51 protein-coding genes, 1 tRNA gene and 2 riboswitches (1 of these 54 only partly in view) are annotated in these 56,559 nt (G+C 64.0%); of the genes, 25 read left to right on the top strand and 27 right to left on the bottom strand.

The genetic code is table 11. The annotated features are described in order from the left end of the window. Positions 1–154: the 3' end of a crotonase/enoyl-CoA hydratase family protein gene (locus HJO_RS17015; protein ID WP_035619436.1), read on the top strand. The gene continues 692 nt to the left of window position 1, outside the view; the window shows 154 of its 846 coding nt (coding positions 693–846); its start codon lies off the left edge, out of view; it ends in the stop codon at positions 152–154. A 180-nt stretch (positions 155–334) separates the two neighbouring features. On the opposite strand, the gene HJO_RS17010 is transcribed toward HJO_RS17015, so the two are convergent. Further along, entirely contained in the window at positions 335–592 is a 258-nt protein-coding gene (locus HJO_RS17010; protein ID WP_156945850.1) for a hypothetical protein, read from the bottom strand. Positions 593–814: 222 nt separating this feature from the next. Continuing rightward, entirely contained in the window at positions 815–1,237 is a 423-nt protein-coding gene (locus HJO_RS17005; protein ID WP_035619433.1) for a hypothetical protein, read from the bottom strand. 202 nt (positions 1,238–1,439) lie between these two features. Between HJO_RS17005 and HJO_RS17000 the strand changes: the two genes are divergently transcribed. Beyond that, positions 1,440–2,420 carry a Gfo/Idh/MocA family protein gene (locus HJO_RS17000; RefSeq protein WP_035619431.1) on the top strand — a complete coding sequence of 327 codons (981 nt, stop codon included), beginning with the start codon at positions 1,440–1,442 and terminating at the stop codon, positions 2,418–2,420. Between the two features lie 11 nt (positions 2,421–2,431). Here the strand turns inward: HJO_RS17000 and HJO_RS18855 are convergent, their stop codons facing one another. From HJO_RS18855 to HJO_RS16985, 3 genes are all read right to left on the bottom strand, one after another. Next, a complete protein-coding gene (locus HJO_RS18855; RefSeq protein ID WP_035619429.1) occupies positions 2,432–4,033 on the bottom strand; it encodes a DUF4332 domain-containing protein in 1,602 nt (533 codons plus the stop codon). 128 nt (positions 4,034–4,161) lie between these two features. Further along, entirely contained in the window at positions 4,162–4,632 is a 471-nt protein-coding gene (locus HJO_RS16990) for a DUF3592 domain-containing protein (protein WP_035619427.1), read from the bottom strand. Positions 4,633–4,721: 89 nt separating this feature from the next. Then, positions 4,722–6,062: an acyl-CoA dehydrogenase family protein gene (locus HJO_RS16985; protein ID WP_035619425.1), complete on the bottom strand. Its 1,341-nt coding sequence runs from the start codon at positions 6,060–6,062 to the stop codon at positions 4,722–4,724. A gap of 271 nt (positions 6,063–6,333) precedes the next feature. Here HJO_RS16985 and HJO_RS16980 point away from each other — a divergent pair, with 271 nt between their 5' ends. Next, positions 6,334–6,630: a DUF8200 family protein gene (locus HJO_RS16980; protein ID WP_035619424.1), complete on the top strand. Its 297-nt coding sequence runs from the start codon at positions 6,334–6,336 to the stop codon at positions 6,628–6,630. A 76-nt stretch (positions 6,631–6,706) separates the two neighbouring features. Here HJO_RS16980 and HJO_RS16975 read toward each other — a convergent pair whose 3' ends face one another. Both HJO_RS16975 and HJO_RS16970 read right to left on the bottom strand, forming a co-directional pair. Continuing rightward, entirely contained in the window at positions 6,707–7,102 is a 396-nt protein-coding gene (locus tag HJO_RS16975; RefSeq protein WP_035619423.1) for a VOC family protein, read from the bottom strand. A 15-nt stretch (positions 7,103–7,117) separates the two neighbouring features. Further along, positions 7,118–7,504, bottom strand: coding sequence for a DUF302 domain-containing protein (locus HJO_RS16970; protein WP_035619420.1), 387 nt, complete (start codon positions 7,502–7,504; stop codon positions 7,118–7,120). A gap of 162 nt (positions 7,505–7,666) precedes the next feature. On the opposite strand from HJO_RS16970, the gene HJO_RS16965 reads away from it, so the two are divergent. The 10 genes from HJO_RS16965 (at position 7,667) to HJO_RS16920 (ending at position 20,469) form a co-directional block, all read left to right on the top strand. Then, entirely contained in the window at positions 7,667–8,569 is a 903-nt protein-coding gene (locus HJO_RS16965; protein ID WP_035619418.1) for a haloalkane dehalogenase, read from the top strand. Positions 8,570–8,573: 4 nt separating this feature from the next. Further along, on the top strand, positions 8,574–8,966 hold the full coding sequence (locus HJO_RS16960; RefSeq protein WP_035619416.1) for a hypothetical protein: 393 nt from the start codon (positions 8,574–8,576) through the stop codon (positions 8,964–8,966). Further along, positions 8,963–9,388 (top strand): NUDIX domain-containing protein, encoded by a 426-nt coding sequence (locus HJO_RS16955; RefSeq protein ID WP_035619415.1) that lies wholly within the window; start codon positions 8,963–8,965, stop codon positions 9,386–9,388. The genes HJO_RS16960 and HJO_RS16955 overlap by 4 nt, the downstream gene beginning before the upstream one ends. Before the next feature lie 19 nt (positions 9,389–9,407). Beyond that, on the top strand, positions 9,408–10,034 hold the full coding sequence (locus tag HJO_RS16950) for an ElyC/SanA/YdcF family protein (RefSeq protein WP_035619412.1): 627 nt from the start codon (positions 9,408–9,410) through the stop codon (positions 10,032–10,034). Between the two features lie 289 nt (positions 10,035–10,323). Then, positions 10,324–11,916 (top strand): phosphoenolpyruvate carboxykinase, encoded by a 1,593-nt coding sequence (locus tag HJO_RS16945; protein WP_035619410.1) that lies wholly within the window; start codon positions 10,324–10,326, stop codon positions 11,914–11,916. A 114-nt stretch (positions 11,917–12,030) separates the two neighbouring features. After that, positions 12,031–13,239: an acetyl-CoA C-acyltransferase gene (locus tag HJO_RS16940; protein ID WP_035619408.1), complete on the top strand. Its 1,209-nt coding sequence runs from the start codon at positions 12,031–12,033 to the stop codon at positions 13,237–13,239. Positions 13,240–13,435: 196 nt separating this feature from the next. Beyond that, positions 13,436–14,614, top strand: coding sequence for an OprO/OprP family phosphate-selective porin (locus HJO_RS18005; protein ID WP_051618753.1), 1,179 nt, complete (start codon positions 13,436–13,438; stop codon positions 14,612–14,614). A gap of 205 nt (positions 14,615–14,819) precedes the next feature. Further along, a complete protein-coding gene (locus tag HJO_RS16930; RefSeq protein ID WP_035619406.1) occupies positions 14,820–16,037 on the top strand; it encodes a TlpA family protein disulfide reductase in 1,218 nt (405 codons plus the stop codon). 148 nt (positions 16,038–16,185) lie between these two features. After that, positions 16,186–17,991: a hypothetical protein gene (locus tag HJO_RS16925; RefSeq protein ID WP_035619404.1), complete on the top strand. Its 1,806-nt coding sequence runs from the start codon at positions 16,186–16,188 to the stop codon at positions 17,989–17,991. A 216-nt stretch (positions 17,992–18,207) separates the two neighbouring features. Beyond that, positions 18,208–20,469: a TonB-dependent receptor gene (locus HJO_RS16920; RefSeq protein WP_035619402.1), complete on the top strand. Its 2,262-nt coding sequence runs from the start codon at positions 18,208–18,210 to the stop codon at positions 20,467–20,469. Between the two features lie 48 nt (positions 20,470–20,517). Here HJO_RS16920 and HJO_RS16915 read toward each other — a convergent pair whose 3' ends face one another. The 4 genes from HJO_RS16915 to HJO_RS16900 all read right to left on the bottom strand — a co-directional run bounded on the left by HJO_RS16915 (position 20,518) and on the right by HJO_RS16900 (position 23,360). Further along, positions 20,518–20,928, bottom strand: a complete 411-nt coding sequence (locus HJO_RS16915) for a hypothetical protein (RefSeq protein WP_156945848.1) — start codon at positions 20,926–20,928, stop codon at positions 20,518–20,520. Positions 20,929–21,006: 78 nt separating this feature from the next. Next, positions 21,007–21,375, bottom strand: a complete 369-nt coding sequence (locus HJO_RS16910) for a hypothetical protein (RefSeq protein WP_035619398.1) — start codon at positions 21,373–21,375, stop codon at positions 21,007–21,009. A gap of 26 nt (positions 21,376–21,401) precedes the next feature. Beyond that, positions 21,402–22,235, bottom strand: coding sequence for a universal stress protein (locus HJO_RS18000; protein WP_051618752.1), 834 nt, complete (start codon positions 22,233–22,235; stop codon positions 21,402–21,404). An 84-nt stretch (positions 22,236–22,319) separates the two neighbouring features. Further along, the gene (locus tag HJO_RS16900) at positions 22,320–23,360 is read right to left on the bottom strand and encodes a Glu/Leu/Phe/Val family dehydrogenase (RefSeq protein ID WP_035619396.1); all 1,041 of its coding nucleotides are present in this window, start codon (positions 23,358–23,360) and stop codon (positions 22,320–22,322) included. A 256-nt stretch (positions 23,361–23,616) separates the two neighbouring features. On the opposite strand from HJO_RS16900, the gene HJO_RS16895 reads away from it, so the two are divergent. From HJO_RS16895 to HJO_RS16880, 4 genes are all read left to right on the top strand, one after another. Then, complete coding sequence (locus tag HJO_RS16895; protein WP_035619394.1) at positions 23,617–25,071, top strand: TrkH family potassium uptake protein; 1,455 nt, start codon at positions 23,617–23,619, stop codon at positions 25,069–25,071. 94 nt (positions 25,072–25,165) lie between these two features. Beyond that, on the top strand, positions 25,166–27,079 hold the full coding sequence (locus HJO_RS16890; protein ID WP_084142200.1) for a DUF3604 domain-containing protein: 1,914 nt from the start codon (positions 25,166–25,168) through the stop codon (positions 27,077–27,079). Next, positions 27,080–27,916, top strand: a complete 837-nt coding sequence (locus HJO_RS16885) for a peptidyl-prolyl cis-trans isomerase (RefSeq protein WP_035619392.1) — start codon at positions 27,080–27,082, stop codon at positions 27,914–27,916. It abuts the gene before it with no gap. After that, a complete protein-coding gene (locus HJO_RS16880; RefSeq protein ID WP_035619390.1) occupies positions 27,913–28,884 on the top strand; it encodes a HupE/UreJ family protein in 972 nt (323 codons plus the stop codon). The genes HJO_RS16885 and HJO_RS16880 overlap by 4 nt, the downstream gene beginning before the upstream one ends. Before the next feature lie 3 nt (positions 28,885–28,887). Here HJO_RS16880 and HJO_RS16875 read toward each other — a convergent pair whose 3' ends face one another. Then, entirely contained in the window at positions 28,888–30,597 is a 1,710-nt protein-coding gene (locus tag HJO_RS16875; RefSeq protein ID WP_035619388.1) for an SUMF1/EgtB/PvdO family nonheme iron enzyme, read from the bottom strand. Positions 30,598–30,757: 160 nt separating this feature from the next. Between HJO_RS16875 and HJO_RS16870 the strand changes: the two genes are divergently transcribed. After that, positions 30,758–31,915 (top strand): hypothetical protein, encoded by a 1,158-nt coding sequence (locus tag HJO_RS16870; protein WP_035619385.1) that lies wholly within the window; start codon positions 30,758–30,760, stop codon positions 31,913–31,915. A gap of 2 nt (positions 31,916–31,917) precedes the next feature. Here the strand turns inward: HJO_RS16870 and HJO_RS16865 are convergent, their stop codons facing one another. The 5 genes from HJO_RS16865 to HJO_RS16845 form a co-directional block, all read right to left on the bottom strand. Continuing rightward, on the bottom strand, positions 31,918–32,334 hold the full coding sequence (locus HJO_RS16865) for a DUF1489 family protein (RefSeq protein ID WP_035619384.1): 417 nt from the start codon (positions 32,332–32,334) through the stop codon (positions 31,918–31,920). 10 nt (positions 32,335–32,344) lie between these two features. Next, positions 32,345–33,031, bottom strand: coding sequence for a hypothetical protein (locus HJO_RS16860; RefSeq protein WP_035619382.1), 687 nt, complete (start codon positions 33,029–33,031; stop codon positions 32,345–32,347). A 171-nt stretch (positions 33,032–33,202) separates the two neighbouring features. After that, positions 33,203–34,486: an amidohydrolase family protein gene (locus tag HJO_RS16855; protein WP_035619381.1), complete on the bottom strand. Its 1,284-nt coding sequence runs from the start codon at positions 34,484–34,486 to the stop codon at positions 33,203–33,205. Beyond that, complete coding sequence (locus HJO_RS16850) at positions 34,483–35,883, bottom strand: amidohydrolase (RefSeq protein WP_035619379.1); 1,401 nt, start codon at positions 35,881–35,883, stop codon at positions 34,483–34,485. Before HJO_RS16850 ends, HJO_RS16855 begins: the two co-directional genes overlap by 4 nt. 86 nt (positions 35,884–35,969) lie before the next feature. Next, positions 35,970–36,299, bottom strand: a complete 330-nt coding sequence (locus HJO_RS16845) for a hypothetical protein (RefSeq protein WP_162173859.1) — start codon at positions 36,297–36,299, stop codon at positions 35,970–35,972. 163 nt (positions 36,300–36,462) lie between these two features. On the opposite strand from HJO_RS16845, the gene HJO_RS16840 reads away from it, so the two are divergent. Continuing rightward, positions 36,463–37,833, top strand: coding sequence for an acyltransferase family protein (locus HJO_RS16840; protein WP_035619377.1), 1,371 nt, complete (start codon positions 36,463–36,465; stop codon positions 37,831–37,833). A gap of 18 nt (positions 37,834–37,851) precedes the next feature. Here HJO_RS16840 and gcvPB read toward each other — a convergent pair whose 3' ends face one another. The 7 genes from gcvPB to HJO_RS16805 all read right to left on the bottom strand — a co-directional run bounded on the left by gcvPB (position 37,852) and on the right by HJO_RS16805 (position 46,521). Continuing rightward, positions 37,852–39,423 carry an aminomethyl-transferring glycine dehydrogenase subunit GcvPB gene (gene gcvPB, locus HJO_RS16835; RefSeq protein WP_035619376.1) on the bottom strand — a complete coding sequence of 524 codons (1,572 nt, stop codon included), beginning with the start codon at positions 39,421–39,423 and terminating at the stop codon, positions 37,852–37,854. Beyond that, positions 39,423–40,766 carry an aminomethyl-transferring glycine dehydrogenase subunit GcvPA gene (gcvPA, locus tag HJO_RS16830; RefSeq protein WP_035619375.1) on the bottom strand — a complete coding sequence of 448 codons (1,344 nt, stop codon included), beginning with the start codon at positions 40,764–40,766 and terminating at the stop codon, positions 39,423–39,425. The genes gcvPB and gcvPA overlap by 1 nt, the downstream gene beginning before the upstream one ends. A 3-nt stretch (positions 40,767–40,769) precedes the next feature. Beyond that, complete coding sequence (gene gcvH / locus HJO_RS16825; RefSeq protein ID WP_035619374.1) at positions 40,770–41,141, bottom strand: glycine cleavage system protein GcvH; 372 nt, start codon at positions 41,139–41,141, stop codon at positions 40,770–40,772. 15 nt (positions 41,142–41,156) lie between these two features. Next, positions 41,157–42,314 carry a glycine cleavage system aminomethyltransferase GcvT gene (gene gcvT / locus HJO_RS16820; protein WP_035619372.1) on the bottom strand — a complete coding sequence of 386 codons (1,158 nt, stop codon included), beginning with the start codon at positions 42,312–42,314 and terminating at the stop codon, positions 41,157–41,159. A 52-nt stretch (positions 42,315–42,366) separates the two neighbouring features. Then, positions 42,367–42,451, bottom strand: a riboswitch (glycine riboswitch). A gap of 1 nt (position 42,452) precedes the next feature. Then, a riboswitch (glycine riboswitch) is annotated at positions 42,453–42,544 on the bottom strand. Between the two features lie 90 nt (positions 42,545–42,634). Further along, complete coding sequence (locus tag HJO_RS16815) at positions 42,635–43,762, bottom strand: YcjF family protein (RefSeq protein WP_035619369.1); 1,128 nt, start codon at positions 43,760–43,762, stop codon at positions 42,635–42,637. Between the two features lie 68 nt (positions 43,763–43,830). Next, the gene (locus tag HJO_RS18750; RefSeq protein WP_084142197.1) at positions 43,831–45,957 is read right to left on the bottom strand and encodes an arginine--tRNA ligase; all 2,127 of its coding nucleotides are present in this window, start codon (positions 45,955–45,957) and stop codon (positions 43,831–43,833) included. A 3-nt stretch (positions 45,958–45,960) separates the two neighbouring features. Further along, entirely contained in the window at positions 45,961–46,521 is a 561-nt protein-coding gene (locus tag HJO_RS16805) for a hypothetical protein (protein ID WP_241764782.1), read from the bottom strand. Positions 46,522–46,632: 111 nt separating this feature from the next. On the opposite strand from HJO_RS16805, the gene ispH reads away from it, so the two are divergent. Both ispH and HJO_RS16795 read left to right on the top strand, forming a co-directional pair. Further along, entirely contained in the window at positions 46,633–47,580 is a 948-nt protein-coding gene (gene ispH / locus HJO_RS16800; RefSeq protein WP_035619367.1) for a 4-hydroxy-3-methylbut-2-enyl diphosphate reductase, read from the top strand. Between the two features lie 150 nt (positions 47,581–47,730). Further along, positions 47,731–49,362 carry a DUF389 domain-containing protein gene (locus tag HJO_RS16795; protein ID WP_051618750.1) on the top strand — a complete coding sequence of 544 codons (1,632 nt, stop codon included), beginning with the start codon at positions 47,731–47,733 and terminating at the stop codon, positions 49,360–49,362. On the opposite strand, the gene HJO_RS16790 is transcribed toward HJO_RS16795, so the two are convergent. Further along, positions 49,357–49,908: an NADPH-dependent FMN reductase gene (locus tag HJO_RS16790; protein ID WP_035619365.1), complete on the bottom strand. Its 552-nt coding sequence runs from the start codon at positions 49,906–49,908 to the stop codon at positions 49,357–49,359. The two genes, HJO_RS16795 and HJO_RS16790, sit on opposite strands and share 6 nt — an antisense overlap. A 599-nt stretch (positions 49,909–50,507) precedes the next feature. On the opposite strand from HJO_RS16790, the gene trhO reads away from it, so the two are divergent. The 3 genes from trhO to HJO_RS16770 all read left to right on the top strand — a co-directional run bounded on the left by trhO (position 50,508) and on the right by HJO_RS16770 (position 52,221). Continuing rightward, entirely contained in the window at positions 50,508–51,449 is a 942-nt protein-coding gene (gene trhO, locus HJO_RS16780; protein ID WP_035619360.1) for an oxygen-dependent tRNA uridine(34) hydroxylase TrhO, read from the top strand. Beyond that, positions 51,446–52,096: a glutathione S-transferase gene (locus HJO_RS16775; RefSeq protein ID WP_035619358.1), complete on the top strand. Its 651-nt coding sequence runs from the start codon at positions 51,446–51,448 to the stop codon at positions 52,094–52,096. Before trhO ends, HJO_RS16775 begins: the two co-directional genes overlap by 4 nt. A 48-nt stretch (positions 52,097–52,144) precedes the next feature. Next, a tRNA-Pro gene (locus HJO_RS16770) sits at positions 52,145–52,221 on the top strand. 103 nt (positions 52,222–52,324) lie between these two features. Here HJO_RS16770 and alaS read toward each other — a convergent pair. Both alaS and recA read right to left on the bottom strand, forming a co-directional pair. Next, on the bottom strand, positions 52,325–54,964 hold the full coding sequence (gene alaS / locus HJO_RS16765; RefSeq protein WP_035619356.1) for an alanine--tRNA ligase: 2,640 nt from the start codon (positions 54,962–54,964) through the stop codon (positions 52,325–52,327). 186 nt (positions 54,965–55,150) lie between these two features. Further along, positions 55,151–56,248: a recombinase RecA gene (recA, locus tag HJO_RS16760; protein ID WP_035619354.1), complete on the bottom strand. Its 1,098-nt coding sequence runs from the start codon at positions 56,246–56,248 to the stop codon at positions 55,151–55,153. Here recA and HJO_RS18870 point away from each other — a divergent pair. Beyond that, the coding region (locus HJO_RS18870; RefSeq protein ID WP_338390244.1) for a DUF2093 domain-containing protein at positions 56,166–56,559 on the top strand (394 nt) is incomplete at its 3' end. The two genes, recA and HJO_RS18870, sit on opposite strands and share 83 nt — an antisense overlap.

Here is a 56,559-nt window from a genome sequence, read left to right as displayed (position 1 = left end):
TGACCACAACACAGCCGACACGCTGGACTATATCGGCGTCTGGAACGCCGCCATGATCCCGCCACCGCACATGCAGGAAGCCTTCGCCGCCCGCGCCGAAAAGCGCGCCGCGGAATTCCCCGACCTGCTGAAACTGCGTGACACACCGATGTAATGATCGTCTGTACGGGGCGGAAATGATCGCGATCGCCTGTTCGGCACCTATTACCTGCCGGAAGCCTGGCCGGAAGCCTGGCCGGAAGCCTGGCCGGAGTCCTACGGTGTCGTGCATGGCGAGCCGCCCAAGAGCCTGGTCCAGCAGCAGCTCCACCCGTTCAGCGGCAGCTGAACCGACTCAGGCGCTGACGATCCGGTAGACGGCTGTCGCGTTCATCACGGTCTGGTCACCGCACATCGCCGAGCCGCCCGAAAACAGGATCGTCCGGGTCTTGCGGTCCACGCGCGGGGAAAATACCGGCACGCCCGTCACGTCGGCGCCGGTGACATCGATGGTCACGGAGACAAGCTCGACCGTGTCCGGCGCGCAACGGGCCTCGGCATCCGCGCGAATCGCCGCCATCAGGTCCAGCGCCAGTCGTTCATCCGCCCGCATTCCGCTTTCCGTCCGCATCTGTAACCCTCGCATGACCTGTTCGCCCCGCTGTAGCCACGCCAGCCCATAAAGAAAAGGGCCAAGCCTGCCGCGAAAGCGTCACAGGCGGGCGGCCCGGTCGGCGGCGGATGCCACGGCTTGCGGCTGGCGGGAATGTCGCAAAACAAAAAAAGCCGCCCGTGAAGGGCGGCCGGGTTGCGCTTGCGTGCAGCGCGATTGGTGTCAGGCAGCCTTGGCGGCGCGGATTTCGGCGTCGAGGTCCGAACCGATCAGGTCGCCGAGATGACCGAAGCCGGTCATGCCATAGGTCTCTTCCATGAAAGTCGAAATCGACGGCAACAGGTGCCCGATCGCCTTGTGGTCGAGTCCAATCTTGTGCAGCGCGCCGATCATGCCCTGGGCAACAACACGCTTGCCGCCGGGCGTCTGCTCGATCAGGCGGGCGATGATGCCGGTAGCGGCGCCGATCTCCGACCCCGTGCGGGCAGCGAGGGCACGCGCGCCGGGAATGGTCTTGAACATCGCCAGTGCGAAGGGTGAATCCTGTCGCTCAGCTGAATTCAAGACAATTCCCAGCGCGGTCTTGGCCGTCTGTTCCGGGAGTCCATTGATTTTAGCGATGTGCGCAATGAGATCATTCAGCATTAGCGTGGCACTCCTAGGATTAATGGCTCCGGAACCCCCATTAACCTCCCACATGCTTTCTCCTTCGTTACCGCCACCCCGCTTTCGCAGTCGATTTCAGGAAAGAGCGTTAAGCGCCGTTAGGGTGGGGTAAACAGGCGGGCCGTTTTCGTTTACTCCCTGTCCACAGGTCGGGCCAGGTCGCCCGCAGTCAGGAGTCTTCATGATCAGGATCGGCCTGCTCGGCGCAGCAAAGATCGCCCCGCCCGCATTGCTCACCCCGGTGTCCCGCCGCGATGACTGCACGGTCGTCGCCGTCGCTGCCCGCGACCCCGGTCGTGCGGCGGCCTACGCGGCCGCGCACGGCATCCCGGAGACGGCAGCCGATTATGACGCCCTCCTCGCACGCGACGACATCGACCTCATCTACAATGCGCTGCCACCGCACCGGCACGCCGACCTCTCCATCGCCGCGCTCCAGGCCGGCAAGGCCGTGCTCTGCGAGAAACCCTTCGCGATGAATGCGGCCGAAGCCGCGCGCATGGTCGAGGCAGCCGGCGCCGCGGGCCGCCTCCTGATCGAAGCCTTCCACTACCGTTTCCATCCCGCATTCCAGCGTGTCTTCGACATCGTCCGTGGCGGCGACCTCGGGCAGGTCACCCGGATCGAGGCGGCGTTCGATGTTGCAATTCCCTATCGGCCCGGCGAGCTGCGCCACACGCTGGACGTTGGCGGCGGCGCGCTGATGGACCTTGGCTGCTACCCGGTCCACTGGGTACGCACCCTGGCTGGCGCGGAGCCGGAGGTCGTGTCCGCGACCGCCCATTGCGACCGACCGGGAGTCGACACGATAACCGAGGCGGAATTCAGCTTTCCGGGGGGCGTGACGGGGCACATAGCGACCAACATGGCGCCGGGCACGGATTTCAAGGCATGGATCCGTGTCGAAGGCTCGCGCGGGCGCCTCGAGATCAGGAACCCGATCCATCCCCACCGCGGCCACGCCATCACCACTCATGTAGACGGCACCGACCACACCCTTACCGTCCCCGGCGAAACCACTTACGACCACCAGCTCGCCCATGTCATGGACGTGCTGGCGGGGCGCACCACGGCGCTCACTGGCGGCACTGACGCGGTTGGAAACATGATGGCGATTGACGCAATCTACCGGGCCGCAGGCCTGCAGCCGCGCGGGCTCTGACGCCCGTGGTGTCAGGCCTTGCTGGCCTGCGCCATGTCGATCCAGCCCTCGACCTCATCCTCGGCAAAGACGGCGTCGTCCCACAGGACGCGGTCGCCTTCCGGCGTCGCCAGGAAGTCCATCGCCGACAGGAACACATCCCGCGCCGAAGACTCCGCCAGGTCGTCCGCTGACCGTATGCCGGCACCAACCAGGATCTGCGCATCGTGCACCCGCAGGCCCGGCACATCCATCATCAGCCGTGCCTGGTCCTGCCAGTCGGCGAGCTTGTCGGCGTCGATATGGGCCACGTCGAGATAGAAGGCCGTCTCGTGCGGATCACAGTCGAGCAGGTCGCCGACCCGTGTCAGGCCCGCCTTGCCCAGCCGCCGGGCAGTCTTCCGCCCGATCGACGGTGCATCGACAATCGGGGATTCCCGCGTCAGCCGCCCCTGCCCGAATTCGGAGTCCACGACATTCGACTCCGCCGGTGGCGGCGTTTCGGCAATGACGGGTTCGGGCGCGGGCTTGGGTGCCGGTGCAGGCTTGGGCGCGGGCGCCGCAACAGGCTGCGGCTTGGCCTTGGTCTCGGCTTTTGGTTTCGCTTCCGCTTTCGGCTTGGGCTTGGCCGCTACGACCTCCGCTTCAGGCGCAGCCGTGGCTTCGTCCCGGGCCACGTGGGCCGTACCGATGCGTTTCAGTTCCTGCTTGTCGAGCACTTTCAGCGGTACCCGCAGCACCTGGCTCGCATGCAGTTTGCGGATCGCCTTGTCGTCGGCCGGCAGCGAGCGGATCACTTTCCCGGTCTTGCTGAATTCCGCATACATGCGCGCCACCTGGCGCCGGTCGCCGGCATCGGCCAGCTTCCTCGAAATGTACCGGAGCGGAATATCCAGCGTCTCGATATAGCCCTGGATCGTGAGGTTCACCTTGGGCGGCGCAACAGCCGCTTCGGCAATCGCCCGCGACATCAGCGTGCCAAGGCCGGCCGTGGCATAGGCGACAAGGTCGGCGATGATGTCGAGCAGCGTGTCGTCGAGCCCTGCGGGCGGGTCCTTCACGCCGGCATCGAGATTATAGTGCGCGATGAAGGTCTGGTAGTGCGGGTGCGAGCGCTCGGCGCCTGCGCGCACCATGTCAGAGACGAATCCCGGCCCGTCGCCCGCTGCGATGTCAGGATACCCATTGGCGGCAATACGCTCGGCAATCGTGTCGTGCGATTTCGCGATGCTCCACTCGACTGCACGGTGGATGGCGCCTTCTTCTTCCGTCTGGCCAGTATGGAAAGGCTGCAGCGGATCGGCATAGTAGTGGCTCAGAACGCCCAGCGCATAAGCCGCCTCGCTCCATTTCTTCCTCGCCAGCAGGTCGACGGCTTTGGCATACCATTCGGTCGCCTTGCCGCGCGCGCCACCCCACTCGCCCTCCGAGATGTGGAGGACGTGATTGCGGAAATCCTTGAATGTCGTGTCCGGCGCCTTGGCACCCTTCAGCAGGTGTTCGTGATGCACCAGGAACAGCGACTTCCAGCTATCGGCCTCGTCGCCTTCGATCAGGTCCAGCGCATTGAACGCGATATGATGGTGCGTCGACGTGCACCGGTGCGCACGGATCACCCTTTCAAGCAGGGACATATCGCGGCCTCCGGACAATTAATGAAACCAGTCGGAATATTTACCTTCCAGGGTTACCGCCGGATTAACTGCACCGTGCTGGCGTCAAGAAACTGCGATTGATGCTGATTTCAGGCAGTAACGCGCCTTCAACCGGCCGCTTCGCGCGCATTCCGGCGGCGGCGGAAAATGACAAAAGCGACGAGCCAGATGAAGAAGGTCAGCGCGGGTGTCAGCATCACTGCGACCACCACGGCCGCTTCCCGCCCACCATCAGGGCTAAGCGACGTCGTGCCGGGAGACTTCACGTTGGCGTAGAGAGTGAGGTCACGCCCCTGCGGCCAGTTTTCGAGTTCGGCAACCGACAGATCTCGGTCTGTGTTGGTGAAGACATCCTTTTGGGTATCGTAGGTTCGACCGGACATTTCATAGGTCGCCTCAACGCGAACCGCCCACTCGGGAACACCATTCCGGACACTCTCGATGCGCGTCGATTGCACAGTCGCCTGCACGGCATGCCAGTCAGCCGGAAACAGCGCCGCAACCAGGCTACCCACAAGGATCATCGCAGTCAGGAGCACCACCAGCCCAAGGCCGGCTTGCTTCAGGCGTTTCAACATCGTCTTGCCGTCCCCTTGCCAGCATGCGTTTGCCGGACCGGCGCCAACGGTATCACAAAATCCCGGGGCCGCCAGATGGGTGGCTACGCTTACCTGACGGCGAAGTCTGTCGGCTCGGCGCTCTTGCCCCTGGCGTCTTTCTCGCCCTTGGCCTGGCCATGTTTCTGCGCGCCCATGAAGCCGAACAGGTGGCCGGCCACCTTGCGCATCTGGATCTCTTCGGAGCCCTCGGTGATGCGATAGCGGCGATGGTGGCGGTAGATATGCTCGAACGGCGTATGGCGTGAATAGCCCATGCCGCCATGAATCTGCATCGCCCGGTCGGCGGCGTTACAGCACAGCCGGTTTGCCCGGTAATTGCACATCGACACCTTGTCCGACAGCTTGATCGCGACATCAGGCTTCGACATCTGGTCCATTTCCCATGCTGTCTTGAAGATCAGCAAACGAAGCATTTCGGCTTCCGACGCCAGTTCCACGATGGGGAACTGGATCGCCTGGTTGACTGACAATTTCTTGCCGAACGGCGCGCGCGTGTTGGCATAGTCTATCGACTGATCGATGCAGAACAGCGCCGCCCCGACAGAGCTGGCGGCCTGACGAATGCGGTTCTCGTGCACGAAGTGCTGCGCAAGGGCGAGGCCGCCTTCGGGCGGGCCGAACACGGCGCTGTCGGGCACCCACACATCCTTGATGGTCAGGCGCGGGTGATCGGTCGGCATGTTGAACGTCCACATGTATTCGACAATCTCGATACCCGGGTCGTCGGCCGGCACGAGCAGGCAGGTAATGCCGCGCGCGTCGCCGTCCTCGCCGCTGGTACGGGCAAAGCACATCATGTGGGTGGCATGGTGCATGCCGGTGATCCACATCTTCTCGCCATTGATCAGCCAGCCATCCTGGCCGTCCTTCTTGTGGCGCACGGCGCGGGTTTCCATGTGCGTTGCATCAGAACCGTGGTCCGGCTCGGTCAGGCCGAAGGTCGCGCGGAACTTGCCTTCCAGGGCGGCTGTCGCGAGGTGCTTCTGATCCTCGCGGGCAAAGTCGCGCAGCATCAGTATCTGCGGATAGTTGGCGACGATGGAGTGTTCGTTCTGCAGGTCATTGTGCAGGCCAAGGCCCTTGCGTGCGAGATGTTCGCGGATGATCGCCATGGCCAGGTTCGACCCGTTCTGGCCGCCATATTCCTTGGGAAGGCCAAACCGGAAATGCCCGGCCTCGTCAGCCAGCCGTTTCGCCTTGCCCAGAAGCTCTTCCCATTCCTTGCGCGGCAGGCCCTGGTTCTCGAAGTCGGTCCGCGCCCATTCGCGCCGGTGGTCGAAAAAGCGGATATTGTCATCCTGCTGCTCGAGCGGCTTGATCTTGTCCTCGATGAACTGGTCGAGCACGACAAGGTAGTCGGCGATATCCTGCGGAATATTGAAGTCCATAGCGTCTCTCTCCCGGTATCATTCTGCTTTTGCGCCATCTTACCCTGCCTTGCGGGTGGGGCAATTTGTGCCGTGGCGGCAACTGCTTGAACGAGTCATATTGCGCTGCCGGACGCTTGAAATCTCCGCCGCAGAACTTTCACCAGAATCTGGACACTGAACGCTTGACCAACTATTCAGCGTTTGGTAGTCATTCGCATGAGGGGGTCAATTTCCCCTTCTCCACCGCGTTGTACGCTCACATCAAACCCCGAACGAAAGGCACCCTCCCATGCTCCGTTCAGCCATCCTTGGCGCCGCCGCCCTGGCGCTTTCCGCCCCTGCGATCGCAGGCACCTTTGTTTTCGAAACAGCCAACCCCGTTTCCGACCGCCACGTCATCGCTGAAAGCGTTGTCTGGACTTGTGAAGACACCAAGTGCTTTGGCGAACTCGACCGCAAGAAAGCCTCCGTCCGCATCTGCAAGAAGATCGCGAAGGAAGTCGGTGTCATCACCGCGCTTCGCAACGACAAGTCGGAACTGACTGCAGACGAACTGGAAGCCTGCCGCTCGGCTGCCAAGAGCTAGACCTTCCCTGACTGAAAAGTCTCTCCTCGGGCCGCCACGGGAAACCGGGCGGCCGCTTTTTGCCTGAAGCGCCGCTTCAATCTTCAGCCGGCTCGACCGGCTGCCAGAGTTCGACCTTGCGCCCGTCAGGATCCATCACCCAGGCAAAATGCCCGTAGCTTTCCCGCATGGGCTCGCCTTCCATCGCACAGCCCTCCACCTCGATCCGTGCGATCATGCCGTCGAGGTCGTCGACCATCAGGTTCATCATGAAATCGCTGTCGGACGGCTTGAAATAGTCGCTCTCGGCCTTGAACGGCGCCCAGATTGTCTGTGCGCCCTTGGGAAAGATCGCAGCCGCGGCGCCATGGTTGAAACTGCTGCCGCCATAATCGTCGATATTGATCCCCAGCACCCGGCCATACCAGGCGCGCGTCGCATCAACGTCCTTGCACAGAAAAAACAGCCCACCCAGGCCGATGACTTTTGCCATTGATATCCCTCCTCTTCAGATAGCTGCGATGGCGTCGGCGAGCAGGTCCCGCACGTCGCCAGCGACACGTTTGAGTTCATTATTGTCGATCGCCTGCATCGACGCTACCGGATCGACCGCACTCACTTCGACATTGTCGCCCACCTGCCGCAGGATGACATTGCACGGCAGCATCGCGCCGACACGCGGCTCTATCCCGATGGCACGATAAGCCATTTCCGGGTTGCAGGCCCCGAGTATCCGATACGGCGCCATCTCGACACCCAGCTTCTTTTTCATCGTCGCGCTGACATCGATCTCGGTCAGCACACCAAATCCCTTTCCCGCCAGGGCTTGTCGCGTGCGCTGGTCGACCGCGTCAAAGGCGGCGCCCGCGATGGTCCGGTTGAGCGTGTAAGCCATCGTGTTCTCCAATCGAGTGTCTCTGGTTCTGGCTGAACCCCGCGTCCGTCACCCTAGCACATTCACCCGGCAGGATCAGGACATGGATCAAAAATGCCGCCCTGTTGGCATTCACCACTGCCTAACGCATGGTACATGCAAAGACAGACCAGAGGATACCCAATGCCGCTCGACGCCAAACGCACGCCCGACGCCCGCTTCGACAACCTGCCGGGCTACGCTTATGCCCCGCATTATGTCGACGACCTGCCCGGCTATGAAGGCCTGCGCGTCCACTATGTCGACGAAGGGCCCCAGGACGCCGTGCGCACCTATCTCTGCCTGCATGGCCAGCCGTCATGGGCCTATCTCTATCGCAAGATGATCCCGGTCTTTCTCGACAGCGGCGCGCGCGTTATCGCGCCGGACTGGCTCGGCTTCGGCCGCTCGGACAAGCCGGTCGACGACGCCGTCTACACTTTCAGCTTCCACCGCAACATGATGCTCGAACTGATCCGGAAGCTGGACCTGAAGCAGGTCACCTTGGTCTGCCAGGATTGGGGCGGGTTGCTCGGCCTCACCATTCCGATGGAGATGCCAGAGCGGTTCGAGCGCCTGATCGTGATGAACACGGCCATCGCCACCGGCCAGTCGCCGGGCGACGGTTTCAACCAGTGGAAGGCATACAATCGCAGCCAACCGGACATGGACATTGCCGGCCTGATGAAGCGCGGCACGCCAATCCTGTCGGATGCGGAAGCGGCCGCCTATGCCGCGCCCTTCCCGGACGTGACCTACAAGGCGGGCGTGCGACGCTTTCCGGAACTCGTCATGGTCGAACCCGGCATGGACGGCGTCGACATCTCGAAACGCGCCGCCGAATGGTGGTCGAAGGACTGGTCCGGCGACACGTTCATGGCAGTCGGCGCCCAGGACCCGGTGCTCGGCCCGAACCAGATGGAACACCTGCGCAAGACGATCCGCAACTGCCCGGAACCGATGATCGTCGCGGACGGCGGGCATTTCGTTCAGGAGTGGGGCGAACCGATTGCCACGGCGGCGCTGAAAGCCTTCGGGGAATTATAGGGCGATGCTCGAGCTGTTTTCCGCATTCGACGCCGAGGTCGCCACCCAACCGCAATGGATCCAGGTCTGGCTGAAAATCCTGGTTGGCGTGCTCGCGCTTTCGGTCCCCTTCAGCTTTGTCCGTATCGAGGCGCGATGGACACTGCTGGGCCTCGTCCTGGGCGTGGCAGGTGTGATGTCGCTCTACAGCCAGTTCGGCTACAGCCGCGTCCTCGGGTTCGGCCACATCATCCCGTGGACGCCGCTGGTTGCCTACCTTCTGCTCCGCCGCGCGCACTGGCGGGTGCGCGAGACATGGGCCGGCAAGTGGATCGTCACGGCCGTGAGCGTGCTGCTCATCTCGCTCGCCTTCGACTATGTCGACGTGATCCGCTGGCTGGCGGGAGACCGCGCATGACCGACAGGCCCGAAGCCGGCTGCGGTGCCGCGATTTTTGACGAGTCAGGCCGCCTCTTGCTGATCCAGCGGCTGCGCGAGCCTGAAGCCGGTGCCTGGGGCCTGCCGGGCGGCAAGATCGATTTCGGTGAACCAGCCCGCGAGACGGCCCGGCGCGAGGTCGCAGAAGAACTCGGCATCGAAATCGCCATCACCGGCCTGGCCTGCATGTCCGAAATCATCGATGGCGGAGACGGACGCCACTGGGTGTCACCGATTTTCTTCGGGCGGGTCGTTTCGGGCACACCCCGGCTGATGGAGCCTGAAAAACATGGAGGTTTTGGCTGGTACGCGCTCGACGCCCTGCCCGCCCCGCTGACCAGCCCGACACGGGCACTGCTCGCAACTGTGAAAACCGCACCCACACTCTCGTCCGACGCCTGAATTCTGTTATTGGAATTTCATGAAACGCGCTCGAATCCTGCTTGTCCGGCTGCTGGTTGCCGACCTTGTTGCCACGCTTGTCTTCTTCGGCCTGACCCGGTTTCAGGACCAGACCAGCAGCATCGAAGGCGGCGCCGGAATCGTTTTCTATTCCGACTCCGCCGAAGAGGCCGATTCACGCATCGACAAGGGCATCGCCCTGCTCGAAGCCGGCAAGGTCGACCGTCTCTTCATGGTCGGCGGCCACCGTCCGCAGGAAGGAATCGTCGGCAGCCAGGACATGGCGCTGGCGGCGATCCGGCGGTCCGGCCAGGGCGCGCGGATCAGCGCCGACGTCACCTCGCGCGATACGATATCGGGCCTTCGCAGCCTGCACGAACAGCGCGCGCTCGCCGATGCCAGCCAGCTCGTGTTCATTTCCAACTGCATGCACCTTTTGCGCGCGAAGACGATCTATCACTCGCTGTCGCATGGCGGTCCCAGGGCCCGGTCGGCCTGCGCCAGGGTTAGCCGGAATCCGGTCGATATCTGGAAGCGCGCCCACTATGAGGCAGGCGCATGGGTCGTGTACATCCTGCCGGAAAGCTGGCGGAACACTGTGCTCGACCGTCTGCGTGGCGGGCCACAGGGCGATTCTGCGCCCTAGCCGCAAGAGCGTTCCCGAGGCCGCAAGCCGGACTCAAACAGGCCCCTGACGGCACAATTCTCACGGCCCCTCGCCGCGCCGCCCGCCACAACCCGGAATGGTACCGTTATCATGCATCGTGGTGCTTGACGGGTGCGTTCATATTCAGTCTCTCAGCCGGGTGGCAGACCCAATTGTGCGTTGTCGGCGCAACAATCCGGTGGGCACGAATGTTGCAGAATTTTCTGCCGGGCCGGCTGTACAGATCACATGGCTCAGCGAACATCGTAGAGAATGACGGGGAATAATAATGAGCGATACCGTAGCAATCCTTGCAGAACTTGGAATCAGGCCGAAGTCGATCCGGAAGAACTGGAACGAGCCGCTGCTCTACGAAACGTCTGTAGCGAATGGGGAATCCCGCGTTGCAAACGGCGGCGCCCTGGTCGTCGAAACGGGCCAGCACACCGGTCGCTCTGCCAAGGACAAGTTCACGGTTCGCGATGCCACCACCGAAAACACCGTCTGGTGGGACAATAACGCCGCGATGACGCCTGCCCACTTCGATACGCTGCTCGGCGATTTCAAAGCGCACCTGGAAAAACAGGATGTGTTCGTACAGGAACTATTTGGCGGCGCGGATCTCGACCATCGTCTTCCGGTAACCGTGGTCAACGAGTTCGCCTGGCAGTCCCTCTTCATCCGCCACCTCCTGCGCATTCCCACCGACACCGAATACGCCGCGTTCAAATCAGAATTCACCATCATCAACTGCCCCAGCTTCCGCGCCGATCCGGCGCGCCACGGCACCCGCTCCGAGACCGTCATCGCCGTGAACTTTGCCAAACGCATGGTCCTGATCGGCGGCACGTCCTATGCCGGCGAGACCAAGAAATCGGTCTTCACTGCCCTCAACTATTACCTGCCGACCAAGGGCGTCATGCCGATGCACTGTTCGGTCAACACGTCCGAGAAAAACGACGCGGCGATCTTCTTTGGCCTGTCGGGCACCGGCAAGACGACCCTGTCGGCCGATGCCAGCCGCATCCTGATCGGCGACGACGAGCATGGCTGGTCGGAAAACGGCCTCTTCAACTTCGAAGGCGGCTGCTACGCCAAGATGATCAAGCTGTCGCCCGAAGCCGAGCCTGAGATTTACGCCACCACAAGGCAGTGGGGCACAGTGCTCGAAAACGTCGTGATGGACCCGCTCACGCGCGAGCTGGACCTTGACGACGGCACGCTCGCCGAGAATTCACGTGGCGCCTACCCGATTTCCGCCATCCCCAACGCATCGCTGTCCGGCCGCTGCGGCCAGCCGCAGAACCTGATCATGCTGACGGCAGACGCGTTCGGCGTCATGCCGCCCATCGCCAAGCTGACTCCGGCACAGGCCATGTACCATTTCCTCTCCGGCTACACGGCCAAGGTCGCCGGAACCGAGAAAGGCGTCACCGAACCGACTGCCACTTTCTCGACCTGCTTTGGCGGTCCGTTCATGCCGCGCCATCCATCCGAATACGGAAACCTGCTGCGCGACTTCATTGGCAAGTATGATGTCGACTGCTGGCTGGTGTCGACCGGCTGGACCGGCGGCCCGTACGGCCAGGGCAACCGTATGCCGATCAAGGCAACGCGCGCCCTGCTCAACGCCGCCCTCGACGGGTCGCTCAACAAGGCAACCTTCCGCAAGGACGAGACATTCGGATTCCTCGTGCCGACCGCCGTGCCCGGCGTCGACGCGAAAATCCTCGATCCGCGGTCAACCTGGGCCGATCCGGTCGCCTATGACAAGCAGGCGGCCAAGCTTGCCGACATGTTCGTGGCAAACTTTGCCAAGTTCGAGACCTATGTCGATGAAACGGTCCGGGCCAGCGCCCCAAAAGCGAAGACTCCTGCCTGAGGCTGCGATTTCTTGACCTTGACGTTAAGGGAAGGCTGGCGCCAGGGGCGTCAGCCCGTTAGTGTGCGCCGCAACATCGCAAAAACGTCGCATATTCTCTGGAGGACTTTCTAAATGCGTGAAGCAGTCATCGTATCCACCGCACGGACCGGCATGGGCAAATCCAGCCGTGGTTCGCTCAATGACACACATGGCATCACCCTCGCCGGCCACGCCATCAAGCACGCCCTCGAGCGCGCTGGCGTCGAAGCTGCTGCCGTCGAAGATGTCTTCCTCGGTTCGGCGCAACCCGAAGGCGCGACAGGTCACAACGTCGCCCGCAACGCTGCGCTGTGGGCCGGTTGCCCGTCCACGACGTCCGGCGCCACCATCAACCGTTTCTGCTCGTCGGGCCTCCAAGCCATCGCGAATGCCTCGCACACGATCATGAATGAAGGCGCTTCGGTCACGATCGGCGGCGGCGTGGAAAGCCTCTCGCTGGTGTCGCGCTCGGGTCACATGAACCTGCACCGCTACACCGAAGAAGAACTGATGAAAAAATGGCCTGCGATCTGGATGTCCATGATCGAAACGGCTGAGATCGTGGCTGACCGCTATGGCGTGTCGCGCGAAGACCAGGACCGTTACTCCGCCGAAAGCCAGCGCCGCACCGCCGAATTCCAGAAAAAAGGCTACATGGCCGAGGAAATCGCCCCCCTGAAGACCCGCATGAAACTGGTCAACAAGGAAACCGGCGAAGAAACCTACCAGGACGTCGTCTGCGACAAGGACGAATGCAACCGCCCCGGCACGACTTACGAAACGCTGGCTGGCCTGAAGCCCGTCTTCTCCGGCGGCATGGTCGTCAAGCAAGGCAAATATGTCACCGCGGGTAACGCGTCGCAGCTCTCTGACGGTGCTGCAGCCGTGGTGGTCATGGAAGCCAAGGAAGCTGCCAAGCGTGGTATCGAACCGCTCGGCCGTTTCGCCGGCTTCAACGTCGCCGGTTGCGATCCGGACGAAATGGGCATCGGTCCTGTCTTCGCCATCCCGCGCCTGCTCGAGCGTCACGGCCTGACGGTTGACGACATCGATCTCTGGGAACTCAACGAAGCGTTCGCTTCGCAGTGCCTCTACAGCCGCGACCGTCTCGGCATTGATCCCGAGAAATACAACGTCAATGGCGGCTCGATCTCGATCGGTCACCCGTTCGGCATGACCGGCGCACGCTGCACCGGCTCCATCCTGCTCGAAGGCAAGCGCCGTGGCGCCAAGTGGGGCGTCGTCTCCATGTGCATCGGTGGCGGCATGGGTGCTGCCGGCCTGTTCGAAATCTACAGCTAGGCCCGTTTCATAGCCGCCATCAGCGGCGCAGGAATGCCCCGGCCCTCGCAGGACCGGGGCATTTTTTTGCCCGCAAACCGGCGTACCGGTTCACGTAGCCTGTGTGACGATTTTACGAATTCGTCACATAAATGCGGCTCGAACGTCACAAAACCTACCTACAGCCCACGCTCAGCATCCAGACAGGAGAATCGCGTTGCATCAGTTCAGCATTTTCGGTGGCACCTCGGCGCTCTTGCTGGTCGCACTGCTTCCCGCCCTCCCCGCATCGGCCGACACCCCCTGGGACCTCAAGCTGTCGGGCCGTGTCCTTTATGACTATACGCAGGCCGATGCCGATACGGCGGCATTCGACGTGGACGAGGCCGAGCTGCGCAGCGCCCGTCTCGCAGTGTCCGGCAAGACGGGGATCGTATCCTTCAAGGTGGAACTGGAAACCGACGAAGCCGGCGACATTGCCGCCACTGACGCCTATGCAGACCTTGCCCCCAAGGGGACATCCTGGAAATTCCGTGTCGGCCAGTTCAAGACGCCGAACTCGCTAGAAGAGCAAACGTCCGGTCGCTTCACCACCTTCGCGGAACGCGCCGCCTTCACGGACGCTTTCGAATTCGATCGCCGCGTCGGTATTGCCGCCCACACGAAGGGCCAGGCCTGGACATTCATGGCCGGCGCCTTCGGCGGCAACCTGAACGACACACCCGGAAATGAAGGCTTTGCACTCGCCGCGCGCGGCACCTACACACCGATCCACACCGACGCCCTGATCGTCCACCTCGGCACGTCTGTCCGCTACCGCGAAAAGGGCGACGACCAGGCGAACCTGCGCTATCGCCAGCGCCCGTTCGCACACATTCCGGGCCGCATGATCTCGACCGGCTCGGTCGGGGAATCGGACACGCTGCTGGGGATCGAGGGCGCCGTGCTGCGCGGCCCGCTCTGGCTCAGTTCGGAATACGCCACCCTCACCTCCGATCTCGCTGCCGGCGGCGACGCGACCTTTGGCGGCGGCAGCATCGAGGCAGGCTATGTCTTCGGGGGGGAACGTACCTACAGGGGCGGCAAGTTCGACCGGCCGAAAGTCGACCAGCCAGTCACCGAGGGCGGTTATGGTGCCCTCGCCGTTTCGGCCGCCTTTGACACGCTCGACCTCAGCGATTCCGGCGTCGACGGCGGTTCGATGGATACTGTGCGGCTCGGCCTGTCCTGGTATCCGACATCGAAAACCCGCATCGGCCTCAGCCTGTTCCAGTCGGACGGTGATCTCGGCACATCGACGTCCGGGCTCGACCCCGCCTTTGCCGACGCCGTCCGGGCCGGTGTCCGCAGCGACCAGGTGACCGGCTTTACACTCCGCCTGCAGGCCGATTTCTAGGCCCGGCACCAGGCGCCCCCACGCCATCGACGCCCCCGCCGGCAAGGCATCGGCAGGGCCGCCCCAAATAATTGTGAACAATCAACCTGCCGGTTCATGGCTCGCCCCGCTTGAATGCAGGCCATCTGGTCCCCTAATATACGGGAAAGGCCCGCGCCCCTTGAATCGCGCAATGCAACGTCTCTTGCCGGGAAGGCACCCAATCATGTTTCGAGTTTTCACGTTCGGTGCTCTCGCACTGTTCCTTGCGGGCTGCTCAGCGGAGACATCCGCGCCGGCGGATGCGCCTGCCGCCGACGCCGCGACGGCCTTCTTCACCAGCAATCTGCCCGCACCACCGGACGCCGACATGTCCGATGGTGACGACGTACCACGCGATTCCTACGGCCGCCCGTTCACCTACGCATTGCTGGGGCAGAAACTGCCGCACTTCACGGCGACCATGGCCAATGGCCAGAATTTCGATTCGTCGGTCCTGAACCGCTGGATGGTCATCGACGTCTGGGGCATCTGGTGCGGCGACTGCATGCGCGACGCGCCCTATGTGGCCGCCCTCGCCGCCGCGATCGAGCAGGATCCGGACCTCTATTTCCTGTCGATCCACGTGCCCGCCAGCGCCGCACGTACCAGCGACGCCGAACTCTACGGCAAATACGGGTCCGTCGAGGCCTATTTCGCGGAAAAAGGCTACAGCTACCCGACCGTGATCGACTCCGACGCCAGCGTGCGTAATGCCCTGAAAATCAGCTGGACGCCGAGCTACCTGCTGATTTCGCCTGACGGCGTCGTGCGCGGTTTCCGCAGTGACCTCTCGGCGGCCGGCGGCGAGCCCGTGAAGGACTTCCTGAAGGACGTCGCCCGGGTGAAGGCTGACGTGCGCAAGGCCGAGTTCGGCGGGCCCGCGTTGCCCGCAACCATCGGTCCGAAAGGCACGATGGGCCTGACAGGCCCGACTCCGTTCACGCTGGACGCCATGAAGGCCGCCTTTCCCGGGCATGAAATCCTGACCGACCGGGCGCTTTCCGGCGAAGACGCCTATCCGGTCTTTCTCGTGCAGACGATTGCCGAGGGGAATGTGCCCTCGCGCCTGGTCTATGTCGTCGAGCCGGACTGGACACTTGGCAACGTCTCCGCCGTGGTCACGCGCAATCCGGACGTGCCGGGCCCCGATGGCGGGCGTGTCGGCAGCATGAAGCTGAAGGACCTCACAGAGGCCGACCGGGCGCTGTGCACACTGCAGGAGGGGCCGATCGACACGATCTTCCTGTGCCCGGACTCCCCTGACACGGCCCACTTCATTCGGGCTTTCGGCGCGGGTGCTGATTTCGACGGCAAACTGGCCGATGCCGACGCAGATTACCGCGAAGAAGCCGTCCTGCTGGAGATGAAATACGTCCCGGACACCCCGGCCAGCGAAAAATAGCGCGACGGCCGACAATCGCCGTCCTTTTGGCACCACGGCGCCTGATTAAACGACATTTCATGCGGATTGGGGGAACCAGAGTTTGAATGTTCGCCTGTCAGCCGCTATTGGGTAGAGTGCACCGCTAACTTCCGGGAAAGGCGAGCCTATGCTGCACCCATCGACGAAACGGTTGATCGACAAACTGAGCGAAATGACGCGCAAGCAGCGCGTCGCCTGGGTCGAGGGCGATGACGGCACCGTAATGCACGACACCGAAGGCTATCGGGTGGTGCTGACGCCGGAACCGCACGCCGTTCTCCTCACCGATGCGCTCGGCAAGGAAATCGAAACCTGCCCCGCCGAAGACTTCATCGACGAACAGGACAGTTCAGGCCGGCCCTACACTGCTTTCATTGCTGACCTTTACCGCGAAGCCCACCGCCATGCCCGCGGCGCCGAACGCGCGATCAGCACGCTGCTCAAGGGCCTCGAATCCGGTGACACGCCGGCACCTGTCCTGGACGCCGATCCTGCTGTCGACCCTGCGGACCTCGTCGAAGATCCGGGCGACGATACCGACGCCTTGCCGGAAGCCTATCCTGACATCACCCATCAGGCCGAAACTGCTGACATCGCTGCGGATATGGCCGACGAACCAGGCGCCGAAGACCCGGTGATCGACATGGACGATGTCGCCGAACCTGCTGAAGCGTCAGCCGACGAAGCGACCGAAGCCGAGCCGGAGGTCGATATCTTCGCAGGCATGGCAGATGCAGAGCCTGATGCCGCGCCGCAGGATGACCCGGGCGCCTCAGAAGATTTCCAAGTGGAATCAGCAAGTTACGAACCGGAGCCAGAAACCGCAGAGGACACGCCCCTGGAGGCCCCGGCCCCGATCGAGGATATCGCCTCCGAATTTGTCCTGCAGGACAATGGCGTTGAGCCTGAAGCCCCCGACAGCGCCGATCCGCTGGGGCTTTCGGCAGATCCGGACGTCACGGAGGACGCTGAGCCTGAGCCGATCACCGCATTCGACGCTGTGCCAGAGGCGGCTGACGACAGCACACACGCGGCCGAAGCAGACACTGCGCCGGAACCTGAAGCCCCCAGCGCGTTCGCGCCGGAGGCCGCGCCCGAAGCAGACCCAGAGCCCCTTATCCACATCGATGCCGCACCTGACACCGATGACGCATCCGACGAGTCCAGCTGGAACGATACGCCGTCGATGCCCGACACTGCGCCCGACCCGGAGCCGGTGCTGGAAACTTCGGCCGAGGCAGAGCCTCCCCTCGGCAGCGGCCTGACGTACAAACCGTTCTACGCCGACGCGGCCATCGCGTCGGACACGCCTGCCGAGGCCGATATCGTGCCGGACACCACGCCCGAACAGGAAACCGAGCCTGCAGAAATATTCAGCGGCGCGATTTTCGAGCCATCGGCCGCAGAGCAGGACAGTGCGCCTGAACCGGAGATTGACGCCACGGCCAGCCCGGCGGACGACGAGCCGGTCGTGCCGGATATCTTCTCCGGCGTCGCCGCTGCCGCCACAGCGGACCCTGAGCCCGAACCTGAAGCTGCTGCGCCCGAGGCCGAGCCCGAACCAGCTCCCGAGCCCGCGCCGGAACCGCGCCGGTTCAGCCTGTCCGGCATTTCGTCCGGATTTGGGCTCGGATCGGCTGGCCGGCCGCTGCCACAAGCCCATAGTGAGCCCGCAGCGACGCCAAGCCGGGAGAGTGCGCCGGCCCACAAGGTCATCGACGGCACAATCGACCTGCCCGACGAATTCACCCCGCAGCCGGCAGAGGCGGAGTCCGAGGCACCTGAAGAGGCGGAACCGGAAGATGTCCGCGCCCGTCCCGAAGAAGCTGCGTTCGAAGCGCCCGCTGTCGAAAGCGAGCCCGAATCAGTGACGGTCGACGCGGATGAACCGCGCCCGGTGTCCGTGCCCAAACGGTTCAATCCCTGGAACTGATCACCGACGGACCGGAAAGCCCGATTTTCCGGACATTCTGCCACCTCCGGCCCGGTCATTTGTGGCGGTGCAGCAACAACCGCAAAGGGATGTCCACTTCCAGCTTGTTTCCCTGTCCGGCGAGATTTCGCGCGTCCTGAAACTGTGACACATGCTGACGCATAAGATCCCGCACACAGACGGGCTGTCTTCCATGCAAATCAGGATGATTTCAACATGCCATACAGACCCGCGCTGCGTGCGCTCCTTCTTGCGTCCGGCCTGAGTGCCACTCCCCTTATTGCCCTGCCCGGCATGGCCCAGGAAGCCGAGACCGAAGCCCGCCTGCCCCAGGTGACCGTGACCGCCCAGCGCGTCGAGCAGAACCTGCAGGATGTCCCGATCTCGGTCACGACTGTTGCCGACGAAAAGCTCGACGTCCTCAAGGCCTCCGGCGCCGACGTTCGCTTCCTGTCGGCCCGCGTGCCCAGCGTCATCGCCGAAAGCTCGTTCGGGCGTGCCTTCCCGCGATTCTACATCCGCGGCATCGGCAATATCGACTTCGATCTCAATTCGTCACAGCCGGTCTCGCTCGTGTATGACGACGTGCCGTATGAAAGCCCGATCCTGAAGGGATTTCCGGTCTTTGACCTTGCCGGCATCGAAGTCCTGCGCGGCCCGCAAGGCACACTGTTCGGCCGCAACACGCCCGGCGGCATCATCAAGTTCGACTCGGCCCGGCCAGTACATGAACTCGAAGGCTACGCCCGTGCATCCTACGGCACATACAACACCCGTGACCTGGAAGGGGCGATCAACCTGCCGGTCTTCAAGGACCAGCTCGCCGTGCGCCTGTCCGGCCTCTACCAGGAGCGCGACGCCTATGTCGACAATGCCTTCACCAGCGAGAAAGACCGCTACGAGGGGTTCAAGGAAGTGGCTGGCCGCGCGCAGGTCCTGTTCACGCCGACCGGTACGGATTTCTCGGCCCTGCTCAACCTGCATGGCCGAACCAATGACGGTGACGCGCGCCTCTTCCGCGCCAACATCATCGATCCCGGTTCGAACGGTGTCGGCTCGAATTTCGACCGGGACACGGTCTATTTCGACGGGGACAATTTCCTGACCCAGGACGCCCACGGCGTCACGCTTCGCCTCGACCAGGCCCTCACGGACGCGATCAATGTCACCTACGTGTTCGGCAACGAGCAGGCGACCATCGCCAGCCGCGGCGACATCGATGGCGGCTTCGGTGCCACCTTCCTCGGGGCCGGCAATTACGGCCCCGGGCCGATCCCCTTCCCGTCTGAAAGCTCCGGCGCGGTCGACGCCCTGCACCAGACCACGAACGAGATCCGTGTTGCCTTTGACAATGGCGGCCCGGTGCGGGCCCAGGCCGGCGTCTTCGTGTTCGACGAGAAAGTCTCCATCACGTCGAAAAGCTTCGACACGCTGGCACCCGGCCGGCCCGTCAACGGCATCGCGACCCGCGAGAACCAGACCGACAGTACGGGCATCTTCGTATCGCTGGCCTATGACCTGACCGACCGTCTCACACTGTCCGGCGGGGCCCGCTGGACGGATGAATCGAAAGACTTCGCGGTCGAACGGACACTTGGCCCCTTCGGTGCGCCGCCGCTCGGCCCGATCACCGGCTCGGTCGGTGACGACCAGGTCAGCTGGGACGTTTCGGCCGCCTACCAGGCAACCGATGCCATCAACCTCTATGCCCGCATCGCCAAGGGCTTCCGCGGCCCCTCCACCCAGGGCCGCCTCGTCTTCGGCGACACGGTGTCCAGCGCAGGGACCGAAACGGTCCTGTCCTACGAAGCCGGTGTCAAATCGGAGCTCTTCGACCATCGCGTCCGTCTGAACACCAACGTCTTCTTCTACGATTTCAGCGACCAGCAGCTGACAATCGTCGGCGGCACCAACAACACGGTCGCGCTGTTCAATGCCGACAAGAGCGAAGGCTACGGTTTCGAAGCCGATATCGAAGCGACCCCGATCGAACACCTGCTGCTGACGGGTGGTCTGTCCTACAACAAGACAGAGTTCAAGGACGATGTCCTGCTCGCGCCCGGCTGCGGCGGCGGGTGCACCGTCACCGACCCGGCCGTCTATGCCGCCGATGGCACGACCCTGCTCGGCTATGACATCTCCGGCAATTCATTCCCGAACGCGCCGGAATGGATCGCCAATTTCACGGCGCGCTACGCCATTCCGTTCCGCAGCGGCGAGTTCTACGGCTACACCGACTGGGCCTACAAGGGCGACTCCAACTTCTTCCTGTATGAGAGCCTCGAATACGGCCAGGACGGCTATTGGGAAGGCGGCCTGAAAGTCGGCTACAAGGCAGATGCGGGCTATGACGTGTCGGTCTTCGGGCGCAACATCATGGATGAAGACGCCCTCACCGGCGCCATCGACTTCAACAACCTGACAGGCTTCGTCAATGAACCAGCGACATGGGGCATCCAGCTGCGCTGGGACTTCTAGGCACAGCAAGGCATGCCATTGAACGGGGCGGGAGCGCCACGGCCCGGTTCAATCGGCCTTCGGTGCGTACCGCGAACAGGTGCCGGGCTTGAACGAGTAATTGGCCACCAGGGCACCGGTATCGCTCTCGATGCGTACGGATTCGGCAATGCCGAATTCCGCCAGGCGGCTTTTCATGTAGGCCGTGCAGCCGCGGGCATAGGTCTCCGTCCGCTTCCGGGTCACCAGGCTCGTATCATTGAGATGAATGCGGACAATCGCGATCATGCCGCCATCGCGTGTCTCGACCGATTTTACCTGCGATCGCAGCACGGGTGCCAGCCCGGCCTGCGTGACCCAGGCCCGGCTCTGCCGCTCGGTGAATCCTGCCCGTTGCTCAACTGATGCCGCATTGAAGTCAAACCCGGCATCGCGCGTAAAATACAGCACGGTCCCGAATATGAGTGTCAGCGGGATCATCACTTTTTCCAACATGCGCTACTAGAGCGACGCAAATCGAGAAAGTTAGGTTAACGGCCCTGCACGTCGGCGGCCTCCTCACACCGGCGAGACGTCGGTCACCTTGTAGGTCAGGGGCGTTTCACCGTGGCTGGCAACCGTGACGTACTCGCCTTCCTTGAAGACATGTTCGCCAAGGCGGTATCCGGCCTCGTCGTCGCCTTCGTCATCCTCGTCATAGTGGAAGTACCAGTGGCTGCCATGATGCGTCAGCCAGCCATCGGCCACCTCGGATTCGTCCGGCGAGAACCGCACCACCCGGCATTGCTTGCGCACGTCGCGCCAGGCTTCGACATCCAGCAAGCCTTCAGCCGTCAGGGGCGCGATGATTGTATAGCCCTGGCCGGGGTCGCCGCCGGGCAGGCCGGGATTGCGGGCCAGCTGGATCGTTATGCGCTTCAACGCCATCGTATTCTCCTTGGTTTTCTTTGAGCCTAGTGCGACAGCGCCAGGGCAGGCGCAGTGTCGGCGGCCAGCAATGTCCGCGTGGTGCCGCCGAACAGGCGCTCCCCCAGCCGTGAATGGCCATAGGCGCCGGCCACGATCATTGATGCACCGCTTCCCTGCGCCAGCGCCAGCAGGCCCGCACCGACATCTTCCTCGATGGCAGCGTCGCTGGTGGTCACGTTGTAGCGTTTCAGCCAGCGGGCCAGCGTGTCGGGCTCGGCCACCGGCCGGGCCGTATCGCGCCCCAGGTCCTTGCGGTTTTGCGCAATGATCACATCCCCGATTGCCCGGATCAGCGGCAGGTGGAAGCGCACTGCCCGTGCGGCGCCATTGCTGCCATCCCACGCAATCACTGCAGGTCCGGGCGCCGGGTCTCCGCTGCCAGCCAGCACGAGCGGCAGGCGGGCATCCATCAGTACATGTTCAAACGCGATGTAGAGTGGCGCTGTGGCATTGGCAGACGATCGCGGGAACACGACGGCTTCCGCCAGCGTCGCGGCATTCGCCGCTGCGCGCTCCACAAGGTTCACTTCGTGCAGGAATGCGCTCTGCACCCCATGATCGTCGTTCCCGATCACTTCGGCGAACACCGCTTCGGCCGTCCGCTTCATCTCCGCCTGCATGTCGATGATGCTTTGCGATGCCTGCGCCGTCAGGCCGGCGCCTTCCGGCGTGCCGACAATCATGAAGGCACTGTCCGGGTCCGGCAGGGCGAACAGCCCGGTCACGCCGACATTCATTTTCCGGCCGATGGCCAGCGCCGTTCGCAGGGTTCCCCGATCCGCCGCCTCGGTTCCCTGAAGCATCGCAACAACTGACATCGTACATCCCTGTTCTGGTTGGTTCGGTTCCAATTCCAGCCACCTTACCACTTCAGCGGACGATAGCGAATTGACCAGAATCACCTAACGGGCGTCTGCGATCCTCTGGCGCGCAATCCGGTCGGCCACTTCATTGGTCGGCTTGTCCTGGGCGAGGGCCTCGTCGAGCACGGCGCCCAGCGTCTCCATCAGCCGGTCCAGCTTGGAATCCACCCAGTCGCGCGAGTAATTGCCGGAAATCTCGGCCGCCACATTGATGATGCCGCCACCATTGATCACGTAGTCGGGGGCGTACAGAATGCCCTTGCGGCGCAGCAGTTCGCCCATTTCCGGCATGACCAGCTGGTTGTTCGCGGCGCCGGCAATCGCCTTCACCTTGAGCCGTTCCAGAGTCTGTTCGTTGACCACCGCGCCGAGCGCGTTGGGTGAAAAGATGTCCGCTTCGACATCGTAGATGTCATCCGGCGCGACGATGCGGGCGCCCGTGCGCGCGGCCACGGCCTTCAGGGCGGCCTGGTCGATGTCGGTGATCACCAGTGTGGCGCCCGCCTTGGCGAGGAAGTCGCACGTATGCGCGCCGACCGACCCGACGCCCTGCACGGCGATTGTCCGTGTGGTGAGGTCATCCGTGCCGAATGCCCGGCGCGCCGTTTCAAGGATGCCGCGGAACACGCCGGTCGCCGTGATTGGCGACGGGTCACCGCTCGCCGCCGCGCCATGGTCCAGCCCGGCGACGAACTCCGTCTCCTGCCGGACGATCTCCATGTCGGCGACGTCGATCCCGACATCTTCAGCCGTGTAATAGGTGCCGTTCAGGCTCGCCACGGCGCGTCCGAACGCACGGAACAGGTCCGGCGACTTGTCGGCCTTCGAGTCGCCCCAGATCACGGCCTTTCCCCCGCCAAGCGGCAGGTCGGCCATCGCATTCTTGTAGCTCATGCCCTGGCTGAGGCGCAGCGCGTCCTTCAGCATGGCCTCGCCGGTCGCGTACTTCATCATGCGGCACCCACCCGCGGCCGGGCCTAGCGCGGTCGAATGCACCGCGATAATCGCCCTGAGGCCGCTAGGCGCATCATGGAACATATGGACACCCTCGTGGGCATCGTAGGATGGGTGGTCGAACATGGAAAACGCCGTTGGTTACCAATGAAACAATATCCAGCGTTTAGGTTCCTGTCCCTGCCCGGTCAATGCGTTTGGACGGTTTGAGGCCCCGCATGGCCCGATGCTTGCCTTGCTGCACCGGCAAAGGCGCGATACGCCGACGGGCCAGCCCGTTCGCCGGCTGCCAACCTCAGTCCGGGCCAAGCTGGAAACATATTGTTAACTTTCAGAAAATTGACTCCTTCGCAGGATTTGCGGCGTAAGTTCCCCGCTTAAAATGCAGCTGCGTCCTATCCTCCTCGCGATCGGCATCATGACCGTCCTGCTCGGCGCGGCGATGATCCCGTGCGCGTTGATGGACGTTGCCGACAAGCGGCCGGAAGCCCACGTCTTTGCCGTATCCTCCTTCGGGTCGATCTTCATTGGCATCTGCCTCTGGGTCATGGCGCGCGGCGGCGACCAGCGTACCGGCCAGCGGGAAGCCTTCCTGCTGACCGTGCTGGTCTGGGTTTTCCTGCCCGCCATCGCCTCGATCCCGTTCCTGGCCTCCGGCATGAGCCTGACGGATTCCTTCTTCGAATGCATCTCCGGCCTCACCACGACCGGTGCCACCGTCCTGACCGGTCTCGACGACATGCCGCGCGGCCTGCTGCTATGGCGGGCCATCCTGCAATGGTTCGGCGGCATCGGTATCATCGTCACCGCGATCGCCATCCTGCCCCAGCTTCGCGTCGGCGGGATGCAGCTGTTCGAACTGGAAAGCTCCGACATGTCGGGCAAGTTCCTGCCGCGCGTCGCCGATATCGCCGCCTATCTCGGTTTCACCTATCTCCTGATCTCCATGCTGTGCGCATTCCTCTATTCGCTCGCCGGCATGAACTGGTTCGATGCGATCACCCACTCGATGACCACGATGTCGGCCGGTGGCTATTCCACCCATGACCTCTCCTTCGGCTATTTCAACGATACCAACGCGCCCTATGTCGCGACCGTGTTCATGTTCATTGCCGGCCTGCCGCAAAGCCTGCTCGCCATGCTGCTGCTGCAGGGCCGCATCATGCCGATGCTCCGCGATCCGCAGCCACGGCTCTATCTGGCCATCGCGGTCACGCTCTCCCTCATCATCGTGGCCTACCATGAAGCGGTGGTGGATCCGCGCATCTTCGAAACCGCCGCGCATGCCTTCAAGGACGCCCTGTTCAACATCATCTCCGTGATGACCGGCACCGGCTATGCCTCGGCGCCGTACGACACTTGGGGCGAGCCGGTGATGGCGATCTTCCTGGCAGCCACCTTTGTCGGCGGGTGTGCAGGGTCAGCGGCATGCGGCCTGAAAATGTTCCGTCTCGAGATCACGGCCAAGGCAATCGTTGCCTATTCCCAACGCATGACCATGCCCCACCGCCGCGCGCCCGTGCGGTACGCCGGCAAGACGGTCGACGAGGAGACCCTCCAGTCGGTGATGGTGTTTGTCTTCCTCTACCTGACCACGTTCCTTCTCGCCGCCGCCCTGCTGTCGCTCTGCGGGCTCGACGCGATGACCGCCATTTCCGGTGCGGCGACCAGCGTCTCGAATGTCGGTCCCGGCCTCGGTCCGATCATCGGACCGTCCGGCACGTTCCAGACCCTTCCGGACGCAGCCAAATGGATTTGCGCCATCGCCATGCTGCTCGGCCGACTGGAATTTGTCGCCGTGTTCGTGGTCCTGACCCGGCGGTTCTGGCGGGGCTGACACCCTGACTTTGCGTAAAGCTGGACATCGCCAGCGATCCCGGAGAAACTGGAGCCTGCAGGCGCGGCAACAGCGCCCGGGAGGAATAACTGACATGTTGAAACATCTGATGCTTGCGAGCGCCACTCTCGCACTTGTCGCCTGCAATGGCGCCAAGACCGAAAAACCGGCTGACACCGAGACGGCCGCGCCAGCAGCGCCTGCTGCCCCGGAGGGCGCGACGCCCGGCTACAATGCCGACCGCAATGCCTATTTCGGCGACACGCACATCCACACACGCAACAGTTTCGACGCCTATATCTTCAACGTCCGCCGCACCGCCGATGATGCCTACCGCTTTGCCAAGGGCGAGACGATCAAGCACCCCTCCGGATTCGACATGACCGTCGCCGGCGGCCCGCTCGATTTCTACACGGTCACCGACCATGCCGAGTATCTCGGCATCCTGCCCGCGATGAACACCAAGGGCACCAAACTGTCCGAACTGCCGCGCGCCGCCGACATGTTCTCGCGGGATCCGGACAAGATCCTCGCAGCCTTCCAGGGTGTTGGCGCCTCGGTGCGTTCGGGCGAAAAGCTCGAGGAGCTGTATGACATCCCGGTGATCAATTCTGCGTGGCAGGAAAATGTCGCAGCTGCCGAAAAGTACAACGAGCCCGGCGTCTTCACGACGTTCTCGGCCTACGAATTCACCTCCGTGACCTCACCGGACGACAGTGGCGGGTTCGGCGGCGGCAACCTGCACCGCAACGTCTTCTTCCGCAACGAGGCACCCGAGCGCGCCTTCTCGACACTCGATTCCACCAATCCGGAAGACCTGTGGGACTGGATGGACGAGCAGCGCGCCGAGGGCCGCGAATCCATCGCCATTCCGCACAATTCGAATGTCTCCGACGGCCAGATGTTCCGCCTCGAAACCTATAATGGCGACCCGCTCGATGCCGCCTATGCCGAACAGCGCATGCGCAACGAACCGCTGGTCGAGGTCACCCAGGTCAAGGGCACGTCCGAAACCCATCCGGACCTCTCGCCCAATGACGAATGGGCCAATTTCGAAATCTATGACGAACTGCTGGCCAGCTATGTCGTCTCCAAGACCAACGGTTCCTATGTCCGGGAAGCCTACCAGAACGGCCTGAAACTCCAGGAAGACCAGGGTTTCGATCCCTTCCACTTCGGGCTTGTCGGCGGCTCCGACAGCCACGTCGCTGGCGGTGCCTATTCGGAAAAGGAGTTCTGGTCGAAAGTTGGCATCGTCGATGGCCTGCCCTTCCAGCGCGGCTCTGTGCCGATGCCTGGCATCACCGACTGGGCCGACCAGCCGGAGAACCAGATAACGAACAACGCGAAACACTGGTTCTCGCGCTGGGCTGCGTCCGGCCTGACCGGTGTCTGGGCTGAAGAGAACACGCGCGACGCCATCTTCGATGCCTTCCGCCGCAAGGAAACCTTCGCCACAACCGGGCCCCGCATGAAGGTCCGCTTCTTCGGCAGCTTCGGCTATACCGCCGACATGCTGGATGCGCCGGACCTCGCCCGGAAAGCCTATGCTGAAGGTGTCCCCATGGGTGCTGACCTTGTCGGCACCGGCGAAGCCCCGCGCTTCATCGCCTGGGCCATCCAGGATGCAAACTCTGCCCCGCTCCAGCGTGTGCAGGTGGTCAAGGTCACCAGCTCGGGCGAAACGGTCTATGACGTTGCCTGTTCCGGTGGCGCAACACCGGATGCCGCCACGCATCGCTGCCCCGACAATGGGGCCAGTGTCGACATCACGACCTGCGACACCCGCCCCGGCACCGGCGCGGGCGAGCTGAAGACACTGTGGACCGATCCCGACTTCACCGTCGGCCAGCGTGCCACCTATTATGTCCGTGTGCTCGAGAACCCGACCTGCCGCTGGTCGACCTGGGAAGCGAACCGCAACGGTACGCCACCAAACCCTGCCCTGCCCACCACGACCCAGGAACGCGCCTATACGTCGCCGATCTGGTACATCCCGCCCGCCTAGATGAAGTCCCTGCTGCGAGAGCCGCTCGTCCACTTCGCCGTCGCCGCGCTCCTGGTCTTTGCTGTCCATGGCGTGTGGACAACCTATGTCGCGCGCCAGGACGGTACGATCACCATCTCACGGGCCGATCTCCAGCGCATGGCGGCGCTCTACGCCTCTGAATCCGGCGCGCTGCCCTCGCAGGCCGACATGGCAGCGATGGTCTCCGACCGGATCCGCGACGAGGCCCTGTCGCGTGAGGCCCGCCGGCTCGGCCTCGACCGGGACGACACCATCGTCGAACGCCGGCTGGCCCAGAAGATGACCTTCATGATCTCCGACCTCGCCGAGACGCCCGAGCCGGACGAGGCCACGCTGCGCGCCTGGTACGACGCCCATGTCGACACCTATACCCGGCCGCCGGAAGTGACCTTCGAGCATGTCTTCCTCAGCCCGGAGCGCCACGGCGACACTTTGGACCGTGACGCCGCCACCCTGCTTGCCACGCTCAACGCGCCCGCCGCGCCCGACTGGCAAACGCTCGGCGACCCGTTCATCCTGCAGCGTGCCTATGGCGATCTCCCGATACGCGAAGTTGTTCGCCTGTTCGGGGCAGACTTCGCAGGCACACTCGCCGGACTGGCGGAAATGGATGAATGGCAAGGCCCCGTGCAGTCCGCGTTCGGCCTTCACCTCGTGCATGTCATCGCCAGCACGCCATCGCATGTCGAACCCTTCGAGACGGTCCGCGCCAAGGTCGAGGCCGACTGGCGGGAAGACGCCCTGCGCGCCGCCAACGAAGCGGCCGTCGACGACATCGTGCAGCGCTACAAGGTGCATATCGAAGGCGCCGAATGATCCGCGCCCTGCTGCTCCTGCTGGCAATATTCGCCATCGCCGACCCGGCCAGCGCCCATGAGGTGCGCCCCGCCTATCTCGAGATCACCGAGACCGACCCGGGCACGTTTGCCGTCACCTGGAAACAACCCCTGCTCGACGGGCGAAGGCTGAAGCTCGACCCGGTTTTCCCCGAAGGCTGCGAACCGGCGCGCGAGCGCTCCGAAATCGCCGGCGGCACGCTGGTCCGGCGCTGGGACGTGACCTGCGACCTCTCCACCGGCACCCTCTCGATTGCCGGGCTCGATCGCACGCTCACCGATGCCTTCGTACGCCTCAACCGCCTGCAGGGCGACGACCTGTCCGCCGTCCTGCGTCCCGGCAGCCTCGCGCTGGACCTGTCCACACCCACCGGCGCGCCAGTTCTCGCCTACTTCCGTATCGGCGTGGAGCACATCCTGTTCGGGTACGACCACCTTCTCTTCGTGCTCGGCCTCATCCTTCTGGTCCGCCCGCGCCAGCTGCTGTCCACCGTCACGGCCTTCACGCTTGCCCATTCCATCACCCTCGCCGCCGCCGCACTGGGAGGCATGCGCCTTCCCGGCCCGCCGGTCGAAATCACGATCGCGCTCAGCATCGCCCTGCTCGGCGCCGAAGCGATCTACCGGACACGCGGACGCGACACGCTGAGCCAGCGCAAGCCCTGGCTGATCGCCTTTGGTTTCGGCCTTGTCCATGGTTTCGGGTTTGCCGGCGCCCTGGCCGAGATCGGCCTGCCCAAGGGCGCCGAAGTGACAGCGCTGCTGCTGTTCAATCTCGGGGTCGAAGCCGGCCAGGTGGCGTTCGTCGCCGTCGTTCTGGCGCTCGTCTTCCTCGCGACGCGGCTTGTCCGCCTGCCGCATGGCCCGGCCCGCGTGCTGGCCGCCTATGCCATCGGCATCACCGGATTCTACTGGGTCATCGAACGCATTGCCGGGATATTCACCTGACCGTCAGGGCTCGTCCCTGACCACCCGGAATCCGATCTTCCGGTCACGTGTTCCGCGTGAGACACGCGCCCGGTTTGCCGCGCGATGGGTGGCCGCATTGTCCGACCAGGCACCGCCCCGCACGACCCGTCGGTCGCAATCGCCGTTCAGCACGGCCGACCCGTCGAGCGGCGCGGCTGTGTAATTGTTCACATAGCAGTCCTGCACCCATTCGCGCACATTGCCGAGCGTGCCGGTCAGGCCGAATGCATTTGCCGCCAGCGAGCTGACGGGCTTCGGCGCGCCGGAGGCAACCATGCTGCGGTCGAAAGCGGCCCCCCACCAATACGGCGTGGCCGCCCCGGCCCGCGCGGCATACTCCCATTCCGCCTCGGTCGGCAGGCGGTATGTCCTGCCGGTCTTGCCGCTCAGCCATGTCGTGTAGGCGGTCGCATCCCGCCACGAAATCGACTGGGCCGGCATGTCGTCGCGCGTTCCGGCATCACCCGGCCGGTAGCCGCCACAGCCGCCATCTGCGGTACAGGCGTCCCACTCGGCAAAGGTGATCTCGTTCACGCTGATGGCATAGGGTTTCAGCGTGACCTCGCGCTGCGGCCCCTCATTGCCGACCCGCTGGGATTCGGACTCCGGCGAGCCCATCATGAAGCTGCCTTCCGGCACAATCGCCATCACCGGGCAAAGCTCGCAATCGGCCGCCGGCCCTGCCGGGACAACCGGTTCAGGCTCCGGCTCTGCTTCTGCCTCCGGCTCAGGCGCTTCAGGCACATCGAGCGCTGATGGACTGGCAGGCGCGACGCCCGCCGTGTCAGCCTCGACAACCATGGCGGGTACGTCCGGTTCGGCGGCAGGCGTGGCGTCCGGTTCCGGTGGCAATTCCGTCTCGGCCAGTTCAACCGTGTCGGCGGCGGGCATCAGCTTGCTGACGCCCCATCCGGCCCCCAGCAGCAGGACCAGCCCTCCGGCCACCATCGGTACCAGACCGACAGGCCGTTTGGCGGGTGCCGGCGCGGCGGCACGGGCCGGCGAAGGGCTGGGGCCGGGCGGCGGTGGGGGCGGCGGCGCAGCGAGCTTCTGCTCCAGCGCGGCAAGCCGGTTGCGTGCAAGGTCTGCATAATGCCCCTCCGGGTACCGCTTCAGATAGGCCCGGTAGTCTGCCGGATCGGTCGCCGACTGGATCGATGTCCAGAACGTCGTCTCGATCGTGGCGTCATTGAAAGCCGGCTTCTGCGGCGCGGCTGCGGGCGCGGCAGGCGCCGCCGCGGCGGGCACCTGCACGGGTGGAACGGGTGCCGGCTCGGCCTTGGCTGCCTTCTGCGCGATCTTGCGGTCGACGGCCTGGCGCAGGTCGGTGACGAACCCGGCCCAGCGCGGTTCGGCGCGGTCGCCGTCCCAGCCGATCAGGTCGGCGGTCTGGGTCAATTCAAACAGGATCGGCCGGTCGGCATTCTCGATCATCGCGGGAATGACCGCCGAATAGCGCTCGCCCAGCGTCGCCTCGGCCCGCACCCATTTCGATTTCACCGAAACAGTCGACCACAGCACCACCACCACATCGGCATTGCGCAGCATGCCTTCGGTGACTTCATCATAGGTCTGGCCGGCCTGCAGGACCTTGTCCCACCAGACCGTCAGGCCTTCTTCCTCAAGCGCTGCGGCGACCTGCTGGGCCTTCGGCCGGTCTGCCCTGCTGTAGGAAAGAAAAACGTTCGCCATCGGTGCCCCCCTCGCAATGCTCGTCCCACTGGTCCCAAACACGCTGAGCCAGTACGATTGCACAGTTTTTTTCTTTTCCAAAACTGATTGAAACCCCAATGTTGCCAACGTGGCGGCGCTATGCACAAAGGGGCGGGGCGCGCGACGAGGGGTGGGGCGAATGTTCAGGTTCAATGACGAATTGCTGCTCAAGGCCGAGGATCTCGCCCTTGCGCAGAAGAAGTACCCGCGGGTCTTCTTCGCCCTCGATCACCCGGAACTGCGCGCCGAGTTCCAGCGCATCGACCATCTTGCCAACAGCGCCAAGAATCGCAGCCGGTCGATCGGCTGCCTCACGCTGACCTTTGCGGTCGCCTCCCTGCTGACATTCCCGCTCGAGCCCCTGATCCGGGCGGCCACCAGCTCGCACGGCCATCCAGACGCCGTCTTCACGGCAATCGCCATTGTCGGTGCCGTGTGCGGCGTGCTCGCCATCATCTTCGGAAATCTCGGGCTCGCCTTTGGCCAGAGCAAGCGGCGCTGGCTGCAGATGCGCCTGATGACCGAGCGCATGCGCCAGTGGAAGGCCCAATACATCGTCGCGCATATCGCCGACATCGTCGCCGCTGCCGGATCGCCGGAGCGTGAAGCCGCCTATGTCGAGGCCCGAAGTCTCGCCTTCGAACGGTTCCAGCGATCCTTCCTCAACCAGATCAGCAGCGAGTACACCAAATATACCCGCCGCGAGGCCGTCGGGCACATGGGCCACACCGCAATCGGCAAGTCGCAGCAGAATGCGTTCTGGATTGATGCGTCATGGGCGAAGGCCGCCGCGCGCAAACTGACGCCGGACCCCGAAGGCGTGCTCGCCGAGATCCTCTCGGCCAGCGAGGAAACCCGCCTCCTGGGGCAGGTCCAGTACACGAACTACATCCTGTCGGCCGAAGGCAAGTTCTGGTCCCTCCCGCGCAAGCAGATCGCCGTGCTCGGCAACATCATGTTCGCGCTGGTACTGCTAGCCTTCCTGTCGAACTTCGTGGCCCTCCTGATCGCCATCTGGCCGGTCCCCTCGATCAATCAGTCGGTTGTCGGTTCGATTGGCATCATGTTCGCCATTCTCGCGGTCGGCACCCGGTCCGTCGAGGAAGGCCTGCACCCCCAGCGCGAGCTGGCCCGGATGGAGCTGTATGCCGCGCAGGTCGATGCGGCACGCCACCAGTTCATCGCCAGCAATTCGCCGGCCCGCAAGGTGGACGCCCTGAAGGCGCTCGAGAAAGCCTCGAATGACGAAATGATCGAATTCCTCGACGCGAACGAGCACGCCCGCTTCGTGCTCTGAGCCTACCAGACGCCCGCCTGTTTCAACGCGGCGTCGAGGTCAGGCGGAATATCGCGCGCCGCCTCGCCGGTCTTCAGGTCCCGCGGTGCATCGGTCGGTTTCAGGTAGCGCCAGCCCTGGAAAGGCCGCTTGGCCTGCGCATAGGTCCGCACGAGATCGGTGTCGAATACCAGCTCGCACATGGCACGGCCTTCCTCGTCCGTGATGGCGCGGATGTCGATAATGCGCTGGCGCACCCGTATCGCCCGCTTGATCACCCAATAGATCGAGCCGCCGTCGAGCATTTCCTCGGCCCGTTTCGGCATCATGCGGGTATGGTGGACCGGTTCGGGGATACGCTGCAGCTGCCGCGCCTGCCAGTCGGCAAGGTCGTCGATCGTTTCGGCACCCACGCACAGCTTGACCATGTGAATCGTCATGCACGGGAGTCTAACGCCCTGCGCCGTCCAATCCAGTCATCAATTGCGGTTTGGCGCTGCGCCCGGATTCAAAATCCTCCTGCGCCTCGGCGCTGGCGAAAAAGAACTCCGCTTTCACGACATTGGCCGAATAGCGCCGCTCGATCTTCCGGAAGGCCGCCCGTGCCTCGAGTTCGATCGAGAAGCCCGACACATAGCTCATGCCCCAACGCGGTTCGGTCTTCAGGAAATAGCTCTGGTTATACTTGGTCAGCTTGCCGCCTTCCGGCCCCGCCACGGGGTGCGGCAGCGTGTAATCGATGCGCAGGAACCGTTCGCCGACCGGGTCCAGCCAGGCAGTCGCCTGCAGCCGCTGCGCCGCCCAGACGTCGAATTCGCCATCGTTCTGCGAGGGTGTGTGCCGGAACGACATCTGCCAGGCATGGCCCTGGTCGTTGACCTCGACACTGCGCCCGAGACTGGCGCGCAGGTCGTCCGGGAACAGGCGGCCATCGGGCGCCGACTCGGCCGCCCAATTGGCCGCGACCTCTTCCAGTTCGTCATCCTCGCCCTGCCAGTCGATCACCTGCCAGCGCTCGTCGCCTGTCTTGCGCGGGTCGAATGAATACACCCGCCGCGCCCGCACGCTCTGCAATTCCACGGTAAAGGCGGCCCGTAGCGTGTTCGGTGCCTCTGTCGCCGACAGGGCCGAATCCATCGGTCCTGACCCCGTGAGAAGTGTGAAAGTGAGCAGGAAAGCCAGCAACATCAACGATACCATCCGAAATCAGGCCTATGACCGAAAAGCGGCAGCGATGCGGCAATCCGGGCAAAAAGACCGGTCAGGCGGCCAGTCTAGGCCTCCCGGGATTTATGGGAGTTGAACAGATCAGGGTTTGACATAGGCCAGCGGCCGGTTGTGCTCGTCCAGTTTCAGGTAGCGGTCGCGCAATTCCGTCTGCCGTGTTTCCTTCGACTGGATGACACCGTCGATCAGCACGTCGTCGGGGCTGGTGGTGATCTCCAGCGGATCACCGTCCCACACGACCACATCGGCCCGCGCGCCCGGTCCGATCACGCCGAGCCCCTGCATGCCGAATATCCCGGCCGGCACGGTCGTCAGCGCCCTCATCGCATCCTCGTGCGACATGCCATTGGCGACGGCATTGCCCGCCACCTGGATGGCGAGGCGCGCCTGGTGGCTATTGTCGCCAAGGTTCACGATAGCGACCTTCACGCCGGCATCGACCAGCCGGGCGGCATTTTCCGAAGTCGCCGCCAGCTGCTCAAAGCTCGCCGGCAGGTTCGAGAAGGCATCGACGATCACCGGGATTCCGGCCGCGGCGAGCTGCGGCGCCACGCGCCAGCCCTCGTCGGCGCCGACAATGGCGATCCGCAGGGCCGGGTTCTGCCGGGCAAATTCCATGATCGCCAGCAGGTCGGTGGCCTTCTGCGCCTCGATCAGGATCAGTTCGTCTCCGGTCGCTGCCGCGCGCAATGCCCCGGCATCGACGCGGTTCAGCGCCGTGCCGTCATTGCTGGCGATATAGCGCGCGGGGTAGGAGGCCGCATCATCCAGCGCCGCGCGCAACTGCGCCCAGGCCGCCGAGCGGGATCCGCCGGCCAGCGATGCGCCGCGCTCGCCCAGCGACACCAGCAGGAACGCCCCCCGGATGATGTCGCTATCGACTGCGCCGCTCGTGTCGGTGATGAAGCCCTGGCCCGCAAACAGGTTCGAGCTTGCTTCCGGCGCCACGACAATGCGCGTGATGCCTTCGATCCGGGTCACGTCGATCGCGGTTGCGTCCGGGTTGAACCCGTCAGCCGCATCGAGGGCGACGGAATAATCGGAACTCGACGCCGACGTGTCGTCCGTTGATTCTTCTGCATCAACCTCGACCATGCCGGTCCGTGAAAAGGCGGAAATGAAGCCTGGCGTGACCCATTTTCCCTTGGCGTCGACCACGAGTGCGCCAGCCGGCACGGTCGCCGCGCTCGCCGGCCCGACCGAGACGACCTGGCCGTCCGCAATGATCACGGTGCCGTTTTCAAGCGTCCCCTGGCTTGTGCCTGTCCACACTTTCCCGCCGACAATGGCCAGCGACTGCGCCGACGCGGACAGGGCGAGGCCGACGGTTGCGGCGATCAGGGCGGTCAATCGAAGCGCGCTCATTTCAAGTCTCCTTCGCCGGGCTGGCCAAGCTCGAAATCGCTGACCGGGCGGTGGGCCGCGTCAAACCGATCATACATCAGCGCGCCGTCGATGAAGACCTGATCGGCTTTCGTATAGACGCTGAACGGGTTGCCGGACCAGACGACCACATCGGCCATCTTGCCGGGCGCAAGGCTGCCCGTCTTGCCGTCGATACCCAGCGATTTGGCCGGGTTCAGCGACAGCCATTGCCACGCCTCTTCCTCGGGAATGTCGATGCCGACCTTCTTGCCGTCGGCCCACGCCTTGGCCGCTTCCTGGTTCAGGCGCTGGATGCCGATATCGCTGTCGGAATGCACGATGGCGCAGGCGCCGGCCTTGTGCACCATCGGGATGTTTTCCTTGATGCCGTCATAGGCTTCCATCTTGAAGCCCCACCAGTCGGCCCACATCGACGTACAGGCGCCGTATTCGGCCAGCTTGTCGGCAATCTTGTAGGCTTCGACGGCATGGTGGAAGGCCGTGACCTTGTAGCCGAACTCCTTCGACACATCCATGATCTGCGCCATCTCGTCGGCGCGGTAGCAGTGCATGTGCACCAGGATGTCGCCATCGAGCACACCTTTCAGCGTGTCGAGTTCCAGGTCGCGGGTCGGCGGCTCGCCGCCGCTCTTCTCGTACTTGTCCCATTTGCGCTTGTAGTCGGCTGCCTTGATCCAGGCCGCGCGATAGCCGGCGATATTGCCCATGCGCGAATAGGGTGCACCACCGGGGTAACGCCCGCTGCCATAGCCATAGACCCGTTTGGGGTTCTCGCCGCAGGCCATTTTCAGCGAATAGGGCGCACCGGGAAACTTCATGCCCTGCACGGTCCGGCTCGGCACGTTCTTCAGGGTCACGCCGCGCCCGCCGATCAGGTTCGCGCTGCCTGGCAGCACCTGCAGCGATGTGATGCCGCCTGCCAGCGCCCGCGTGAATCCCGGGTCCTGTGGCCAGATGCCGTGTTCGGACCAGACATTGGCCGTCACCGGCGCCGAAATCTCGTTGCCGTCGGACAGGGCGCTGACGCTGGGCGAGGGATAGACGCCAAGATGGCTGTGATTGTCGATGATGCCGGGGGTCACCCAGCGGCCCGCCGCGTCGATCTGAATGGCGTCCGGCGGCAGCTTGATGTCCCTGCCGATGGCGACGATCTTGCCGTCGCGCATGGTCAGCGTGCCGTCTTCGATCAGTGTGCCCGCGCCGTCCATGATCGTCGCATTGATGATCGCCACCGGCTCGTTCGGATAGGCGGAATAGGTCGACGGGAACGGGTCTGTCGGAATCGAGACCTTGTCATTGCTGTCGCTCTTGTCATCGCCGCAGGCCGTGACCGCCAGCGCCATGCAAAGGCATCCCAATAGGGTGAGTGGTTTCATGTGATTTTGCCCCGGCTGGCCCGTGAATTCTAACGGTCCATTTGTGCCCAGAATTGCACGGGCGGCAAGGGCTGACGCCCCCGGCGTCACTTTTTGCGGGGCAAAATCGCCTTTTTCTCGCGGGCAAAGACAAGTTTCATCAGCCAGTTGGGCGCAAACCGCTCCACTTTCGGGTGCCGGGCCAGCACGCTTTCCATCCAGCGGTGGCCCCAGACCGAGTTGCGGCCCAGCAGGACCACGCCCAGAATGCCGAACGGCAAGCCGATCGGGATCAACGGAGTCAGGATGCCGATCGGGATCGACATCGCGATCATCAGGAGGCCCACAATCGCCAGCACCTGGCGCAGCGCCGTGTTGAATCCCGAACGCAGGGGCGTACTGGTCTTGGCCGACGGCATGGATGTGGTCTCGGTCATCGTCTCTGTTTCATCGTCGGGCATGAGGGCAAATATGGGGCGTATCCGTGTCGGAGCCAACTAAAACACTCTGATGTGTTCAAAGTCTGGCAACACCGTTACCGGATTGCTACAGCTGATATAGATCGTGCCGCTGAATGCGGTCAGGTGCCATGAGGTCGCAATGAAGCTTCAGTCAATACAGGTTCTGCGCGGACTGGCTGCTTTCCTCGTCGTCATCTATCACATCAGGTCACTCGAAGGGCTCGGAATCGCCGCGCACGGCGGCACGGAACTGCCTTTTGTCGGCGGCCTGTTCACCAATGGCTATGCCGGTGTCGACCTGTTCTTCGTGATCTCGGGCTTCATCATGGTTTACGTGACGCAGGGCCTGCAGCCGGGCGCCCGCGCCAGCGTCGACTTCCTGTTTGCCCGTGCAACGCGGATCTATCCGGTCTGGTGGTTCTTTGCCGGCATCATGACGGCCTACATGATCGTCGCCCATGGCCTCAACGCGGAGGCCGGCGGCTGGGCTGCCATTTCGCGGACCGAACCCCTGATCCCCTACCTGCTGAAATCCTTCGCACTGGTGCCGCAACCGGAAATGCCGATCCTCGGCGTCGGGTGGACGCTTGTCCACGAGATGTACTTCTACCTCGTCTTCTCGCTGATCCTGCTGGCGCCGCGCCGATGGTGGCCGGGCCTGCTGCTGGTCTGGGGCAGCGCCGTCGTTGCCGGGTCGGTGGCGGGCCTGTCCGGCGCCTTTGCCAATGAATTACCGGCCCTCGCCTTCTACCCGATGACCATGGAATTCATCCTCGGTGCCGTCGTCGGCCTGGTTGTCACGTCCGGTGTCGCCTGGCGCCCCGGCCTGGTCACGCTGGGAGCGACCCTCTGGCTGCTGGCCAGCCTGTGCTACCAGGGCATCGAGACCGCCGCCACGCTGCAATGGGGCCGCGTCGTGTGGTTCGGCCTGCCCTGCGCCGTCCTGATCTACGGGTTCGCCACGCTCGACCTGGTGCAGCGCCTGTCCTGGCTGGTGCCTGCCATCCTGGGCGCGATCTGCGGCGGCGCCGTCTACCAGCTCTACGGCCTCCTCGACACCAGCCCGGACGATCTGCGGCTGGCCGGCACGATCCTCGCCGTCACGGTTGGTGCGATCACAATGGCCATCACGCTCTGGTTCGGATGGCTCGGCGGGCAGGCGATGCCCGACCGGCTGCTAGCCATTGCGCCCTGGTTCCAGCGCTGGGGCCGCCGCCTTGCCCGCCTCGGCGACTGGTCCTTCTCGCTCTATCTCTGCCACATGCTGGTACTCAGCCTGCTGCGCCGCGTCTTCCACATGCTCGGCAACAATTTTTTCATCGCCCCGGTGTTCCACCTCGGCAATCCGGGCCGCCTCGACAATATCGCGTTCCTGATCTCAGGAATCGTCCTCAGCATCGTCGCGGCTGCGCTGGCCTACCGCTTCATCGAGCGCCCGTGCATCATCCTGTTCGGACGCCTGCGCGAACGCCTGTTCCACCGCACGCCGGTCGCGCTGCAGCCGGCCTGACCCGGCCCCGGCCGCACGCTATTCAGCGGCGACCGTGCTGGCAGTTTCCGGCACCCATTTCAGCACGGGCTTGCGCGCTGCCCGGGTCTCGTCCAGCCGCCGCATCGGGGCCAGGTAAGGCGCGCCCTTCAGCGTGTCGTCACCCTGCGCCGCGCGCCGCGCGATGCTTTCCAGCGACGCACAGAACCGGTCGAGTTCGGCCTTGCTCTCGGTCTCGGTCGGCTCGATCAGCATCGCGCCATGCACCACCAGCGGGAAGTACATGGTCATCGGGTGATAGCCTTCGTCGATCAGCGCCTTGGCGATATCCAGCGTCTCGATACCGTCTGCCGTGAAGGCATCCGAGAACAGCGCCTCGTGCATGCAATAGCCTTCGAAGGCCGGGGTCATCACGGTCTTCAGCTTCGCCGCGATATAGTTCGCGTTCAGCACGGCATCCTCGGCGACCTGCTTCAGGCCGTCGGCACCGTGGCTCAGCATGTAGGCCAGCGCCCGCACGAACATGCCCATCTGGCCGTGGAAGGCCACCATGCGGCCAAAGCTTTCGCTCGCCTCGCCTTCGACTTCCTCGACAAGGCTGAACACGCCATCCTCGTTCTTCACCACGAAGGGCACAGGCGCATAGGGTGCCAGCGCTTCGGACAGGACGGTCGGGCCAGAGCCCGGCCCGCCGCCGCCATGCGGGGTGGAGAAGGTCTTGTGCAGGTTGATGTGCATGGCATCGACGCCCAGGTCGCCCGGCCGCACACGGCCCACGATGGCGTTGAAGTTCGCGCCATCGCAATAGAAATAGCCGCCCGCCGCGTGGATCAGGTCGGCGATCTCCTTGATGTCCGTCTCGAACAGGCCGCACGTGTTCGGATTGGTCAGCATGATGCCGGCCACGTCATCCGTGCGTTCCAGCTTGGCGCGCAGCATGTCCATGTCGACACGGCCGCGCTTGTTCGCCTTGATCTCGTCCACGACGAAACCGCACTGCACCGCCGTCGCCGGGTTGGTGCCATGCGCCGAGGCCGGCACCAGAACGCGCTTGCGTGTCTCGCCTTCGCCGCGCGCAATCAGCGCCTGACGGATCGCCAGCATGCCGCACAATTCGCCATGCGCGCCCGCCTTCGGGCTCATCGCCACGAAGGGCATGTTGGTCAGCGTCTTCAGCCAGGTTGCCAGTTCGTCGATCAGTTCCAGCGCGCCCTGCACGGTCGCCTGCGGCTGCATCGGGTGAATGTCGCCAAAGCCCGGCAGGCGCGCCATCTTCTCGTTGAGGCGCGGATTGTGCTTCATCGTGCAGCTGCCCAGCGGGAAGAAGCCGAGGTCGATGGCATAATTCCTCTGCGACAGGCGCATGTAATGGCGCACCATTTCCGGCTCGGACAGGCCCGGCAGGCCGGTCGGCACCTTGCGCGCCACACCGCCGAGGCGCCCCGTCCGGTTCTGCGGCGCAGGCAGGTCGACGCCTGTCGTTTCACTGGTCCCGATCTCGAAGATCAGGTCCGCATGCTGCAACAGGCCACGCGAGCCGGAGACCGTCTCGATGGAAGCAACGGATGCAGCAGTCGGCGCCGTGGGGCGGCCTTGATTGTTCATGGTCATCAGACAATCTCCTTCAGCGCCGCCGCATAGGCCGCGATGTCTTCCGGCGTCGTGCATTCCGTCGCGGCGCAGATGATCACGTCGCCCAGGTGTTCGCCCGGAAACAGGCGGCTCGCCCGCACGCCGCCGACAACGCCAGCCTCGTCCAGCATGGCCAGCACGGCTTCGGCATTCATCGGTGTGCGGAACGCAAACTCGTTGAAGAAGCGCGGTGTCAGCACCTCCACGCCCGGCACGGCTTCCAGCGCATCGGCCAGGTCGCACGCCGCTTCATGGTTCAGCAGCGCCAACCCTTGCAGGCCCTTGTCGCCCAGCAGCGTCATGTGCGCCGTGAAGGCCAGCGCGCAGAGGCCTGAATTGGTACAGATATTCGACGTCGCCTTGTCACGGCGGATATGCTGTTCGCGCGTCGACAGGGTCAGCACGAAACCGCGCTTGCCGTCGGCATCCACCGTCTCGCCGCACAACCGTCCCGGCATCTGGCGCACCAGTTTTTCCGTGCACGCAAAGAGGCCCACATACGGCCCGCCAAAGCCGAGCGGCACGCCGATCGACTGGCCCTCGCCCACGGCAATGTCAGCGCCCATTTCGCCCGGAGGCGTCACCAGGCCCAGCGACACCGCTTCGGTGAACACCGACACGAACAGCGCGCCCTTGCCATGCGCCGCTTCGGCCACGCCGGACATGTCCGTCACCGTGCCGAATATGTTCGGGCTTTGCCCGATCACGCAGGCGGTATCGTCATCCACCATGTCGGCCAGGGCGATCTCGCCATCGATCACCACGGGCAGGTGCACGGCCTCCAGGCCCTGCGCCTCGCACAGCAGCTTGGTCGCCGCCGCATAGTGCGGGTGCAGGCCGCCCGACAGGATCACCTTCTTCCGGCGCGTCACGCGGCAGGCCATCACGGCGGCCTCGGCACAGGCGGTCGAACCGTCATACATCGACGCATTCGCCACATCCATCGCCGTCAACGCGGCCACCTGCGTCTGGAATTCGAACAGGGTCTGCAACGTGCCCTGCGCGATTTCAGGCTGGTAGGGCGTGTAGGTCGTCAGGAACTCGGACCGCTGGATCACCATGTCCACGCTGGCCGGGATATGGTGCTTGTAGGCGCCGCAGCCGACAAAGAACGGGCCCGACGAGGCCGAACGGTTCTTCGCCGCCAGCTTCGACAAGTGCCGCTCCACCGCCAGCTCGCCCTGATGGTCCGGCAGGCCGGCCACCTTGCCGCCCAGGCGGGCGGATTTCGGCACGTCGCCGTAGAAGTCATCCGCGCTCTTCGCGCCGATGACTTTCAGCATCGCCTTGCGGTCGTCATCCGTGAGGGGAAGGTAGCGCATGAATTACAGGCCCTTGCAGAATGCAGTATAGGCGGCTTCGTCCATCAGGCCGTCCAGCTCTCCGGTATCGGACAGCTTGATCACGCAGAACCAGCCGTCGCCTTCCGGGCTTTCATTGACCGTCTCCGGTGCGTCGGCCAGCGCCGCATTGGCTTCGGTCACTTCACCGCTGACCGGCGCATAGACATCCGACGCGGCCTTGACGCTCTCGACGACGGCCATGTCGTCGCCTTTCTTCACGGTCTTGCCGACGTCCGGCGTCTCGACGAACACCACATCGCCCAGCTGTTCAGCCGCGTATTTCGTGATGCCCACCTTGCCGGCGTCGCCCTCGACGCTGATCCACTCGTGGTCTTCTGTGTAATAGGTCGCCATGTGTATTCCCCCTGTCTAGCGTTTGTAATTGTGCGGAACGAACGGCAGCGCGACGACTTCGCCCGGCCGTGCCTTGCCTCTGACCATCAGGTCGACTTTCGTGCCCGGCGCCGCGTGGGCAGCCGCGATGTATCCCATCGCCACCGGATGATCGACGGTTGGTCCAAAGCCGCCGGAGGTCACCACGCCCACCGTCTTGCCATCGATCTCGATTTCCGTGCCTTCCCGCGCCGGGGCCCGCTCCAGCGGGCGAATGCCGACACGCTTTTCGGCCGGGCCATCCTTCAGCGCCGCGAGGATCCGCGCCGCGCCGGGGAAATTGCCCGCCTCGCGCCGCGTCTTCTGGATCACCCAGGCCATGCCGGCCTCGACCGGGTCGCGGGTCGCATCCATGTCATGTCCGTAAAGGCACAGTCCGGCCTCCAGGCGCAGCGAATCGCGCGCGCCCAGGCCGACCGGCCTGACCCGCGTGTCTTCCAGCATTTCCTCGACCAGCGGCACGCCGGCCACGGCGCTCACCAGCACCTCGAACCCGTCCTCGCCGGTATAGCCGCAGCGCGACACGATGCACCGCGTACCGTTCAGTTCGAACGGCATGTGGTGCATGAATGCCAGCTCTTCGCAGCCGGGGAAGAAATCGCTCATCACGTCGACGGCTTCCGGCCCCTGCAGTGCAAACAGGATGCGGTCATCGGCGCGCGTCAGCACGGCCTTGCCGGCCAGCGCTGTCTCGAAAATCTCCCAGTCCTGATGCTTCACCGCGCCATTCACGACGATGTAGAGGCTGCCCTGGGCATCATCGCCAATCGGGCGCGTGATGATCAGGTCATCAAGGATGCCGCCTTCGGCGTTCAGCAGCACGGTCAGCCGCGCCTGGCCCTGTTTCAGGCCGGCAATGTCCGACGGTACCAGGGTCTCGACCAGCGCGGAAATCGCGGCATGCGCCTCGTCGCCCCCACCGATCCCCTCTTCCAGGGTCAGGAAGCACGGGCCCATATGGGACACATCGAACAGGCCGGCATGGGTGCGCGTCCAGGTGTGTTCGCCCATCACGCCCATCGGGAACTGCACGGGCATCTCATAGCCCGCGAACGGCACGATCCGTGCGCCGAGGTCGACATGCATGTCGTACAGCGGCGTACGCTTCAATGTCTCTGTGGTCTGGTTTGCCATGCGCCCTCAATCCAAAAGGTGACGGATCGGCACCGGGCCGAAAACCGTCGCCCCCGCTGTCCTGGGCGCCTGAGAGATTCCGCCCGGCATGCGGGCTTGCTCCTTCGGCGAGGCCCCGAAGGCCTCTTTCCAGCGTGTTGACCCTGTCCGGTCCTTTTGCCTGAGCGTTTCCGGGGCGGTTGCGCCTTCGGCGGCAGCCTCGAAGGCTGCTCTCTCCCGGGACAGGATTGAATTGACCTCGACCTAGAACGGATTCGACGGTCCGGCAAGCAACGACTGCTGCCACCGGCCGCCAATTCACACTTCTGCCTGCGGATCGGTCAGGCCCCCTCCGGTTTGCCCCCGAACCAGCTCTGGACCAGGCCCCAGGCATTCCGGGAGCCGGAGAACGCCTTTTCGGTCGCCCGCGCGGCATGCGCCGTCAGCCCACCACACCGTTTCAGCAGGTCGGTCACGACCGAGCCGGATTCCTGCTTCACGCCCTGCAGCGCCTCTTCCGAGATGGCCTGGGCCTGTCCGGCCGACCAGCCCTTGAAGCTGCGGCACCGGCGCTTGGCCAGGTAGCCGAGCTTCAGCGTCATCATCGCATTGATACCGCCATCCATCAGCGGACCGGCAACCAGCCCGCCCATCCGGCCCAGCAGGCCGCCAATGACATCGCCTGTAATGTCGGTGACATCGTCCAGCGCCCGCGACACCACCACGATGCCCGCGACATCGCGCAGGATGCGCAGGCTGCCCCACAGGTGCGGCCGCCCGAAATAAATCCGCGACACCCGTGCAATCAGGTTGGCATTGCGCCACAGCACGATGAAGGCATCGACCGTGCCGTTCATCGACACCGCTGTCGCAACGCCCACGCCAACGGCCTCGGCATGGATCAGCGCATTCACCTTCGCATCCAGCGGCTTCAGCAGGGCTTCGATATGGTCGCGCTCGAACGCTTCAAGCTCCACCGACACCGTCAGCGCCTCGCCCTGCGGTCCGCGCGCGGCCCGCTCCAGCAGCACACGGCCCTTGGCGATGCCCTCGCGAATGGCCTCGCGTTCGTCCTGCACCAGAGGGTTTCGGGCCAGCATGTCCAGGTATTTCAGGTCATATTTCAGGCGTGCCGCCAGCGCCGCCGGATCGGGGGCCTTCGGATCAATCACGATCGCGGGCGGGCGCGCCGCCACCGGCATGGCCAGGAAAGACCGGATCGGCCTGCCGACCATGACCGCGAGAATCAGCGCCAAGATCACGACATAGGCAAAGCCCAGCACCGGATGCACATCGTCGAACATCCGATAGAACAGGAACCCCTGCCCGATCACGACAAGGAAGGCGACCACGATGAAGGCCGTCGCCGACCATTTCACGAAGCGCCAGCCTCGCGCCCATTGCGAGGCAAGTTCCCATTGAACGCCGTCGCCGGGCCCTGCGGGCTGCGCTTTGAGTGCCTTCGCCATGACTGTCTCCTCTGTGTCGCGGTCGATCCGTCGATACAGAAGACATAGGCACACACAGGCGCAATGCCCTACATGCGCTCAGGCACGTCGATCCCGAGAATCCCGAGTCCCACTTCCAGCTGCCTCAGCACGGCCGTCGCCAGCGCCAGCCGGCTCGCCCGCAGCGCTGGATCGCTCTCATTCGCGATCGGCAGCGCGCCATAGAAGCCGCTGAAGGCCTGGCTCAGGCCGAACACGTGCTCGCACAATATATGCGGCATCCGCTTCTCGCGCGCGCCCAGCAGGGCCGCGCCGAACCCGTCCAGCGCCAGGACCAGCGCGCGTTCCGCGTCATGGCCCACGACAATCTCGCCCGGCGCATTGCCGTCCGCCTCGGCCCGCCGCAGCAGAGACTTGATCCGCACGGCGGCATAAAGAAGGTACGGCCCTGTCTTGCCCTCAAAGCTCGTGAAACGCTCGATGTCGAACACGTAGTTTGTCGTGCGTGTGTTTTGCAAGTCTGCAAACCGCAAAGCCGCTACAGCTATTGGCCGAGCGTATAGCTCCTCAATGTATTCCTGCAGACGTCTAAGAATGATTGAGCTTGAGCGCGAGGAATCAAATACCCCAAGCGCCCTAAAATTGAACTTGAGTAAGTGTCCAACAATAGTGTCTATTAATTGGGACTTGGTTTTATCAATCGCCAATCCATAAAAGTAATGCATAGCATTGGCTTCGCTCTTGAGCGTACTCTTTCTTATAATGTTATTGAAACTAGTCGACGTTTTTCTAACATTCCATTCGTCTTTCATTCGCATGCTTCGAAAGGTCATCATCAAATTGACATAGAGCTTGGCTAGAGACCTTCTTCCAAGTTTCCTGTTTAAGGAAAAGTGTTCCTGGATCGCCCTTGTGAGGCCATCGTGTACGATAAATTCTCCAGTGGAAGCATCTTCTCTAAAGAGTTTTTCTTTCACTGCCTCTGTGGTGATGAGAATTAGATCTGCCAGCCGCAGCACACCGCCTTCGCGCGTCTTGAACGGCTTGCCGTCCGGCCCGTTGACCGTGCCGAAACCGATATGTTCGAGATGCCCCTCATCAATCAGGCCGACCAGTTCAGCCGCCCGGAACACCTGTTCGAAATGCAACGCCTGGCGCTGGTCGACGACATACAGCATCCGCTCGGCCGTCGGATGCATGTGCATCATCCGGTCCTCGATCGTCGCGAGGTCCGTCGTGTGATAGCCCGTGCCGCCGCGCGAATTGAGCAGCATCACCGGCGGCATTTCCTTCTTGTCGCTCTCACGCGCCACATGAACGATCAGCGCGCCCTGGCTTTCCTCGGCCAGCCCCGCCTTGCAGAACCGCTCGATCAGGCCCGGGATCAGGTGGTCAACATCGCTCTCGCCCTTCCACAGGTCGAACGAGACATTGAGGAAGGCATAATCGACCTTCAGCGCCGCCACCGACACATTGATGAAATGCTTCAGCAGCGCGCGATAGCCGGGCCGCCCCGCCTGCAGTTCGGCCACGGCATTCTGCGAGCGTTGGTTGCGCGCCGGGTCGTCCTTGGCCTTGTTGCTCGCCGCCGGATACAGCCGCCCGAGGTCCTCAATCGTGACCGGCGGCTCGTCCGGATAAGGCCCGGTATAGCTCTCATCGAAATAGATCAGGTCCGGCTGCTCGTCATACAGCTCGGTGACAAGGTGGCCCATTTGCAGGCCCCAGTCGCCAAGGTGCGTGTCCGACGTCACCGTATCGCCGAGGAATTTGAGCAACCTTTGCAGCGTGTCGCCGATCACCGCCGAGCGCAAATGCCCGACATGCATTGGCTTGGCCACGTTCGGCCCACCAAAGTCGATCACCGTCACCTGCGGATCGGGCGCCGGCTCACCACCGGCCATGTCCTTGTCTGCCAGAATGTCTGCCGCCCGGGCCGACAGAACAGCGTCGGATACGCGGAGATTGATAAAGCCCGGCCCCGCCACCTCCGCCGACAGCACAGCTGGATAGGCCTTCAGCACCTCGGCAATCTCGCTGGCAATCTCGCGCGGGTTCCGCCCGGCAGACTTGGCCGCGCCCATCGCGCCATCGCACTGGAAATCCGCCAGGTCCGGCTTGTCGGAACGGCGCACATCGCCCCAGCGCGCCTCCAGCCCGATGGCAGAGAAGGCGGCGCTAGCGGCCGCCGTCAGGTCTTTGGTCAGGCTGGCCATGGTCTAGTGTTCAGCGTCGAGGCGGTAACGCTTGCCGGCACGGTTGAATGCCAGCTGTTCCGGCGTCAGGTCAAACCCGACCAGGATCTCGAAATTGGACCCTGAAACGCTCTCGTCGAGGCGCGGAATCTTGATTCGCATCAGCTTGGCGGTCTGGCCGTCGAGCCGTTTGCCGCCTGCGAAATTTCCCTTGATGGCGAAATGCTCCTTCGCCAGGACCTTGCCGTTGCGCCGGGTCACCGCCACGAAATACGGATAGACATGCTCGCCGGCCTTGGCGGCCTCGCCCTTGCCGAAGGCGAAATCGATTTCCATTTCGGCGACCAGCGGGTCGTCGTCTGCATAGCGGCAGAACATGCGCACATCGGTGATTTCACCGGTATATTCGATATTCGTGTAGAGTTCCTCGCTGCCGTCCTTGAAGGACACATAGCGGGCAACATCATAGACCGAGCCGGCCGGCGGGCATGGCCCGGCATTCTGGCGGCTGTCGAACGCGTCAGCGACCTTGGACTGGCAACCGACAAGCATGGCTGCCGCGAAAAGGGTAACAAGTATGCGCATGCGTCGGCGTGTCCTTCTTGGCCTGAGGAAAAGGCCTGTCCATCTATAGGTGGACATGTGTTAAAGGGCTGCGCGCCTTGGCGCAACGCCGCAGAGGCAGGAGATCATTAAATGAGTGACAGGCCCGCCCTGACCATCCGGCTTGCCGCGCCGCGCGGATTCTGCGCCGGAGTCGACCGCGCGATCCAGATTGTCGAGGAAGCGCTGAAGAAATGGGGCGCTCCGGTCTATGTTCGCCACGAGATTGTCCACAATGCCCACGTCGTTGCCCGCCTCGAGGCGATGGGCGCCGTGTTCGTCGAGGAACTCGACGAATGCCCGACCGACCGCCCGGTCATCTTTTCTGCCCACGGCGTGCCCAAATCGGTGCCTGCCGAGGCCGCCGCCCGCCAGATGATCTATGTCGACGCCACCTGCCCGCTGGTCTCCAAGGTCCATGTCGAGGCCGAACGCCACAGCAATGAAGGCCGCGAGATGGTCCTGATCGGCCATGCCGGCCACCCGGAAGTCATCGGCACGATGGGCCAGCTGCCCGACGGCGACATCACCCTGATCGAAACCGTCGCGGATGCCGAACGCTTCGTCCCGAAAGACCCGGACAACCTCGCCTTCGTTACCCAGACCACCCTGTCGGTCGACGACACGGCCGATATCGTCGCCGCCCTGCAGGCCCGCTTCCCCGGGATTGCCAGCCCGCACAAGGAAGACATCTGCTACGCCACGACCAATCGCCAGGACGCGGTCAAGGTCTTCGCCCCCGGTGCAGACCTCGTGCTCGTCATCGGCGCCCGCACCAGTTCCAACTCCGTCCGGCTGGTTGAAGTCGCCCTGCGCGCCGGGGCGAAACGCGCCGAACTCGTCGCCAGTGCCGAAAATATCGACTGGGCCTGGTTCGACGGCATCACCACGCTCGGCCTCACTGCCGGGGCCAGCGCCCCGGAAGACCTGGTCCAGGGCGTCATCACCGCCTGCCGCGCCCGTTTCGACGTCACCATGGAAACCGTCGAGACCGCCCGTGAATCGGTCACGTTCAAGTTGCCCCGCGTCCTCGTGGAGTAAGGCTGCCTCCCGATCCGTCATCGGAATGCCACACGAATGGCCAATCGGCAGCTTTCTGTGTAAAACGCTAATGAATCCGCATGGGTATTGTCCTAAAGGCATGCGGCGGCGCTTGCCCGCCCAGCGATTCAACCGCGAGACCCGTGCACCATGGCCTTCGACAAGACCGACCCTCCCGCGCGCTTCAACATCATCCAGCGCCGCGTCAAACTGTTCCTGCGCCAACTTGCCCGCAAGATCGACCACAAGGACGTGGTCGATCATGTCTGCGAGGAAGGCCAGATGTCCGGCCGCTACATCTTCATGGCGGTCATGTCCTGCGCCATCGCGACGCTCGGCCTGCTGCTGTCCTCGCCGGCCGTCATCATCGGCGCCATGCTGATCTCGCCCCTGATGGGCCCGATCATGCTGATGGGTTTCTCGCTGACAATCCTCGACGCCTCCGCCATGCGCCGCGCCATCTTCACAATGGCCTGCGGCGTCGTCGCTGCGATCACGATTTCCTTCCTGATCGTGCGCCTGTCACCGCTCACCGAGATTACCCCGGAAATCATTGCCCGTACACGGCCCAATTTCTTCGACCTCCTCGTCGCCATCTTCTCGGGCCTCGCCGGCGGCTATGCGGTGATCCAGCGCAAGGGCGAGACGATTGTCGGCGTGGCCATCGCCACAGCCCTGATGCCGCCCCTCGCGGTCACCGGTTACGGCCTGGCGGTCGGCTCCATGCAGGTCGCCGGCGGCTCGTTCTTCCTGTTCATGACCAACCTGCTGGCGATTGCCCTGTCGGTCACCGTCCTGTCGCGCCTCTACAGTTTCGGCGCCGCACACGGCGCGCGCGGCCGCCTCTGGCAGGGCGCGCTCGTCATCGGCGTCTTCGCCGCCCTCTCGGTGCCGCTCGGCCTGGCCCTGCGCGACATTGCCTACGAGACGTCCGCCATCAACACGGTCAAGTCGGCCCTGCTCGAACCCTTCGCCGACCATGATTCCCGCATTTCCGATGTCGTGGTCTCCTTCCCCAAGAACGCCGACATCAAGGTTGACGCCACCATCCTCACCCACACCCGCGTGCCCGAGGCCGAAGCCGCACTCACCGCCAGCCTCACGGGCCGCCTTGGCCGCCCGGTCCGGGTCAATCTCGGCCAGGTCCTGATCGACGAAGACAAGACACTCGAGGCCGAGGCCTACCTGCGCATGGTGGATTCCTCGATCGCTGCGCCCCTGCGCGCCGAAATCTCCCGGCTGGAGAGCCTCGGCGAGCGCCGCCAGTCCGAAGCCGAGCTGCGCGCCGCCGTGCCGTTCCAGCTCGCTGCGGCAGACATCAATGCCGAAAACAGGACCGCCACGCTGATCGCCGCCCCGCATGACGGCCTCGCCATCTCTGCCTTCCGCACCATGGAGGAAGGCCTTGTAACCAACTTCCCCGACTGGACGATCCATATCGTGCCACCGATCACTGAACTGCCACTGATCGGTTTCGATAATGGCCAGACCACGATCTCGCCTGCCGGCGAGTCGGTGCTGGGTGACAGTATCTGGGCCCTCGAACGCTGGTCGGCCCGATCCGTCGAAGTCGTCGGCTATGCCTCGACTGCTGGGGCGCTGCGCCAGTTCGACAATCGCAGCCTCGCCTACCAGCGCGCCGTCACTGTCTCCGACCGTCTTACCCAGGCCGGCTTTGCTGCCACGCCGATCGGTGAATACCGCGCCTACCGCCAGACCGCCGACGAGAAACAGCTCGGCTACCAGCGTTTCCAGACAGTGCTCATCCGCCCCGCTTCATGACGCGGCGAACGCCGCAAACCCGGCCACGAACCCGCTGAGGCGCTCGCGCGTCGCATCGTCGGTCAGGTTGCCATCGGCATCGAACAGGGCGCCGGCGCGCGACACCATCAGGCGCCCCTCGAACCAGGGCCGCATGCCCAGTGTGCGGATCACCGGCAGCCAGTGGTTCTGCGACAGGATCGTGCCGAACCCGCCCAGCGATGCCCCGACCAGCGCGACCGGCTTGCCGCCGAATATCGCGCCGATATCGGAGGCCGGGCGCGAGGCCCAGTCGACCGCATTCTTGAACACGCCCGGGATGCCATTATTGTATTCCGGCGTGACCAACAGCACACCGTCGGCGGCACGGATTGCTGCCTTCAGGTCGGCCACCGCCGCAGGGATGCCGGTCGCCGCTTCCACGTCTGCATCATAAAGCGGGATGCCGTGCAGCGTGCGGCCCGCAACGGTCACGCCGGCCAGGTCCAGGCCCTCGGCGGCGCGCACCAGCCCCGAATTGAAAGACGCCTTCCGCAGGCTTCCGGAAATGGCGAGAATGTGAGTCATGGCAACGGGCTCCTGCAAATCATCCCTCTCCTCTACCCCCGAACCACGCTCTCGGCACATCCTTTCTGCCCGCCGCTTATCCAACCCCTCCCGGCCTGCGCGTATACTGATGGCGATGCCAGCCTTCTCCCTCCTCACCCCCATGCCCGGCCTGCCGTGGTACCTGCTGCCGATCTGGCCGCTGATCTTCTGGCGCATCCAGCGTTTGAAGAGATGGTTTCGCGCGGCAGGGCATCCCGGCGCGCAAATGCTCTGGGGCGTGATGTGGAACGGGCGGGTCGTGCTCATCCGGCTGTCGGACGACATGTCCGTGCAGCGTTCGGGCTGTTTTCGTGCACCCGTATCGGATCGGCTGCGGCTTGCCCTCACAGACACCACCCCTCCCCCATGCCTCCGGCGCACGCCGGGGACTCTCCCATTTCTGTCTCCGCGGTCTGCACACGAACCCGCCCTGCGCCGGGACTACGGATTCGCTCTCCCCGACACCTGACCCGAATTCCTGATCCCAGAACCCGGTCCCACCGCCAAGCGCCCTCACAGGCGCCGCACGTGCAGCTGCGTGTTCAAATCTGCGCCCCGATCTGCCATAAGCGGCGCAAATGACCTTTACCGTTGCCGCCTTCTACAAGTTCGTGCCCCTGCCGGACTTCAAATCCCACCAGCCCGTGCTGGCGGAAACCCTCTCGGCTGCCGGCGTGAAAGGCACGGTCCTCATCGCCTCCGAAGGCGTCAACGGCACCATTGCCGGCACCGCCGATGCCGTGGACACGGCCCTTGCCGCCCTGCGCGCCCTGCCCGGCTGCGCGGCGCTCGAGCCGAAATATTCCCGGACCGACGAGATGCCGTTCCTGCGGCTGAAAGTGCGCCTGAAGCGCGAGATCGTCACAATGGGCGTCCCCGGCACGGACCCGAACGCCCTTGTCGGCACCTATGTCGCGCCCGACGCCTGGAACGCCCTGATCACAGACTCCGATACCGTCCTGATCGACACTCGCAACGCCTACGAAACCGCCATCGGCACATTCGAAGGCGCCATCGACCCGAACACCCAATCCTTCCGCGAATTCCCGGAATGGTTCCGCGCCTTCCGCGAGAAACTCGAGGCCGAAGGCCGCAAGCCCAAGGTCGCGATGTTCTGCACCGGCGGCATCCGCTGCGAGAAAGCGACCAGCTTCGTCAAGTCCGAAGGCCTCGACGAGGTCTTCCACCTTGAAGGCGGCATCCTCAAATACCTCGAGACGGTTCCGGAACAGGACAGCAAATGGCGCGGCGAATGCTTCGTTTTCGACGAGCGCGTCTCTGTCCGCCACGATCTCACGCCCGGCTCGTATGACTTGTGCCATGCCTGCAAGCGCCCACTCTCGGACGCCGACAGGGCCCATGCCGCCTACGAGCCCGGCGTCTCCTGCCATCACTGCATCGGCGAGATGAGCGACGCCCAGCGCGCCCGCTTTGCCGAGCGCCAGAAGCAGATCGATCTCGCCAGGGCCCGCGGCGAACAGCACATGGGCCCGGAGGCACGGCGGAGCGAAGAGGCATGACCGCCGCTCCGGTCCTCTACACATTCCGGCGCTGTCCCTATGCCATGCGCGCCCGCCTGGCACTGGCGATCAGCGGCGTGCCGGTCCGCATTCGCGAAGTCATCCTGCGCGACAAGCCCGCCGCCATGCTGACCGCCAGCCCCAAGGGCACTGTGCCGGTCCTCGTCCTGCCGGACGCCAGCGTGGTCGACGAAAGCCTCGACATCATGCGCTGGGCCCTCGCCCGGAACGACCCGGACGGCTGGCTCGGCGCCGATGCGACGGAAACCGACGCGCTGATCGCCCAGTCTGACGGCCCGTTCAAACGCGCCCTCGACCGCTACAAATACCCTGACCGCCATGATGGCGCGGACCCTGAAGCCGATCGCGCCGACGGCCTCCGCATCCTGCAGCAATGGGACGCCCGCATCGCCGCCGCTGGCGGCCAGCTCCTCGCCCCTCACCGCACCCTCGCCGACATGGCGATCTTCCCCTTCGTGCGCCAGTTCGCCGCCACCGACCGCGACTGGTTCTCGGCGCAATCCCTGCCGGCGCTGCAGGCCTGGCTCGCCGGCCACCTCGCCAGCGAACTGTTCAGGGCGATCATGACCAAGCACGCCCAATGGCAGCCCGGCGCGGCCGAGCCGCTGCTGGCTGCGGCCGGCTGACCCCCTTGCAAATCTTGCGCGGGAGCGTAAATACGCCGGTCTTCGGTTCGGAGTGTGGCTCAGCCTGGTAGAGCACCGCCTTCGGGAGGCGGGGGTCGGAGGTTCGAATCCTCTCACTCCGACCATTTCATTGCAGTCCGGCCCCACCGGAATTCCTGATCCGGTAGACCCGGACCAGCGATGAAGTGCCAAACCGAAAGCGTCGGGCTGTTTGCCCCCGTCAGGATCCTATCCCGCCAGTGCCGCCCGTACAGCTGCAAGCGCTTCATCGGCCTTGCTCGCATCCGGGCCGCCGGCCTGCGCCATGTCCGGCCGTCCGCCGCCGCCCTGCCCGCCAAGCGCCGCTGCAGCGGCCTTGACCAGGTCCACAGCGGAATGGGTCGCTGTCAGGTCTGACGTGACGCCCACCGCAACGCCGGCCTTGCCGTCGGCAATGCCGACAAAGACAACCACGCCGGAGCCGATCTTGGCTTTCGCCTCGTCGACCAGGGCGCGCAGGTCCTTGCCGCCGACGCCGTCCGCGACACGCGCGATCAGCTTGATGCCGTTGATCTCTTCCGGCCCGGCAGGCGCACCGCCACCGCCGCCCATGGCCAGCTTGCGCTTGGCATCGGCGAGTTCCTTTTCGAGCGCCCGGCGTTCCTCGGTCAGGACCGTGACCTTGCGCGGCACATCCTTCAGCGGAACCTTGAGACTTTCGGCGAGGTCTTCGGCAATGCGCGCACGGCCCTTGAGCCAGGCGAGCGCCTCGGCGCCAGTGGCTGCCTCGATCCGGCGCACGCCGGCCGACACACCGCCCTCCGACGTGATCACGAACACCGCGATATCGCCTGAGCGTTCGACATGGGTGCCGCCGCAGAGCTCGACCGAATAGGCCTTGCCGCTTGCTTCACCCATCGACAGGACGCGCACTTCGTCACCGTATTTCTCGCCGAACAGGGCAAGGGCACCAGCCTCGATCGCCTTTTCCGGCGTCGTGACCTTGGTGTCGGTCGCGTTGTTCTGGCGGATCACTTCATTGACCTGGTCCTCGATCGCCTCGAGCTGCGCAGGTGTCACCGGCGCGCCATGCGAGAAGTCGAACCTCAGCCGGTCTGCCTCGACCAGCGAGCCCTTCTGCGTGACATGCTCGCCCAGCACATTGCGCAAGGCCGCATGCAGCAGGTGCGTCGCCGAATGGTTCGCCATCACGGCCCGCCGACGCGTCACGTCGACATGCAGCTTCGCCGTCGCGCCAAGCTTGGCCGCGCCACTGACCAGTTCACCGACATGCACGTGGACATCGCCCGCGCGCTTCTGGACGTCGCGCACGATGAACCGGGCACCGCCCTCGAACGTGATCTCGCCATGGTCACCGGCCTGGCCACCGCTTTCGGCGTAGAAAGGCGTGGTGTCGAACACGAGTTCCGCCGCGCCGGGCGCCAGCGTATCGGCCAGCGCCCCAGCGGAAGCGATGGCGACCAGCTTGCCCTGGCCGTCAGTCGCGGCATAGCCAGTGAAACGGGTGGGGCCGGATGCCTCGCGGACATCGAACCAGATGTCGTCTGTCGCAGCATCGCCGGAGCTGAAGCCGGCGCTGCGCGAGCCTTCGCGCTGGACATCCATGGCCGCGTCAAATGCCGCCGTGTCGACGGACATGCCGCGCGCGCGCAGGATGTCCTGCGTCAGGTCGAGCGGGAAACCGAACGTGTCATACAGGCGGAACGCCGTGTCACCGGACAGCGCGTCGCCCGCGCCGAGGCCGGTCGTGGCCTCGTCCAGCAGCGACAGGCCGCGGCCCAGCGTGCGCTGGAAGCGCGTCTCTTCCTGTTCCATTGCGGATTCGATCGCGGCCTTCGCCCGGCCGAGTTCCGGATAGGCCTTGCCCATCTCGGCGATCAGCGCAGGCGTCAGGCGGTGCATCAGCGGTTCGCGTGCGCCAAGCAGGTGCCCGTGGCGCATGGCGCGGCGCATGATGCGGCGAAGGACATAGCCGCGCCCTTCATTCGACGGCAGCACGCCGTCGGCAATCAGGAAGGCGGATGTGCGCAGGTGGTCGGCAATCACGCGGAAGGAGGCCAGGTGCTCGCCCGCAGCCTTGACGCCATACAGGTCTTCCTCGGCCCGGATCAGGTTGGCGAACAGGTCGATCTCGTAATTGTTGTGCACGCCCTGCAGGACCGCCGCGATGCGTTCAAGGCCCATGCCGGTGTCGATAGACGGTTTCGGCAGGTGCGTGCGGCTGCCGTCGGCCGCCTGCTCGAACTGCATGAACACGAGGTTCCAGATCTCGATGAACCGGTCGCCGTCCTCGTCCGGGCTTCCGGGCGGGCCGCCGGGAATCTTGTCGCCATGGTCGTAGAAGATTTCCGAACAGGGCCCGCACGGGCCGGTATCACCCATCGACCAGAAATTGTCGGACGTGGAAATGCGGATGATGCGGTCGTCCGGCAGACCGGCAATCTTCTTCCAGAGCGCGGCGGCCTCATCATCTTCGGAATAGACGGTGACGAGCAGGCGCTTCGGGTCGAGCCCGAACTGCTTGGTGACCACGTCCCAGCCGAAGTGGATCGCCTGTTCCTTGAAATAGTCGCCGAAGGAGAAATTTCCCAGCATTTCGAAGAACGTATGGTGGCGGGCCGTGTAGCCGACATTGTCGAGGTCATTGTGCTTGCCGCCCGCCCGGACGCATTTCTGCGACGTGGTGGCGCGCGGCGCGAACGGGGCCTCCGCGCCGGTGAAGATGTTCTTGAAGGGCACCATGCCGGCATTGACGAAAAGCAGCGTCGGATCGTTCTGCGGCACCAGCGGCGCCGAAGCACGGCGCGTGTGTCCCTGCTTCTCGAAGAAGGAAAGGAAGGATTCGCGGATGTCGTTCACGCCGGTCATGGGCAGGGTCCTAGCCGAATGTATTCATGCGCGGCGAGGGCAAATTCCCGCCGTGTCCAACCGGCGATATAAAGGTCCCTTCGCGGCGCGCCAAGCCGGGCGCGCCACAAAGGGACAAGTTCAGGTGGGAGACCTGGTTGAAAACTGCGGGGAAACGGCCTGATACCGGGGTGTGTGGCCCGGATATCAGCCTTCGGCGGCGTCCGGCTCGGCATCATCCTCGTGCCCGACATCCATGCCGGCCGTGAGGAGTTCGTCGGCCAGGAGGCCTGCATTGCGGCGAATCGAATCCTCGACCTCGTCGGCAATGGCCGGGTTTTCCTTGAGGAAGGTGCGGGTTTTTTCGCGGCCCTGCCCCATGCGTTCGCCCTTGTAGGAATACCAGGAACCGGCCTTTTCGATGACTTCAGCCTTGACGCCGAGATCGATCAACTCGCCGGTCTTGGAAATGCCTTCGCCGTAGATGATGTCGAACTCGACCTGCCGGAACGGCGGGGCCACCTTGTTCTTGACCACCTTGACGCGGGTCTGGTTGCCAATCACCTCGTCCCGTTCCTTGATCTGGCCGATCCGGCGGATATCGAGACGGACCGAGGCGTAGAATTTCAGTGCATTGCCGCCCGATGTCGTCTCCGGGCTACCGAACATGACGCCGATCTTGTGACGGATCTGGTTGATGAAGATGACGGTACATTTCGATTTCGAGATTGAACCGGTGAGCTTGCGCAAGGCCTGGCTCATCAGGCGCGCCTGCAGGCCGGGAAGGGAATCGCCCATCTCGCCTTCGAGTTCGGCCCGCGGCGTCAGCGCCGCCACCGAGTCGATGACCAGGAGTTCGACGGCGCCCGAGCGCACCAGCGTGTCGGCAATCTCCAATGCCTGTTCGCCGGTATCGGGCTGCGAGATCAGGAGATCATCGAGGCCTACGCCAAGCTTGCCGGCATAGACCGGGTCGAGCGCATGTTCGGCGTCGACGAAAGCGCACACGCCACCATTCTTCTGGGCTTCGGCCACACAATGCAGGGCGAGAGTCGTCTTGCCCGAACTTTCCGGACCGTAGATCTCGATGATCCGGCCGCGGGGAATGCCGCCAATGCCCAGTGCGATGTCGAGACCGAGCGAACCGGTCGAGACAGCCTCGATATCCATCACCTTGCGATCACCCAGGCGCATCACCGAGCCCTTGCCGAAAGAGCGCTCAATGTTGCTTAGGGCCGTTTCAAGAGCTTTCTGCTTATCCACACCGGATTCCTTGTCTACGAGTTGCAGCGCTGCTTTGGCCATGAGTCGTCTCCTGTGGTCCACTATGGGGGTCAGTTTGGCAAGGCCCCCTATTGCCATCCATGAGTCAGCATGTACCATATTTGTTCTGGGGAACAAAGCGGAAACTTCCTGTTTGCTGCACCTTTTCTTTTACCGCCCGATCAGGCATGGTGACAGGATGTTGACCCGATCAGACAATCGCGGCGGCGAAGCCCGCCTCCGTTACCTCGACGCCGATGTGCAGGTGCTTGCACCCGGTGATTTTGTTGTGTGTGCCGTCACCGGCCGGAAAATCCCGCTGCAGGCGCTGCGCTATTGGAGCGTCGACCGGC

The organism is Hyphomonas johnsonii MHS-2, assembly GCF_000685275.1.
In the GTDB taxonomy this organism is placed as follows: domain Bacteria; phylum Pseudomonadota; class Alphaproteobacteria; order Caulobacterales; family Hyphomonadaceae; genus Hyphomonas; species Hyphomonas johnsonii.
Note: the sequence above shows the minus strand (reverse complement) of the source record. Positions and strands in the feature narration are given on the sequence as shown.

Excerpts from the sequence above, each read along its gene's own strand:
- HJO_RS16945 (WP_035619410.1), top strand. The coding sequence starts at position 10,324 with ATGAGCGATACCGTAGCAATCCTTGCAGAACTTGGAATCAGGCCGAAG.
- gcvT (WP_035619372.1), bottom strand. The coding sequence starts at position 42,314 with ATGGCAAACCAGACCACAGAGACATTGAAGCGTACGCCGCTGTACGAC.
- HJO_RS16865 (WP_035619384.1), bottom strand. The coding sequence starts at position 32,334 with ATGACGATTCACATGGTCAAGCTGTGCGTGGGTGCCGAAACGATCGAC.
- HJO_RS17005 (WP_035619433.1), bottom strand. The coding sequence starts at position 1,237 with ATGCTGAATGATCTCATTGCGCACATCGCTAAAATCAATGGACTCCCG.
- ispH (WP_035619367.1), top strand. The coding sequence starts at position 46,633 with ATGAGTGACAGGCCCGCCCTGACCATCCGGCTTGCCGCGCCGCGCGGA.
- HJO_RS16920 (WP_035619402.1), top strand. The coding sequence starts at position 18,208 with ATGCCATACAGACCCGCGCTGCGTGCGCTCCTTCTTGCGTCCGGCCTG.
- HJO_RS16855 (WP_035619381.1), bottom strand. The coding sequence starts at position 34,486 with ATGAGCGCGCTTCGATTGACCGCCCTGATCGCCGCAACCGTCGGCCTC.
- HJO_RS16950 (WP_035619412.1), top strand. The coding sequence starts at position 9,408 with ATGAAACGCGCTCGAATCCTGCTTGTCCGGCTGCTGGTTGCCGACCTT.
- HJO_RS17000 (WP_035619431.1), top strand. The coding sequence starts at position 1,440 with ATGATCAGGATCGGCCTGCTCGGCGCAGCAAAGATCGCCCCGCCCGCA.
- HJO_RS16885 (WP_035619392.1), top strand. The coding sequence starts at position 27,080 with ATGAAGTCCCTGCTGCGAGAGCCGCTCGTCCACTTCGCCGTCGCCGCG.
- HJO_RS16775 (WP_035619358.1), top strand. The coding sequence starts at position 51,446 with ATGACCGCCGCTCCGGTCCTCTACACATTCCGGCGCTGTCCCTATGCC.
- HJO_RS16910 (WP_035619398.1), bottom strand. The coding sequence starts at position 21,375 with ATGGCGTTGAAGCGCATAACGATCCAGCTGGCCCGCAATCCCGGCCTG.
- HJO_RS16980 (WP_035619424.1), top strand. The coding sequence starts at position 6,334 with ATGCTCCGTTCAGCCATCCTTGGCGCCGCCGCCCTGGCGCTTTCCGCC.
- HJO_RS16895 (WP_035619394.1), top strand. The coding sequence starts at position 23,617 with ATGCAGCTGCGTCCTATCCTCCTCGCGATCGGCATCATGACCGTCCTG.
- HJO_RS16860 (WP_035619382.1), bottom strand. The coding sequence starts at position 33,031 with ATGGATTCGGCCCTGTCGGCGACAGAGGCACCGAACACGCTACGGGCC.
- HJO_RS16870 (WP_035619385.1), top strand. The coding sequence starts at position 30,758 with ATGTTCAGGTTCAATGACGAATTGCTGCTCAAGGCCGAGGATCTCGCC.
- HJO_RS16960 (WP_035619416.1), top strand. The coding sequence starts at position 8,574 with ATGCTCGAGCTGTTTTCCGCATTCGACGCCGAGGTCGCCACCCAACCG.
- gcvPA (WP_035619375.1), bottom strand. The coding sequence starts at position 40,766 with ATGCGCTACCTTCCCCTCACGGATGACGACCGCAAGGCGATGCTGAAA.
- gcvPB (WP_035619376.1), bottom strand. The coding sequence starts at position 39,423 with ATGACCATGAACAATCAAGGCCGCCCCACGGCGCCGACTGCTGCATCC.
- HJO_RS16970 (WP_035619420.1), bottom strand. The coding sequence starts at position 7,504 with ATGGCTTACACGCTCAACCGGACCATCGCGGGCGCCGCCTTTGACGCG.
- HJO_RS16940 (WP_035619408.1), top strand. The coding sequence starts at position 12,031 with ATGCGTGAAGCAGTCATCGTATCCACCGCACGGACCGGCATGGGCAAA.
- HJO_RS16925 (WP_035619404.1), top strand. The coding sequence starts at position 16,186 with ATGCTGCACCCATCGACGAAACGGTTGATCGACAAACTGAGCGAAATG.
- HJO_RS16815 (WP_035619369.1), bottom strand. The coding sequence starts at position 43,762 with ATGGCGAAGGCACTCAAAGCGCAGCCCGCAGGGCCCGGCGACGGCGTT.
- gcvH (WP_035619374.1), bottom strand. The coding sequence starts at position 41,141 with ATGGCGACCTATTACACAGAAGACCACGAGTGGATCAGCGTCGAGGGC.
- HJO_RS16965 (WP_035619418.1), top strand. The coding sequence starts at position 7,667 with ATGCCGCTCGACGCCAAACGCACGCCCGACGCCCGCTTCGACAACCTG.
- HJO_RS16840 (WP_035619377.1), top strand. The coding sequence starts at position 36,463 with ATGAAGCTTCAGTCAATACAGGTTCTGCGCGGACTGGCTGCTTTCCTC.
- HJO_RS16790 (WP_035619365.1), bottom strand. The coding sequence starts at position 49,908 with ATGACTCACATTCTCGCCATTTCCGGAAGCCTGCGGAAGGCGTCTTTC.
- HJO_RS16805 (WP_241764782.1), bottom strand. The coding sequence starts at position 46,521 with ATGCGCATACTTGTTACCCTTTTCGCGGCAGCCATGCTTGTCGGTTGC.
- HJO_RS17010 (WP_156945850.1), bottom strand. The coding sequence starts at position 592 with ATGCGGGCGGATGAACGACTGGCGCTGGACCTGATGGCGGCGATTCGC.
- HJO_RS16915 (WP_156945848.1), bottom strand. The coding sequence starts at position 20,928 with ATGATCCCGCTGACACTCATATTCGGGACCGTGCTGTATTTTACGCGC.
- HJO_RS16900 (WP_035619396.1), bottom strand. The coding sequence starts at position 23,360 with ATGTTCGACCACCCATCCTACGATGCCCACGAGGGTGTCCATATGTTC.
- HJO_RS18000 (WP_051618752.1), bottom strand. The coding sequence starts at position 22,235 with ATGTCAGTTGTTGCGATGCTTCAGGGAACCGAGGCGGCGGATCGGGGA.
- trhO (WP_035619360.1), top strand. The coding sequence starts at position 50,508 with ATGACCTTTACCGTTGCCGCCTTCTACAAGTTCGTGCCCCTGCCGGAC.
- HJO_RS16930 (WP_035619406.1), top strand. The coding sequence starts at position 14,820 with ATGTTTCGAGTTTTCACGTTCGGTGCTCTCGCACTGTTCCTTGCGGGC.
- HJO_RS18855 (WP_035619429.1), bottom strand. The coding sequence starts at position 4,033 with ATGTCCCTGCTTGAAAGGGTGATCCGTGCGCACCGGTGCACGTCGACG.
- HJO_RS16990 (WP_035619427.1), bottom strand. The coding sequence starts at position 4,632 with ATGTTGAAACGCCTGAAGCAAGCCGGCCTTGGGCTGGTGGTGCTCCTG.
- alaS (WP_035619356.1), bottom strand. The coding sequence starts at position 54,964 with ATGACCGGCGTGAACGACATCCGCGAATCCTTCCTTTCCTTCTTCGAG.
- HJO_RS16845 (WP_162173859.1), bottom strand. The coding sequence starts at position 36,299 with ATGACCGAGACCACATCCATGCCGTCGGCCAAGACCAGTACGCCCCTG.
- HJO_RS16955 (WP_035619415.1), top strand. The coding sequence starts at position 8,963 with ATGACCGACAGGCCCGAAGCCGGCTGCGGTGCCGCGATTTTTGACGAG.
- HJO_RS16850 (WP_035619379.1), bottom strand. The coding sequence starts at position 35,883 with ATGAAACCACTCACCCTATTGGGATGCCTTTGCATGGCGCTGGCGGTC.
- HJO_RS16795 (WP_051618750.1), top strand. The coding sequence starts at position 47,731 with ATGGCCTTCGACAAGACCGACCCTCCCGCGCGCTTCAACATCATCCAG.
- HJO_RS16985 (WP_035619425.1), bottom strand. The coding sequence starts at position 6,062 with ATGGACTTCAATATTCCGCAGGATATCGCCGACTACCTTGTCGTGCTC.
- recA (WP_035619354.1), bottom strand. The coding sequence starts at position 56,248 with ATGGCCAAAGCAGCGCTGCAACTCGTAGACAAGGAATCCGGTGTGGAT.
- HJO_RS16890 (WP_084142200.1), top strand. The coding sequence starts at position 25,166 with ATGTTGAAACATCTGATGCTTGCGAGCGCCACTCTCGCACTTGTCGCC.
- HJO_RS18750 (WP_084142197.1), bottom strand. The coding sequence starts at position 45,957 with ATGGCCAGCCTGACCAAAGACCTGACGGCGGCCGCTAGCGCCGCCTTC.
- HJO_RS16875 (WP_035619388.1), bottom strand. The coding sequence starts at position 30,597 with ATGGCGAACGTTTTTCTTTCCTACAGCAGGGCAGACCGGCCGAAGGCC.
- HJO_RS16880 (WP_035619390.1), top strand. The coding sequence starts at position 27,913 with ATGATCCGCGCCCTGCTGCTCCTGCTGGCAATATTCGCCATCGCCGAC.
- HJO_RS16975 (WP_035619423.1), bottom strand. The coding sequence starts at position 7,102 with ATGGCAAAAGTCATCGGCCTGGGTGGGCTGTTTTTTCTGTGCAAGGAC.